The sequence below is a fragment of the Marinobacter sp. Hex_13 genome (assembly GCF_001566815.1).
Classification (GTDB): domain Bacteria; phylum Pseudomonadota; class Gammaproteobacteria; order Pseudomonadales; family Oleiphilaceae; genus Marinobacter; species Marinobacter salarius.
On the sequence record NZ_LSMM01000035.1, the window covers coordinates 1 to 54,442 of the forward strand.

The following is a 54,442-nucleotide window of genomic DNA, read 5'->3' on the forward strand; positions in this document are numbered from 1 at the left end:
AGGAATCTGACGACCCAGACACTCAAAAAGCGGTCACTGAAAACTGATGAAAACCGGACAATCTAAACTGATAAAAAGCGGTCAAAACTCACCGTTGTTGACAACAGCCAATTTATGGCGATCTGTGGCACAGTCTTTTGGGTTTCCGCCGCGATGTCCTCCATCACTTCGACAACCCGGTACAGGTGTTCATCATCTACCGGGGGCGCAAACTGTGCCGTCTCATGCAAGCGGCTGTTCGCCGGCCACGGCTGCCCCCTGCGGATCTTTCCGGTCAGGCGTCCCCAGGCCAATGGGCTCCAGACAGCAGCGCCCAGCCCCTGATCCTGCCCCAGGGGCATGAGTTCCCATTCGTAATCCCGGCCTACAAGGGAATAATAGGTTTGGTTCGTAATGTAACGGGGGTAACCATATCGATCAGCCACTGACAAAGATTTCATAACCTGCCAGCCGGAGAAATTGGAGACGCCCACATAGCGGATCTTCCCTTGTCTAACCAGCATATCGAGCGTGCTCAATACTTCTTCCACCGGGGTACGGGCGTCATATGCATGCAAATAATACAGGTCGATATGGTCCGTGTTCAGACGCCGTAGCGACGCTTCACATGAACGGATCAATCGCTCTCTTGACGAGCCGCCATCATGGGGACCATCTCCCATGGGTAAGGTCGTCTTGGTGGAGATCATCAGTTGCTGTCGTTTTCCCTGTATAGCTTTCCCGAGCACCTCTTCGGAGGCGCCGTCTGAGTAGACATCCGCAGTATCAAATAGGGTGACGCCAGCATCGAGGCAGATATCCACCATGCGGCGTGCCTCATTACTCTCGATCTTGCCCCAGGCGCTAAACAGAGGGCCCCGTCCACCAAACGTACCTGCTCCAAAGCTCAATGCGGGCACTTTCAAGCCAGAAGCGCCCAGTTGCCGATATTCCATAGAATCCTCCTCTCATCTCATCAGTAACTCGACGATACAGGCACTTATATTTATGATATAGACATCCTATCTTCATAATATTTGTGAATTGAATTCATCATGCCTCAATCCTCCACAAATCGCCTGGCCGCAATGGAAATCTTCAGCACTGTGGTAGAACAGGGCAGTTTTTCGAAGGCCGCACGGGTCTGCCGACTGACTCCCTCGGCCGCCAGCAAAGCAATCACGCGCCTGGAGAAAAGGCTGGGAACCAAGCTGATTCATCGCTCCACTCGGCAAATGCAGTTGACGGCGGAGGGCCGATGGTTCTACGAACGTTGCCGCCACATTCTTAGTGACCTGGAGGAGGCGGAACAGGGAGCAAGCAGTTCGGTAGAGCCTACCGGGCACTTGAGGATTACCGCCAGTTTCCCTGTCGGCCACGGTTTCTTGATACCGATAGTGACGAAGTTTCTGGCACGGTACCCCGGTATTACACTGGAGCTATCGTTGACGGATCAGGTGGTCAACCTGCTGGCTGAGCATACTGATGTGGCTATCCGAAATGGTCCTCTCGGTAATTCCAACTTGGTAGCCCGTAAGCTGGGTGAAACCCGAATGGTGATAGTGGGAGCACCGGAATACCTTGAACGGCGTGGTGTCCCGGTCACTCTGGAAGAATTGCGGACCCACAATCGTCTGGGTTTCAATTTTTCCAGGCATACAGCAACCTGGCCCCTGACTTTCGATGGAGAGCAAACTGAACTCGCTCCACAGGGGAATTTGCTAGTCAGCGATGGTGAAACCATGCGCAAAATGGCCATGGAAGGTGTCGGCCTCGCACGTTTGACCCGTTTCCTGGTTGATGAAGACATCCGCCAGGGAAGACTTGTTCCGGTTATGGAGGAGCACAACCCCGGAGACCGAGAAGAAGTCCACGCGGTTTTTCTGGGGCAGGGCCGTTTGATGCCGGGCCGGGTTCGGGTTTTCCTGGATTTTCTGTATGACAACATCCGAATCTCACCGTCGGATTAGGCCGAAGCATGTGCGTATGTCATAAAAAAGGCTGCCCCTGTTGAGCAGCCCTTGAGATTCATCCTCCACTACTACAACCGGTCAAGCGGCACGTTTCCGGCTAAACCAGTCCTCGGTGCCGCCTTCATAGTCGTAGACTTCCGTAAAGCCGGCGTCTTCCAGCTTCTTGGCAGCCTTGGGAGAAGCATCACATTCGAAGTTCGCGCAGTAGACAACGATTTTCCGATCTTTGCTGCCGGTAACTGCCTCGACCTGTTCCAAAAAGGACGGTTCCTCCACAGGAACACTGATGGATGTGCGGATATGTTCTCGGTTGAAGGCATCCCTCGGCAGGACATTGATGAGCACAAAATCTTCGTGCTCGGTTTCGTTCATCTGTTTGAGGTCGTCACGGCTAATACTCTTCATAGCGTTTCTCCTTCGTTAAGGAAATGGCTACCTCACTATCTGACTGTGATGGTTTGAGACGCGATTTCAAGGTCGTTAGCGGCCATCCTCCCGATAGAAAGCACGGCTTTTCTCGTAAACGGCCGCCATATCAATCAGGACAAAGCCCAGCTCCGATTCATGCAGGAAGAAGGTGTAAGTCACTTCTGAGGGAAGGCTCTGCCAATATTCAGGGATACTGCTTTCCCGTTGGTCAATCGCAGGGTAATGCGAATGTTCAAAGTAGCCGGTTTTAGTGTTGTCGTAGGCAACGGTCAGTGGTTCGGGGGATACCACCAACGCGTACCGCTGAAGACCGGGATAGGTAGCGGCGAAGGCGATGATACAGAGCAGGGCAGCAAGGCCGAAGCGCTCTGCTCGGGGAGCACCTTTCCCCAGTTGAACCCCCAAAACACCGAGCAGCAGCCCGGTTGAAATGAATGGCCAAAGTGGCAAGTCACCAATCACGAGATAGTTGGTGAGCAGTACGTAGTCAACGAGAGCATAGGTGCCGAGCACAGCCAGCAGAATTAGCTGCAGCACCATGCCTTTGTGTTTCAATAAGTTGAAATGGTTGGCCAATGGCCCGGTTCGATCAGTTTGGGTTGACGTAAAGTCCACGTTGCCGGTGATTCCGGACAGAGCTTTGACAAGAGGGGCCTCGGTAATGATGGATTCCAATCTCGCCTTGGGCTTTCCAAAGGCGCTGCCCATGCCGATACGGTGATCCGGGTGGCCCTCTCTCAAAAAATGGTAGGGTTGCAGACGATAGGTCCGCCTGTCGGTAACGAGACTGAGTTTTGACTGCTGAAGTGCCTGAGCCATATTCCGGAATCCCGTAACGGCGGTCAGCTCAACTTTCCGAATAGTATTTAACGGAATGCGGTGGTCTCCGGTGGTAAATCCCATTAGCCCGAGGCCGGTCAACCGCGGGATGTGAATCGTCAGATTCTCGCTGTCCAGTTCCAGCCAGACCCGGCGATTAACAAACGCCACGACGCAACCCAGCAGCAAACACAACGCAATTAGGTGCAGTTCGAAAGGCACGTTACCGTGTTCTTCCAGGTATAGTTGGCTGAAATCCTGTTCACCGAGGTTAGGCAGTGCCAATAGCAGCAGGCTTCCAAGCAAAATCGTCAGCAAGGCTCCAATTGTTGCAAACAGGTGGCTGGGTTTGAGAATGCTGGCAGAGTAACGAAAGCGCTGTTTACCCATGGTTCAATGTCGTCCCTGAATCTGTATCCGTGAGTTAGAAGTGTATGATAGATAAAGAGGAGTCCCTATTATGTTAACGCGACATCATTTGGAAATGCCTACAACGGTCGCGACCCTCGACGATCTCGCACCGCTGGCAGACTATTCACTCATGGACACGCTCAACTGCGACCCTGAGGGTAAAGCAAACGGAGCTGATCACGCGCCAAGACAAGTCTTCTCGGGCCACTATGTTCCGGTTAGCCCCACGCCCATCGAAAACCCCGAATACGTCGCCCATGGGAAAAACCTGTTTCACGAACTGGGTTTCGCCGACAGCATGGCGCAGTCCAGCGACTTCATCCGTATGTTCTCCGGCGACTTGTCGCATGTTCCGGAGCCTCTGCGCAACGTGGGGTGGGCGTGTGGCTACGCACTTTCCATCTACGGCACCGAATTCTACCAACAATGCCCGTTCCAGACTGGCAATGGCTACGGCGACGGCCGCGCGATTTCCGTGCTCGAGGCTGTCATCAACAAGCAGCGCTGGGAAATGCAGTTAAAAGGGGCAGGGCGCACGCCCTACTGCCGCGGCGCAGACGGCCGGGCAGTTCTGCGTTCCAGTGTGCGGGAGTTCCTGGCCCAAGAGCATATGCACGCGCTGGGCGTGCCCACGTCACGGTCTCTGAGTCTGTACGTGTCGACAACCGAGAAAGTCAGGCGCCCCTGGTATTCGGAGGGTTCACGCTCGGTAGATCCCGATATTCTTGTATCCGAGCCAGTGGCCATCTCGACACGTGTTGCACCTTCGTTCATTCGGGTAGGGCAGCTGGAGCTCTTTAGTCGTCGTGCCCGCAAGCAGGAACACCCGCAGGCGATGGAGGAGCTCGAGAGGATCGTATTGCACCTGATTGATCGCGAGTACGATGACGTTATCGATCGGTCGCGGACCACAGCTGAAAAAGTGGTGTCGCTCGCACATGAGTTCCGCAGACGACTGACCTCGCTTGTCGCCAACTGGATCCGTGTTGGCTACTGCCAGGGTAACTTCAACAGCGACAACTGTGCCGCGGGCGGCTTCACGCTCGACTATGGACCCTTCGGGTTCTGCGATGTGTTTGATCCGCAGTACCAGCCATGGACGGGCGGGGGAAATCACTTCGCGTTCCTCAACCAACCAGCAGCAGCCGAACGCAATTTCTACTCGTTCTGTTCGGCGGTTCGGCCTTTGTTGGCAGGGCATCCAGAGTGTCTGCAGCAGCTGGAGGACATTCAAAGTGATTTCCCAAAGGTGATGCAGGCGCAAATGGAGACGATGTGGGCGGCCAAACTCGGACTCGACGCGTTTGACGCGGCTTTATTCCGCGAGCTGGCAACACTGATGATGCAGACGCCTGTTGATTACACCATGTTCTTCCGGGAACTCTCATCGTTGCCAGATGACATTGAGCCGCTTAAGAAAAGCTTCTACAAAGGCTCGACCTATGCTGCAGATCCCGAAGGGCTAGACAAGCGTTGGTCAGCGTGGCTCACAAATTGGCAATCGCTGATTCAGCCTGGCACGCCTGAGGAGCTTTCCAGTAAGATGAAGCTCGTTAACCCGAAGTACAGCTTGAGAGAGTGGTTCGTTGTGCCCGCCTATCAGCAAGCGGCAGAGGGTAATTACGCTTTGCTGCGAGAACTGCAGGACGTGATGACGCAGCCGTACGCTGAGCAATCAGAGGCCGTAGATAGAAAATACTATAGGCTGAAGCCGCTGGAGCTCTTTGGTGTTGGCGGGGCGTCGCACCTTAGCTGCTCATCCTGATCGCGCCCCTGATCCAGGCGCTTTCAGCGGCTCCTGAAATCAATGTCCCAGTACATCGGTTTCATTTTTCTTTGCGTTCTTCTCCTTTTTCTTTTCCTTGGGGGTTAAAAGCGGTTTCTTTTTAATGTCTTTTTTTCTGTCCTGACTCTTACTCATGGGATCTGTCCACCTTTAGTTGTGGGTGCATTGGCATTACGCCTTGCCTGATGCCAATGCTTTCAACGCCCAGTATGAACTCAATTTAGCGTAACTGATACGGTCTGGAGGTCAGTGTAATTACCTAAACTCTCTCAGGAATACACTTCCACACCCTCTACAAGATTCGCAAATCTCCCATAACATGAAAATAGCTCCTTATCATTGCTGAGGTCGCTTTCCAAGAACAAGCGGGCCAGCCTTATGCGACCAATAGGATAGTAGCTATTCATATTATCAACCTTATCGAAATATGGTCGCAGTGCCTTATAAGCCTCACTTGCAGCGCTATCACCTTGTTTACTTAGCAGCATTCTTTCAAGCGCTTTTCGTTCCTTCTTTATTCTTTCTAATTTGCACATTTAATCACCTAATAAGGTAGGGGCGGTATCAGTCGATACACGCGCTTGTGGTTCACTCGCTCGTCGTTTGCTGCCAGCAACCGATTCAGCCGAGCAGTGATCCTTCGATAGCCATTGGCAGCACGGGCATCGCACAGCTCTCGGATAAACGGCAAATGCCGGTCATCGTCCTGCTTGTTGTATCTCGGACTTCTGCCTTTCTGGCGACCATGCGCGAGATCAACTTTTTTGACTGAGCCACCTCCAGGGCTTCCCGGAGTATTTCAGCTTCCATCGTCTTGCGGCCCAACATCCGCTCCAGCTCCCGGACCTTCTTGTTCAGGGCTTTCATCTCGGATGCACTGACAACCTCATCACCAGATTCAATCGCGGACATGCCACCGTCTTTCATCAGCTTCTTCCAACGGAACAACAGACTTGCTGATATACCATGACGTCGTGCGACAAGTGATACCGACATACCAGGCCGCTCACACTCGGCGACCATGAATGCCTTCTCCTGCGCGGAATACCGGCGACGACGCCGCACTCCGGTTATGACTTCGATTTTCTCCACCTTGGACACTCCTTTGCACTAGGTCTATGCTTAGGCCTTTGCTTCTACCAAGGTGTCCGGTTTAAATGGGGGCTACTACAATTATCGGGATTAAAAAATGCACAAAGGGCGGCGATTCAGGGCATCATTAAGCGACATGACGCACGCTGGGATAGCATCGTTCTGTCATCTCCTCATCTGCAGAGATGAAGATCTTGTGATGAAGGCGGCGGCTGCTTACGAGTATCTGGGAGTAGGTACAAAATTTTACACTACAAAGCTAACCAATAGTTCCAGCTCTCCAAACATGCTTATGGAAGTTCTGACCAAAACTCCTCTAGCCAGGCTTGCAAATCTTCCTGTGAATCGAAATCTTCTTCAGTTAATTCTTCGTATTCTTCCGGCGAGATAAGCCTATTGTCGATTGCTTCCCGCAACTGGGTCTTAAACAAGCTCACGTCGTACGGGAATCCCTTTCCAGTGCTAATTGCTTCTCTTATCAACTGAGGGTCGTAGCACTCAATGTGGCAATATTTTCTCAATACCGTTTTCAATGGTTCTTTGATGCTTATTTCAGTCTCTAAGGTTTTGGATTCGGGCATAAAGTATGTAACCTGACGTTTCCATCTTGATCAAGTACTTAACGCCTTCAAAGCTCGATGGTACTTTTCAGCCCTTTGCAAGTCTTTTTCAGTGATATCATTGAGCCTAGTTAAATCCAAATTATCTTTTATGTCTTCTATTTTGATTTTCCTAGCCAAACTATTTTTAGATGCTCGCAATATGAATCTCTCGTAGTCCTCATTCTCTCGCTTAGTTAAACAGTCAAGCGCCTCCATCACATCATTTGAAAAGCCAATGTTTTTAAGATCTTCATAGGTAAAGTCACTATCTTCAATTACGTCATGCATTACTGCCACTATCATTTCAACTTCAGCTTCAAACCGAAACATCAACCGAAGCGGATGTAAAATATATGGCTGACCAGATTTATCAACTTGTCCAAAGTGTGCCTTTGTCGCAACGCTTATTGCCTGATCTAGCTTACTCAACACTTTTACCTTCTAAATACTCTTCATAAGTAATTTCCTTGCCAGACAACAAGGCCTCATTAAACAAGCGATTATCGTGAGGGATAGGATCTGGCTTTTCATCTTCACCATAAAACTTAACGTGAATTTTCTCTGCTTTATGATCCCAGCGATACATAACTTCCTCAAACGAATAATCTATGTACACATCTTTTTCAGAAAACAGCTTCCCTTTATTAATAGCCATTAGCTTTCCTTATCGCTTCATAGTACTCTTGGCTTTGTTCAGAAACTGACTGCGCTTGAGTACTACTTGGACTCAGCACCCGCCATTCCTCGTAGAATTTGTGGCCCTGACCACCAGGAATTCCGGATTTAGATGCAATGGAAGTATATAAATCATCACCGAGCAATACCCTTGCCACTGACTCTGATTCCTTCGCGTAGATCATCGCAGGTGTATTTACTTGAACCTCACCAAAGATTCCAGCTTGGGTTTTAATCGTAGAATTAACACCACTGTAGCCTAATGGATCAGTTGTCCCATTTATTACCTTGACGTTTGCACCTCGCTTGGCTAACTCCGCTGCTACAGCGTCCATTTTTTCTGGAGAGACTATGATGGTATTCCTCGCCAAGTCTTTGATCTTCGTCGCATCGCCATCGTAATCATTCATGATTTTCTGGGTAGCTCGATCTTGAGATTTGATTGGTGCTTTTGCAACTTGGCCACCGAACATTTCGGCGATTTCGTCTGCGATTGTATCGATTTCCAATTTAGCTGCTGGAGCCTTAGCGTACACCTCACCAAACTTGTTTGGAACATTCTTGGCAGGCTTCAACTCCTGACCTTCAACCCGCTTGGAGGCCCTGGCTTCCAGATGGTTTTTCTTCTTTAGGTCAGTACTCCGCCAGAGATACCTCAGGCGCTGTCTGCGTACGGCGGCACAATAGGCCTTAACGGTCTTGCCCAAAGACGCTAACAGGCCCGCGTGACGAATCCTGCCTGCGGCTGCCCCCACTGCGGCAGCACCGCCGGTTGCCACGGCCAGCACCGCCATCAATATCAGGTCAAAGGCCACGGCCCCGGTTAAGTAAGTAACCTCGGTGTGGTGCTGGATACTGGCGTATTCGGCCACAAAGTCGTTGAGGCTTTCCCGGAGTATGGGGTCTGCCATCACCAGGTTGGTCAGCTCATACGCTTCGGCCACGTCCTCACGGGAGATGTCCGTGGGATTGAAGCCCAGGGCCTCGACCCAGCGTTTGTGGCGGGTCTCGTTGTAGTTCGCCCGATAGGACTCGTACCAGGAGGCGTCTGAACTGTTCTCACTGGCGATCCAGGCTGCCTTCAGTCCGTCCATCAGGGACTGGGAGGGGGAAGCCAGGTCTGCCATGCTGTCAACGAACTGCAAGAGCCCAATACCGGCGTCCGCACCCCCCTGGAAGGCAGCACCGGTGCTGACGGCCATACGCTGATGCCAAGGCATCTGTTGGTATTCCCGCTCCAGGGCATCGGCCTCTCGTTGTTCATGCTTCAGTACTTCTGTCAGGGCATGCTGAATCGCCCGGCGTTGCTGACCCACTTCGTCGTCAGAAGCGTCCGAGCTCAGGCGGACGAAGGCGAACCGACCGTTAAGCCCCTCAATGTGGGCTTCGCCGTTTGGGTCCAACGTGCCTGTTATTTCCTCATCGTCCGTTGCCAGGGTAAAGGGAAGACCGGCCACGCCGGTTCCATCTAACCAACGATAGGCCAGGGTGACACGGTAAGGGCCGGCGCCCGGCACGGGGGCTGCTGGCGCAGGGGGCTCTGGTGAAGGAGCGGATGATTCATTGGCCGGTGCCAGGGAGTCAGAGCGGGCAGCGGTGGCACCGCCCCGTGATCGGCCCGGCCAGTGTTGCTGGAGGCGTTGCCGGAGTGTGGGCGGCAAGTCGCTACGCAGGGTGTCTGGGTTGGCCTGGGTTTCGGTGAACAGGTCAAAGCCCGGCTCATAACGGCTGGACAGCACCAGGCGCCCCTCTTGCAGGTCCTCCAGCAGGGTTTGTTTCTGTGTGTCGGTCAGGTTGCCGGTATGGGAAACATCTGCATCCGGAGGCAGGTCGATATGCTGGCCCTGGTAACCACGGGTAAAATAGTCCCGGGCAATATCCACGGCATTTGAGGGGTGCAGCAGCGTCGGCAGGATGGCTTCGGTAAAACCATAGCCGCCCGTCACGTAGAGCTGGTAGGACATTGTTCCTTCTTCCTTGTCCGGTGTTGTCCTTAGTCCTTTACAACCTTTTGGATGCTATGGGGTTATCGGGAGGATGGCAAGGATTTGGTGCAAGTTTTCCCAAAAGGAAAAGCTGGACGACGCCTACTAACCTTTTCTTCCAGACGGCGTTCGTTAGTTCGTCAACCGGCCCCCGTTTCTTGTGGTTTTACCGGCGCTTGCCGCCATACTGAAAGGATCGGAAGAGGGCGGTTATCGGCTGAAAGCCTGGGCACCATGCCCAAGTACCTGCTCAAGCCCGAAGTGCTGGGCCTGCTGGAAAGCGAATCGCACCCGATGCACCAACGATTTAGCTCTAGGCCTGTTTACAGATTGCGATACAGCACGACGACATAACACAAAAGCCCAGTCGTCATCAGAGACAAAGAAACAATTGATTCAGGAACGGTGTGCGATTGCAAATAACCGACCAATCCAGAGATGGACAGTGTTGAACTGGAAGACAGTGCTTGAGGTGGTGGCATAGGGTACGGGAGTGTCGAGTCTGGGCTCAGCGTGTATGTTACTTTCTTAACACTCTATCATACTGCGCATAATGTATATTATGTTAAATGGTGTATGTTGCTCTTTAAAGTTAGAAACAGCAGCCCCGGTCAAATTCCCCTCTCTTCCCATACGCCACCTTCTTCAAACCATTGACTCTGCAGCTACTACAGGGTTTTTGATACCCACTGACGGCGCAGATTTAATGGGAGCATTTCTGAAATGAAAACTGAACTGAAACAGGCTTATAACGTGGAACTCACCGCGGCGTGCGAAGCTGAAGAGTCGCGTAACTTTTCAAAGGCGTTCGCCCACCTTGAGCGAGCTCATATTCTGAGCCAGAAGTATGCTTGGGCGCACACAAGGACCCACATTCGCATGCTCAAACTCGGCTGGCGTACGCGTGACATGCGGGAAGTCGTTGGGCAGCTTACTCGAACGTTCGCCGCATTGTTGTTTTCTCGCATATGGGTTCCCCTTGGAAATACCGGGCGTGCGAACGTCAGTCCGTTTGCGCCAATGCCTTTGCCAGAAGATCTCGCTCGTGTGCTTTATAAAGAGAGCCATCACCAGGCTGAAAGATAAAAACCGACTACGGCTAGCCGTTAATCGACGTAACCACCCACTGCCTGCAGAATCGTCTGTGAATTGCTGGGTGTTACCCAGGCCGCGATGGCATTTCGTTTCTGCCCTTTTTCGGGGAACTCTGGAAGTGTAACGGTCCAGCTTTTCTCTCCAGGTACTGTTATTAACTTCAACACCACGAAATCGTGTGTGAGTTCCCGGCCGCGGTTTTCTCCAGCTTTCACGGATGTTGTTAACCCCATACCGAGTATGGCTATATGCAACTGGCCAGCCTTCTCGCCATCAAATTCCGCCTTAAAGCGGCGTTTGTCATTAGCGCTAGCCCTGAGTACCCCAACCTGTTTGGTGTCGTCTGTCCAGGTTCGTTGCCCTCGAAACCATTGGCGCCATTCTTTGTTGTTGATAACGATTCCCGGAGTATAAGACTGGCTAACGTGCCCTTCACGTACATAATTCCGCTGGCGTTCGCTGTAAGCAGCTTTTGCGAACGGGTCTTTCCAGCCGATGTAATCCCAGTAGTCAACGTGGAACGCCATTGGAACGAATTCTTTGAACAGCTCAGGGCTGCTCTTCAAAGAGCTCAGCCAACGATCAGCGGGAGGACAGCTGCTGCATCCCTCTGAGGTAAACAGCTCAACAACGTCGGTTTTACTCGTTCCACTAGTCCACTCTGCGGCGCTGGCAAACGACGGCAGTAAGAAAAGCAACGCAATAAACCATTTTGTCATGGGAACCTCTCATCGGATTAGCCATCTGTATTAATGGATCAGAGCAAAAGGTGCCGGCTTTGGTTCCTCCCCAAACATAACGTTTCTATAACACTTGGTGACGGTTCTTCGCAGGTTGTCGTTTACATAATGTTGCGAGAAACATGGCTTTGTCATGTTTGCGAGGTTTGATGACGGTATAAAATGTGGATCCTCCAACGCAGGAATTTCGGGATTTTGGACAAATGAAAGGCCAAAAGAGATGCCGGTACTTTCAGTACCTACAGCACCTAATGATTCTGATATTTATGTCGTTTAGTCCGACGTTGCTTGGAGCGAACACCATCAAAATCAGCACCGGGCACTGGCCGCCGTACCTGAGCGAAGATCTACCTGGTGGCGGTTTTGTCTCCCAGATTATTCGTGAATCCTTTGAAAGCGAAGGTGTCGACGTAGAGTTTGCATTTCTTCCCTGGTCGCGGGCGCTGGCAATGACCAAATCGGGAAAATATCAGGCCTCGGCGATCTGGTCTTGCACCGAATCAAGAAGCCGTGACTTCCTGTTCTCTTCTCCTTTACTGCCCTATCAATACGTTTTCTATCACCGCGCTGCCGAGGCTTTTGACTGGGAAGCCCTTGTAGAGTTGAAAGGAAAGAAAGTTGGTCTGACACAGGATTACAGTTACGGCGAAACACTCAGTGATGTTATTGAGAGTGGTCTCGTCGACGCTGACGTCACCACTTCTGACGCGGCTAATTTCAAGAAGCTGCTCCTTGGTCGCATTGATTTGTTTCCCATGGACCCCGTTGTGGGTGAAGCGATGATAAGAAACCAGTTTACTTCCCAGGCTTATCAACTGACGTTTCATCCCAAACCACTCCGGAAGGCGTTTTACCACGTGCTGTTTAACGCGGAGTCAGCCGGCCTCAGGCAGGCGTTCAATGATGGATTAGCGACGTTGCGCAACAACGGGAGGTACCAAGCCATTATTGAGAAAGCGGTCGCCGAGAACAGCACACCAGTAACTGCGCAGATACTGGAAGATAAACTGGTCAACTGGGACGCCACGGCGGCGCCCTGCTCCCCTCCTCCTGCCGAGTAATGCGAGTTTGATCGTATCGTTAGGTTCCATGCCGTTTAAGACTTGCTTATACGATGAATGCAGCTAAACTCCTATTCAGCTTGCATTTTTCATCGCTGTTTGGCTAAGAAATGTGCCATCCTTGGCAGTGTGACCGCCAGGTTTGTCAGTAGCAGGTCTCGGAGTGCAATCGTTGACTGAATCGTTTCAAATAATGCTAAGAGCAAAGTGCTGAGATTGCGCATGCAGGAACGTCTATCGCCCCTAAGCAGAGCTTTACGCCCCAAGGTGGTTTCGAGGGTGGTAGCCGCCGTTCTTTGCTATTCAACCTCTTCCATCGTTGTTGCCGCGGATGATTCCCTTTGGGACATTCCCTTGGAAGAGCTTGGTCAAATTCGTGTTGTCTCAATCGCCTCTGGAACCGAAACACCTCTCGATAAGGCCGCTGCAATCACTTCGGTCATTAATGCGGACGATATTGCAGCCATGGGCGCCACGGACTTGGACCAGGTACTTGAAACAGTGCCTGGGCTCCATGTGAATCACTCTGATCAGGGTTTTTCTCCGAAGTACGTATTTCGTGGCATTACCTCCAGCAACAACCCGCAGGCGCTCCTTCTTGTTAATGGAATACCGGCCACTACTATGATGTATGGAAATCGTGGTAATGCGTGGGGGGGAATGCCTGTTAAGGCGATCGAGCGTATCGAAGTGATTAGGGGGCCGGGCTCGGCTCTGTATGGTGCCGATGCGTATTCCGGTGTTATCAATATCACCACCAAGAATCATGAAACGATAGATGGTCAAATAATAGGTGGCAGACTCGGAAGCTTCGATACCCGTGGTGGCTGGCTTGAAACAGGTCATCGGGTAGGTGGACTAGGTGTCAGTATGGTCCTGGAATATCAGACAACCGACGGCTGGGATGACATTATCGAACGAGATGCTCAAACGAACTTCGACGAAACGTTCGGTACGTCTGCCTCCCTGGCGCCGGGCCCTGTAAATACAGGGGTAGACCGACTCGACGCCAGGTTTGAAGTGGGCGCCGAGCAATGGACTTTTAGAGCTGGCTTACAAGATCGGAGCAACATCGAGACGGGTCCCGGAGTTGCACAAGCGTTGGACCCAGAAGGAGAGTATTCGTCGCGAAGGTTGAATGCGGATTATAGCTATCGATGGGCCGATCTCACCGAAGGCCTTGATTTGGAGGCCAGGGTTTCTTACTTCAACATCACTCAAGAGCCTGAGAACAACATCATACTTTACCCCCCTGGTGCATTCGACGGGGCTTTCCCCAATGGTTTGATTGGTAGTCCGGGATACAAAGAACATCAGGTGCGGCTAGATCTCAGTGCAGTTTATCGTGGACTTCAAAACCATCGACTACAGACAGGTATAGGTACACTTTGGGCTGATCTTTACGACGTCACGGAAAGCAAGAACTTTAATTCAGATTTTAGTCCACGTGGCAGTGTAGTTGATGTGTCCGATAGTCCAAGTGAAGTCTGGATGCCGGAAGAGGACCGAACTAGCTATTATGTTTTTGTTCAGGACGAATGGCAGTTTGCACAAAACTGGCAACTGGTTAGTGGTATCCGTTTTGACGACTACTCTGATTTTGGAAGCACGATAAACCCACGAACGGCTTTAATATGGGCAACAACCGATTCCATCACTACTAAATTTTTGTACGGACGGGCTTTTCGAGCACCATCACTGAATGAGCTTTATGTAGCGAATAACCCTGTAACGGCAGGCAACAGTGACTTGGACGCGGAAAATATAGATACCTTTGAAATCGGTTTAACCCACCAGTTAAATACACAATTCGTATACGGCGTTAATCTCTTTTACTATGAGATAGATGACCTGATAACTGCCGTCCCGGTCACTGGTCCAATTTCGCAAGAGTATCGCAACTCTGGAGAAAGAAAGGGGCATGGTGGAGAGTTCGAACTAACCTACGCTCCCCTCGACGAAGTAAAGCTTTCAGCAAACTACGCGTACCAGAAATCAATCGATAAGCAAAGTGATGATGATGTAGGCGAAGCACCAAATCACCAAATTTATGCACGCTTGGATTGGAACGTAACAACACACTGGCGCTTCGTCACCCAGGTAAACTGGGTAGGCGAGCAAAAGAGAACCGCAAATGATACCCGCCCTCCGGTGGATGACTACACGACCGTCGATATCAACCTAAGGGCCGTTGACCTATTGCCGGACTGGGCATTTTCCGTCGCGGTGAAAAATTTGTTTGATCAGGATGTAAGAGATCCCAGTCCTTATGCGGACCCGGCACCAGAAATCCCTAATGACTTCCCAATGCCGGGCCGGCAGTTCGTAGCGGAACTAAGGTATCAATTCTAAGGTGCCACCTGATCCGTAGACCAATCTCTCTTTTCAGGGCCCCCATATTTGACACTGCTGCAGCGCACAGGGAAAAAGCTACCTTCTGGATTATCTCTCGCATCTTGATAGCAAGGCGCCATACCGGTAACAAAACCAGGGCTGAGAATCAATTGATACTCTTGGCAGGTTAACCCCATATCAGCAGCCAGTCCGGCATGGACCGCCGCGACATTCATAGCATAACCATGTTTTTCTTCTAGATGCCGCTGGACGTCGAGAGCCATCTTCAAATGACGACCATCGGCCAATCCAAGTTCCTTTGCTTTTTCCAGAGTGTAAAAAATTCTCTCGTCAGTTTTTGCTAATGGGCGTCCGTAACCATACAAAATCCGTCCCTTGGCTTTCTCTTGATCAACGAAGTCTATTAGTTGTCCACCGTCATCGCACCACCGCCCTGCCCTATAGAAGAAATCAAGGGCCCGCACTTCAGGTCTGCGGCCATAGAGTGATGCTTCCGAAATACTCAAGCCGGCCATTAACGCCAATGAGGCAGTCGATCTAACGGTACCTGCTAGAGCGGTAACATGATTTGGCCAAATAGATGGGTCCGCATAACTTGAAGAAACCCAGTAATAATTAATCATTTTCGCGACGTTCTCACCAGGATCCCGCCCGAGCACGGCGTAAAGGTACAAATGTATCCAGTTGTAGTTGCACAATTCTTTATGCAGGTCCTTGCCATGCATCACCACACGGTCCGACAAAAACGCCTTACCTTTTCGGGTTACCCAGTGACTTTCAGTATTTAGTAGGTGCTTGTAACCCATTAGCTTACGCCCCCTTTGCCGGGGTTGGACGTAACTGGCCCGGGATCGGATACTAACTCGATAGCAGGACCATAAAATGGAAACTTCTTCCAACCCATATTTTTTTGCTCAATTGCATGTGCTGCAGCCCCAGGAAGCCGCAACATAAGATAAAGCATACTTGCTTGATCCTCATTCAGATTCAGATCAACAAACGTGGCCGCCGCTATCCCACTGATCGCAAGCGGATAACCAACGGTCGCTTCAAGCTCGGGACGATGAGCATGCAGCCAACGAAGCGCGCCATCACTCGGAGCAAGTTTAACGAGATAGTCGAGTGCTTGACGGAGATGCGTAGGAAGAGACTCTCCATTTGGGTCAAACCCCGGTGCGTGTTCCATCGGAAGCCAGATGTCAGCCCGTTCGTCTTCCTCAGGGTGAAATAGTCGCTCTTTCCACTTTTCGATATTCTGACCACAATCGCGCCAGAGCCTGACTGAAATCGCAACTTCCTGGGCTCCTCCGTATTGTCCTGCACCTACCGCAAGTGCTGCCATTAACGCAGAGCTGTGGTTTGTTCCCGCTACGCCTGCATTCATTGCCGCTCTGACACTGGCCTCTCTCGGTCCTGGGTTGGCCAGGACAATGGCCAACTTTTCGATCAAGAGAGCCTCTTCCCTGGTTGGCCTTTCGCCACAAAATAAGAGCAATAGATATTCAAACCAGCTTGCATTGGGGACGACCTGCCCGTAAACATCGTATCCAGAACAGAAACAGTGCTTGGCTGCGAAAGGATTCGAGTCCTCGGGTTCTTCCATCCAAAAATTGGAGTGATATACGTAATCTGAGGTCATAAGTGCTCTCTTATATGGAACCAGTCAATACCTTCATCCTAGACCCCATGGGCGGTATTTCATCTCTGTCGACGACTACGTCGAGCAAACAAGGTCCGGTTTTAGCTAATATGGCATGTAGATTCACTGAGAAAAGCTCTTCCATTGTTTCAACGCGATACGATTCAATTCCCATAGCCTTGGCCATGTCAGCGAAATTAATATCCGGAAGGCTGTTCCCGATGGATTCCCCTCCGCTAAGTCCCTGCCCATGCCTAACCATACCCAGTGAGGAATCATTCAGTACAACCATGAGCAGGTTCAGATTCTCCTGCAATGCAGTGGTGATTTCCTGACCAGCCATTAGATAGCTACCATCACCTGTAAAACATATGACCGGTGTGTTCTTTACAGCAGCTGCTACTCCGACCGAAGCCCCTATCGCCCACCCCATTGAAGAAAATCCAATACCAATATGGAAATACTTCTTGGAAGGATCCTGATGTTCATAGCGGCGAATATTCCAATGGTGAATCCCCCAGAGGAAGCTGTTGCCGCTGTCCATCAGCACCCTAGCGTTTGAGGGGCACACCCTGCTCATATAGGTCATCAAAGCCTGGGGCTTTATGCTACCGCTGACGTTCTCACATGCTGTCCGGTTGTCTAGACGTATCTGTAGAGGCAATTGAGAGTGTTGTTCTGTCGTCGAGACAAAGCCTCCGCCGGTTTCAACCCCAAGCGCGCCTGCAATAGACGCAAGCGTGAGCTTTGGCGAACCCAGAATAACCAATCGGGCCATTGTGGATCGGGTAAGGTGTTCAGGGTTTCTGGATACGTGTATTAAACGCTCAGAGAGTATGGCTGTTGTGTCCCATCCTGAGGTTGATACTTCATCCAGAGCGGACCCAACCACAAGTACCAAATCCGCGTTTTTGGTTTTGAGCGCTTCCGCTGCGCTTTCATGCCCGGCAAACCCAAAAACTCCCCGGTATAGAGGATGATAGCTATCGACGATCCCTTTGCCGCGAGGCGTGGTCACCATCTGCCAATGTCTCGACTCTGCCAGGCTAATCAAAATATCCGCAGCCTCCGCAGCCCCTTCGCCTAGTACAACGGTTACTTTTAAAGCTGATGACAGCTCTTTCAATAACAACTGGATAGCGTCTGGACTTGGTGCAACATCATGGTGAGTAAAAGCCCTTAGGTTATGATGGCTGGAGTCATCGGAAACAGGATGTCTCATTACATCCAAAGGAATACCCAAGTGCGAAGGACCCGGTTGGTTTCCCAACGCATAGCTAACAGCCTGAAGCAGCTTGGTTTCAAGTTGGGCGGTATGTGAGACAAACGTGTTGTAACGTGTGCAACGGGCAAACATCTCCATGGTATTGACGCTGGTGCAAGAACTTTCCTGAAGAGATCCCTGTCCAAAGCGATCAAGCGCCGTCTGAGCTGAGATTACAAGTATAGGAATGTTGTCAGCATAGGCAGACGCCACACCCGTTATCAGATTCGTTGCGCCAGGCCCTGCCGTTGAGCAACACACACCTAGTCGACCTGTTTCCCGAGCATATCCCTCTGCCATGAAAGCTGCGCCCGCTTCATGTCTGGAGATGACGGCTTTGATACCGCCACGTTTTTCGCTGCGAGCAAGCGCATTGTAAAAAGGCTCAATACTCCCGCCTGGAACCCCAAATACATACTCGACTCCCAATCGCTCAAGATAGCGAATAATCAAGTCACCATTTTCGAGCATTGATAATCCTTTTGGAGGTTACGTCCATTATTGAAGTGTGAACAAAGGCGGAGAGGTATCTATTCCAGCGGTCGAGGCATGGAAATTCCATATCCCTGGGCGAAGTCGAGCCCCAGTTCAACCAGACGGGCTCTCACCTCGTCGTTCTCCACGAACTCGGCAACCGTCTTGAGTCCTGCGGAGTGGCCAATCCGGTTGCACGCATCGACTATCGACAAATCGATTGGGTCGTCCAGCAGGTTGCGGACGAAACCACCATCAATTTTCAGGTAGTCCACTGGCAGGGCTTTCAAATAGGAGAACGAACTCATGCCCGCGCCGAAATCATCAAGCGCGAATTTGAACCCTCTTCTTTTGGCGGAATTGATGAACCTCTGAGTCGCGTTCAGATTGGCAATGGCGGAAGTTTCAGTAATTTCAAAGCAGATACGCTCGGGAATCAGCTTATACCGCTCCGCTAACTGGCTGATGTACAGAAACAGTTCTGGTTCGTTAAACGAGCTTCCAGACAGATTAATAAAGAACGTTCCTGTGCTCTCACGCCCGAGCCCAGTGCGATCAAGGTAGTCAAATGCCAGGTCGATGACCTTGCGATCAACTCGTGTCATCAAGTTGAAGCGTTCCGCCGCAGGAATGAAGGCTCCTGGAGGTACGATGTCATCACCTTCGTTCAGGCGGACTAGAAATTCGGTGCGATAACCGTCGTTGGCTTCTGGCTGAAGGGCAACCATTTCCTGCTGCCATAGGCAGAAACTGTTGTTTTGCAGAGCCTGCTGAATTCGGCTGGTCCAGTTCATATCCCGTTGACGTTGCTGCATATCACTGTCATCGGTTTCGTAAAGCTGGACGTTATTGCGTCCCCGATCCTTGGCGGCGTAGCAGGCCAGGTCGGCGTGGCTCAGAAGCTCACCGGCACTGTTGTAGTTTTCGTTGATCAAAACCATACCGATGCTGAGCGACACCGAGAACGGCTTGTTCTGCCAAACAAAGCGGAACTCATGGACCACTTCACACAGCTTTTCAGCGACCTTGTGTGCATGGACCGCGTCGCAACCGCGCAGCAGTACTCCAAATTCGTCGCCGCCGAGGCGAGCCAGGGTATCATCAGAGCGAATTTGAAGTGACAGCAATGCGGCGACCTGCTTAAGCAAGTAATCCCCAGCCACATGACCACAGGTGTCGTTTATGATCTTGAACTGGTCAAGGTCAAGATAGAGCAGTACATGATGACGGCCGGTTTTATGGGTGTCTTCGAGCGCCTGCACCAGCCGCCGCTCGAATTCCCGGCGGTTCACAAGATCAGTCAGGCTGTCATGATAGGCCATATGCTCCAGGGCATTCTCGGCAACACGCTTGGCCTGGCGCATGAATCCTTCACGTACTTCCCGATCAATGGCAGGAATCAACCGGGACAGGTTGTCCTTCATGATGTAATCCTGCGCACCGGCTTTCATGGCGGTAACGGCAACGCCCTCGCCGATCGTTCCGGATACGATGATTACTGGCAGGTCCTTGCAGTACTTCTTGGTCAGCTCCAATACCCTGAACGAAGAGAAGCCGGGCATGTTGTGGTCGGTAATGACGATATCCCACTTACCCCGGCGAAGGGCATAGGACAGACGGTCTTCGCTGTCTACCAACTCATGATAGGGGGCTATGCCTCCTTTGCGCATCTCTCGCAGTAGAAGCAGCGCATCGTCTTCTGAATCTTCGACGATCAACATCCGTAGAGGGCTGGCTGTGTCTGTCAATGGCCTTACCTTTTTATAACGAGCGAACCGCACCTGCCTTCGGCACTTTATTGACAAAAAGCCAATAGCGGGCAAGCAACTTCATTTGTTCCGTAAACTCCCGATAATTGATCGACTTGGTGATAAAGCTGTTGGCACCCAAACGGTATGCATTCAACAGGTCTGCCGGCTCATCAGAGGATGTAACCATAACGACTGGCAGCCAGTTGGTCAGTGGCGAGGACCGAATACCTTTCAGGACCTCCAGGCCACTGACCTTGGGAAGCTTCACATCAAGCAAAACAAGACCGAGCGAATCCAGATCTTTACACGGCTGCCTGGCATCGTTGCCAAACAGGAAGTCCAGGGCTTCCTGCCCGTCTTCTTTTACGATGACAGGGCTGTTTTCGCTCGCACTCTTGAGGGCTCGCACTGCCAGAACCTGATCATCCGGGTTGTCTTCAACCACAAGGATTGAATGGCCATCCATGATTTTATTTGCCCTTTCAATGAATTGCATTAATAGGTTGAATCTGACTACAGTCTAGTCCTGATCTCCCGAAACAGGCAACTTCACAACAAAACTTGCCCCCTCGCCCAATTGCGACGTAGCGGAAATATCGCCATGGTGCCGGCGAACAACGCGGTATACAGTCGCCAGGCCAATACCTGTGCCGCCGAACTCCGACGGCGTATGAAGTCGATTGAATGCCACAAACAGTTTGTCGATATACCTCATATCGAATCCGACACCGTTATCACGAACCTCAATAGCAACCCAGCGCCCTTCTCTTCGAGACAACACTTCGACAATTCGTTTTTCTTCTTTGGCGCTGTATTTCCAGGCGTTCGCCATCAGGTTCTGGAAGGCAACACGCAGCATTCGGCTGTCGCCTACAACCCACATACCCGGCTGTATGAGAATTTCCGTTGGCACATCATCGCTGATGTCTTGCAGTTCTTCCGCAATTTCTTCCAACATCTGGCTCAAGTCTATTGTCTGATTTTCCATGGACTGTCGGCTGACGCGGGACAGAACAAGCAACCCATCGATCAGCCCTGCCATCCGTACACTGGCCGCGCGGATTCGCTTCAGGTAATCCTTACCGATCTCATTCAACTGATCGCCACAATCCTCTTCCAGGGCTTGCCCAAACCCTTCAACGGCTCTCAGGGGCTGCCTGAGGTCATGGGAGACCGAGTAACTGAACGCCTCCAGTTCACGGTTGGCCATGCTCAGCTCGGAGGTCCTGGCCTCGACGATGCGCTCCAGGCTGTCACGGCTTTCCAGGATGCGGCGGTTCTGTTGCTGGATGGTGCTGATCATCTCGTTGAAGGTGTTACCCAGGCGCCCGAGTTCGTCGGTGCCGGAAACCGGCGCACGAATGGAGTAGTCGTGATCCTGGGCGATGCGCTCGGCCGTCTCCGAAAGCTTGAGAATGGGTTCGGATACGATTCTCTGTAACCTGAGCGCCAGGAATACCAGCGCGATGAGGATCACCGCCCCGATGCCGGAGGCTACGGATACAAAGGTCCGGATATGGCCCCGCAAAACTTCAAGGTGTGATGAGAGGAAAAGCTGCCCGACCACTTCGTTGTCCAGTGTGACCGGCATCAGTAACTGATAGACGTCCCCGACGAACCCTACTTCCAACGACGAACCAACCGACGGGCATTGCCCCTGTGGCCGGCCTGAAAGAGACGTCATCACGTCCCCTTGCTGGTTGTAGACACAGGCCTGCCGAATAGTGTCGATACGCTTGAGGCTGGTGATAATACTGCTCAGCTGCTCGTTGTCCTCGAACACCAAGGCGGCAGCGGACTGCTCCGCCAAGATGCCGGCGATGACATGAAGCTCGGACTCAAGCTGTTTCCGGTAATTCTGGTTCTCAACAAAGATGAGGCTCGCGCAGACCAGGGTGATGCCAAGTGCACTGGTGAACAACGTAAGGAATAGCAGTTTGGTTTTCAGTCGCCAGTATCGCCACCGCCCCATCATCCCAGGACCCTCACCGCCAGTTCCAGAAGCCTGGAGTTAATGGTCAGGCCCGCTTCCATTGCGGCTTTCAGGCTGATTTCGAAGCGAATAACATTACCCTGCTTCACGTAACCGACAATCCCGCCCTTGCGAATGAAGTCTGGCAAATCACTCACTGTCAGTATGCCTTCGTGGCTCTCGGCCATTTCGAGCAGTTCGTCGACATTTCTGGACTGGGATTGCCCTATATAAAGTACGTCGCATCCCGCGATATCGGCCGGAACGTTGGGGTATCGAAGCTGAAGCGCCCTGCCCTGGGATTTACGACCTTGCATGGGGTCAAGCAGGTTGCCGAAGGGGTCATCGCCGTAGATGCACACATCAAGAGGATCGGAAGCGGTTGCTCCATTTGACCAGGTAATAAAACGTGTGAAGTTGTAGAGGAACGCCGCTTTGACTTCATATTCCGAGCGTATGGAAGCATGCGCCGACGCCAGGCTGAGACACAGGCTGAGAACTAGGGGAATAGAATATTTCAGGTGATCCCTCACAAGTCGGCCACGAAACAAGTAGTCATGTTGAAAAATGAATTATATGGGAGCCCGGCACCTACGGAAGGTTAGCACCCGTTTCGCTGGCGTCAACTGTATCTTAAAACTGTACTCCCCCAATAGCACCCTTCTGTGCCTGTTCCGCCAACACCGGTCCAATAGAATTTTATCAAGCACCGGAGGTGGAATATGAACATCGACAAAGTCCTGTTTCGCACACTCAAACACTATATTGAGAACCAAAAAACCCGCACACGCCTAAGAAGACGCCTGCGGGGAATGCCGATGAGAGAGCTGGATCGTTTGGCATGGGACATCGGAACAACCAGAGCTCAGCTGCTACGAGAGGCACACAGCCCGTTCTGGAAGACGCATCGCTGAGCCCTGGGGACAGGCTCAGCGTGACGACTACTCCCGCCAGAATGGCTTGTGCGCTTCCTCTACCAGACTGCCGTGAGGCAACCCTATGTCTTTTTCGACCAGTCTGGTGTCCATTTCATACAGCGACTGCCTCAATTGGTACCGGCGACTCCAACGTCCCGCATAGCGCTTGATAGCAGCGATGGCTCGCCTCATGAAAGCGCTCTTTGAGGGAACACATGCAATCGATGGTGCTTGTCTGAGTGTTTGATTGACGAGGATGGCTTTCATTTTCATCTTCCTTTAAATATGAACGATGACTACAATGAAACCATTCTCGACCCGCCGTACCAGGTCGTCCATCGACATTATTTGAACCCGGTGTTCGAAAAATATGAACATAAAGCTGGACAGGCTCAAGTCTTTTCTTCTGGTGGCTGAAGAGGCCAATCTGACTCGCGCGGCCGCTCGTCGTCATTCGACACCGTCTGCAGTGAGCGAGCACCTTCGCCAGCTTGAGGAAGAGTTCGAGGTTCTGCTGTTCGAGCGCAGTAAACAGGGAATGTCCCTGACCGCGGCTGGCGAGCGCTTGCTCATGCCCGTTCGCCAGGTGTTTACCGCCGTGGAAGATGTACGTAACACTGCGCTTTCCTTGCGTTCGGTGCCCCACGCAACACTCCGCCTTGGACTGAACTCTCCGCCTGAATACCTTCGTGTAGACGAAGTGCTTCGCCGGAAGACGGACGCTCTCCCTCACCTCAACCTGGAAATGAAAACCCGGGCGTCAACCCAGATTGTCGAGCAAGTGCTTTCAGAAGAGCTGGATCTGGGGTATGTCTATGGCAACTGCGAGGACCCGAGGTTAAAGGTGGTGCCACTCACGCCAGTGCGTATTTCCGTTGTTGGCCCTGCGGATACGGAGTTCGACACCCTACCAGCCGACTTCGAGTCACGTCGGCGCCTGCCCTGGGTCTGGCCCAACCGGGACTGCCCGTTTTTTGATTTCATGAAGGACCTGCTTGGCCCTCAGGCAAGCCTCTCCGACGCGGCCACCAGTTCCGACGACGAGTATTCCACGGTGGTTATGGTCAAATCCGGCATGGGGTTTGGGCTTGTGGAGCGGGAGTTCGCGGAACAATCACAGAGCCGCGGAGGGGTGCGTATTTTTGATGATCCGGAGATGATCACCAACCTCAATCTGATATGCGGCGTGCGAAACTATGAACGTTCAGAATTGCGGGCACTGTTCGATTTGATCGTCAGTGAATGGAAACCGTAACGGTATGCTCACGCCTTGGTGAACTTGTTAACCGAGCTGATTTGCTCACCGTTCCAGATAAACTCGAAATGCGCCGTCTGGATAACACTGCGGACGTGCCTGGGAGTGAACAATCCCCAGCAGGTATCGCCGGGTTTTCGAACAGAGTGATACCGAAGCCCTTCCGAGCCTGCCCTGTAGAGCCTGCGACCATAACTCCGTGAAGCCGCGTAGCTGTCAGCATCGTAGATGGCGTCCCCAAAGGAGAGGGTCGTGGCGTCGTGCAGGGTCATCGTCCCCACCTTGCACTTAAGCCCCCGGAACACCAGCCGGTCGTAGTCCAAACCGTGAACGCCCTGCCAGTAGCGTGACTGGTGATAGGCCACCTCCGCTATCGCTGTATCGATGCTCTCCCCCATATACAGAACACCGTACTGGCCATCGCTGAAGCGGCTGCCTTCGGGGTTTACATGGGTAAACGGGCCGGTGGCGTAGGAGCAGCCAGGGATTCCGAACGGGATCTCCGCTTTGCGGATCAGGTTGAGATTACCCAACTCGGTCTGAAGACGGGGGTTGGTGAGCGCTTGAAGTTCGTAGAGCGCATCAAACTCATCTTCGTCCGCCACATCATCAAACAGGCTGATGGGCGGAAACCTCGAGTTGATCAGGCGAAACCCGGTAATGCTCTCGGGTGTGATCGTTGGCGGCAGTTCCTGACTCACCAGAGCCCCCCGCGCAATACATCGATACGCCTGAACGTTTCATACAAAGCAGCAAACTGGCCCGTACTGATAATCTCAAGGGGACTTTTGCCGTTGAAGTACGGATTGTCGTTTTTCAGGGCCATAAAGCCGTAAACGTTCTTCGGGTTCTCGAAGATCATCCGCAGGCAGCCATGGATGTTGACCAGATAACTGAGACGTTCAATCTGGTCATGGGTCAGGCTCGCCTGCTCCGGCGCTTTACGATACTTGTAGTACGCCGGGCGGGAGATCTGAAGGATTTTCTGTACCTGCTCGGGAGTACAGCCCCAACGGTCCAGAATATTAAACACGGTTTTAAGGCCAACGCCGGAGACGTTGTTCTTTTGGACGGTTGCGAGTTTCTGCGCGTTACTCATAGCGGACACCACTGTTTTTCAGGCTTTCACCCACTTAACACTTGGTATCATTGTAGACTTATAGCTACATTTTGTCTATACGCAGATTTTACAAACAACTCACCCAGCGTGCTCTTCAGCAACATCGGCCAGATTTTTGTACTCGCAGTCCTGCTTCGCGATGAAGGCGTCCGCCGAATCAATCAGGATATTGTCGTCGCGCATAAACCGTCGACCCAACAACGCCGGATAGGAAAACTTCCCACGGTCCGTGAGTGAGAACTCAGTTTTATGACTGGTACCGGCAATGCAGAAGTCCATAACCACCACAAACCGGCGCTGCGAGGGTGCGCCCTTGCGCTTGATCTTAACCGTACGCTCAACAGGCAGGCTGAACTCCAGAATCACCTCTTCCAGATTCTTGCCGTCGGCGTCGTCCTCATCCTGGTGGTCAGCCAGCGGCAACTGGAAACTGACCCATTCTTCATCACCTTTCATGAACGGCTCAACATTGACGGCATGCAGTGAAGAGGTTTTGGCCCCGGTGTCCAGCCGGGCCTTCATGCGTAGGCCCGTGCCCTCGAGCACAAGCCATTCAACAAAGCCAAGTCGCTCGGGCACAGCGTTTTCATTACTGCTGCTCTCAGCCATGGCGATGGAGGGGATCAGGAACGCGAAAAGCGCAGCGACAACGTATCTCTTGGAGTCCGTCAACATTCAAAATCCTTTGTGGCAAAGTGTTTGAGTTCAGGGAAAAAGCTGAGGAACCTGTGTTCGAGTTCCTGGTCGTGGGCTTTGATCTCCTCGATGATTCCGCTGAACGCATTCCTGAACCGTATGCGATTGGCGACCCGGTCCAGAGCATACCCAATGTTGTCAATGTCCTGGTATGAGCGGAACCAGTCGTGGAGAACGATCTGCCGAGTCACCTTTTGCATTTTCTCAGGCATCAGCGACGCGTTTTCATCGAGTTCCCGATAGACCTGATCGATAAAGGTATCGGAATTCACATGACTAAAGCGTTGCCAGTTTCTTAACAGGTAGTGATCGTAGAGGATATCCAGCGCCACACCCGAGAAACGTCGGCGCTGAGGGGAGAACAACCGCTTGCTTGCAATGACTTGCGGATGCTGGTCGGTAAACGCATCCACCGCCCTGTGATGCTGCAGCCCCACCCTCACTTCCCGGGGCAGTTCGTCCGGCACAATGCCTCTCGCAAAGTCCCCCAGCAGGCTGCCCACACGAACCTTGGGGGAATCTGGTGCGAGAAAAAGATGGGCAAGGTGATTCAAACTGGCTCCCAATAACGGCGGCGAACAGGCCTCCGCCGCCAAGGTTTCTTTGTGCAGAGCGCTCCGATCAGAAGTTGAAGGTGACGCCCAGGCCCAGACCATCAACGGTGGAGCCATCCTTGTCATAGTAACGCATGTATTCCACGTTGCCAGACACTTCCGGTGCCAGCTCAACATTCACACCAGCGCCGTAGGAAAAGTCCGACTCATCCTCGGTGGTGGTCCCCAGGAACGACTTCGCTTCCACTTCAACCCGGGTTACACCGAAAATAACGTAAGGCGTTGCGGGTGATTCGTTCGCCAGATTCAGCGTGGCGTAGCCGCCGAAGAAATTGTCCAGCGAATAATCGACGCCGCCAATGCGATCATCGTCCACGCCAAACCCAGCACGGGCTTCGAGCCCAAAGAAAGGCGACACCAGGCCACCCACCTTCGCGGACAGCGTACCAACGTCAACGTCGTCACTGCCGTTTTCGATATTGATAAAGCTGTAGTTCAGGCCCGCATAAAGGCTACCACCACCTGACTTGTAGACATCAGCGAAGGCGCTTTGGGAGACCGCCATCAGCGGCGCTGCAGAAAGACCAAGCATCAATGCAATCGACTTTTTCATTTGAATTCTCCTTCCGGTTTCAAACCGAACTCACAATTCGAAGTTGCATCAGGCTGACGACAAACACCAGCGTTCGGATCCTTATTTACGCGGAATTTACAGTGATTTAATGTACCTGTAAGACCCTGACACACTGCGGGTTCCACCTTGCGAAAGCCCCAAGCCGCATGTATTCTGACGCCGTCTCTCTGTTCAGCCGGCTAGAGCGTCCTTTGAGAAACCTGAACCCCGTAATCTTTATCATGAGCGTCATGTTTATACTTCTTAGTATTTTCATGACCTTACCTGTGCTTCTTCTCGTAACTTCTGAATCGCCGAATGCCATGGCGTTTGCGGAGTCTGCGGCTATCTGTTTTGGCACGGGGCTGCTGGGCATTCTCGCGACCTACCGCCAGGCACGAGACCTGAAGCCCCGCTACATGTTCGTGCTGACCGTCTCCAGCTGGTTTATTATCGCCCTGCTCTCCTCGCTCCCGTTCTATCTCAGTGATCTGGGGCTCACCCTCGGCGAGGCCTTTTTCGAAGGCACATCCGGCATCACCACCACCGGAGCCACGGTGCTTACCGGCCTGGACACCATGGATCAGGACCTACTGCTCTGGCGCTCTGTACTGCAATGGATTGGTGGCATCGGGATCATCGGCATGTTCGTTGCCGTATTGCCCTTCCTCCGCGTGGGCGGCATGCGGCTTTTTGCAACGGAATCTTCAGAATGGACTGACAAGGCCCTGCCGCGAATGAAAACCCTCAGTCGTGGCCTGCTGTTGGTTTACGTGGCGTTTTCGGTGCTTGCGGTAACGACCTATTGGTTGTCCGGCATGAGCCTGTTTGACGCATTCAACCATGGCCTGACGAGTATTGCGACCGGCGGCTTCTCCACATCCGACTTGTCCATGGGCAAGTTCGACTCCAACCTGATTCTGTTGGAAGCCACCCTGTTCATGATGATCGGCAGCATGCCGTTCTTTCTTTTTGTCCGGGAAATGCATGGCCAGCACGGCGTGCTGTTCAGGGATCAGCAGGTGCGGCTGTTCGTGACCATCCTGCTGGTGGTACCTGCCTTACTGACTCTTTACCGCTGGTACGTCTCACCAGTGGAGTTCGACCTCGTTAACGGCTACGTGTCGACGCTCTTCAATGTCACGTCTGTGGTCACAACAACCGGCTATGCCTCGGAAGATTACTCTGCGTGGGGCCCACTTGCGTTTGTGCTGTTTTTCTTTCTGATGTTTATCGGCGGGTGCTCCGGCTCAACAGCCGGGGGCATGAAAGTGTTCCGCTTCCAGCTCTCATTGATCGTACTGAGGGAGCAGCTGATGCGGCTGCTGCATCCCAGGGCCGTATTCACCCGCAACTACAATGGCCGCGCGGTCAGCGACGAAATTATCGCTTCGATGATTGCCTACACCTTTATCTTTCTGTTGTGCCTGCTGATCATAACGGTCGCGCTGGCAGCTCTGCAGTTGGACTTTATCACCAGCCTGTCCGGAGCACTCACCGTGCTGACCAACGTTGGCCCGGCGCTCGGCGACACAATTGGGCCAGCGGGCACCTTTGCACCGCTCCCGGAGCTTGCCAAATGGATTCTATCGGTGGGTATGCTGATGGGGCGCCTGGAAATACTGAGCGTGGTAATTGTGCTTTCACCAGCGTTCTGGCGAAGCTAAGCGAGGCAACCTGCCCTGCTTAGGCTTCGCCAATCGAACGTCAGGCGAGCTTTACAGTACGTTATCGCGAAGGAACTTGCCGATATCCACGATCTCTTCCATGCACACGCTGTGTTCCATCGGATAGGTCTCATACGTGGGTTCAAACCCCATGTCCTGCAGCTTTTCCACGCTTTGCCGGCCCAGGGCCTCCGGTACCATGGGGTCAAAGGTGCCATGATAGATCCGGATCGGGATATCATGATTCGCCTCTGAGCACTTCACAGTCTTCGCAGTGGCAAAGTATGTTGACAGGGCAATAATGCCCGCCAGGCGCTTCGGATAGCTCAACCCAAGCTCGTAGGCCACGGCGCCCCCCTGGGAAAATCCAGCAATCACAATGTTCTCGCTCTTCACGCCACGCTCAATTTCCCGGTCCACCAGTTTTGCAACCGCGTCTGACGAGGCCATCAACTGATCGGTGTCGACCACCCGGTCAATATCCATTGCCTTGATGTCATACCAGGCTGGCATCGTCATTCCACCGTTAATGGTGACCGGCATGTTGGGGGCGTGAGGGAAAATGAACCGAACAGCGGCATTGTCGGGCAGCCCCAGCTCCGGCACTACCGGCTCGAAATCATGGCCACTGGCTCCAAGGCCATGCAGCCAGATAACGGCGGCAGTAGGATTGGGATTGGTTTCCAATTCGATAGTTTGAAGTTCTTGCACAAAATACCTCGGGTATCAGGGGTGTTCCGTTGGTGTATCCGTCGAGCCGTTGCCATTGTGAGCTTCAAGCGCCGTGACCACCGGGTTGGCGTACATATCCAGCAGATAGGGCCGAATCGCCGGGTCGCAGGCATCAAGTCGACGCTCCATCTCCGCCTCGGCGGCTTCTATTTCCGCCGCTGACCAGGCCTCTGCCGTCACCACCGCATCGCTTACAGAGTCTCTGCTGGCGTGTGAATCAGGATGAATGCCTCTTTGCTGATAGGCCACCAGGTTGGACGTGTGCAAGTGATAATTGGCATGCATCTCCCGATCGATCCGGGCAGCCAGTTCCTTAGGCGTGTTTTCGGCATCCGCGATGGGTGCTCCGAAATGCACGTGCACGTGGCCCTTGAACCCCGTGAGCCCGCGCATTATCTGGTTAGTATCCTCGCCTTCCGCCTTAACGTATTTGCCCGTGCGGGAGCGGGTTTCGAGCTCTCGGGCCTTGTCCATATCGCAGGGATCATACTCGTAGGCAATGGACACCGGCACGATGTGCAGCCGGTTCATGGCTTCGCCGAAATCCAACCCACTTTTCTTCTGGCTCATGTAGAACATTTTAATAATGGCGGGATCGGTGAAATCCAGCCCGTCTTTGGCGCGCCCTTCACGCTGCGCAATCCAGATGCTCTCGTTGTTGTCGATACTATGATTGATAAACGCCGAAAGCATGATGTAGGCGTCCCGCATTTCACGTGGGCTGGTCATACTGCGACGCACCACAAAGCTCTTGTTCAGCCGCATCATTTCAGCAAATACGCGGTTCGCCAGCAGGTTGTCGCCAATGGCAATACGTGTGGTATTGAAGCCGTTCGCGAACAGCAGGTAATTGACCACCATCGGGTCGAACACGATGTCGCGGTGGTTGGAGATGAACAGGTGAGCGCTCTGCTTGTCCAGATTTTCCAGCCCGCTGTGGGTAACCCGGGTCGTTGTGTGATCAACCAGTTCACCAACGTAGCCAGACAATCGCGCCTGGAGGTCGTCGATACGGGTAAGTCCGCCAAAGTTCCTGGCCAGCCAGCGCTTGACCCATACCCGGAGCATTCCCGGCGCCCATTTGGCCAGTGTGGGCGATTTGAAGCGGCCAATCATATCCAGAAATTCCGGATCCCGTACCAGATTGTTGATGGCGGTTCCGGTTTCCTCGTCCGAGTAAGGTCGGATGGCGTCAAATTCCTGCATGGAGTTCCTGTTTGTTGGGTGCAGAAAAAAGGCGCATTGTAGCGTTTATAAGGTTTGTTTGTCTCCGCCGATTCCGTGACCGCTTTCTGGTATCATGGCCTGCCTGCCAGAATGGCACCCTTTACCCTCAACCAACACCGCTGGCCAAGTCATGGATTTTGCACAACTCAGCACAGAGCGCCCCCGTGTTAACGACCAGGACCCGGAAGAAGTCCTTCATCGTGTTTTCGGTTACGAGACCTTCCGGCCCTTGCAGGGCGACATTATCCGCGAGCTGGTTGACGGTGGCGATGCGTTGGTACTGATGCCCACCGGTGGTGGTAAATCCCTCTGTTATCAGGTGCCAGCCCTGGTTCGCGCCGGAACAGCTGTCGTCATATCACCACTGATTGCACTGATGCAGGACCAGGTGGCAGCGCTGAAAGAACTGGGTGTCAAGGCCGCGTTCCTGAACTCCACCATGGATTTCGAACAGGCCCGGGACACTGAAAACGCCCTTATGACCGGCGAACTCGATCTGCTTTACTGCGCGCCGGAACGGCTGATCCAGCCTCGCACACTGGGCCTGTTACATGATGCTTCTATTTCCCTGTTTGCCATCGACGAAGCCCACTGCGTGTCCCAGTGGGGGCACGATTTCCGCTCCGACTACCTGGAGCTAAGCCGGCTGGCCCATGAATTCCCGGGCGTACCCCGCATAGCCCTCACCGCCACCGCGGACGAGCGCACCCGCAAGGAGATCGCTGAACGGCTGTCCCTGACCGAAGCCCGACACTTTATCAGTGGTTTTGATCGCCCGAATATTCAGTACCGAATTGCTCCGAAAACCAATGCAAACAAACAACTACTGGATTTTATTAAAGCGGAACATGATGGCGACTGCGGCATCGTTTATTGCCTGTCCCGCAACAAAGTCGACAGCACCGCGAAGCTGCTCAGTGACAAAGGCTACACCGCTCTGCCCTACCATGCGGGCCTCAATGCCGGTGATCGCGCGCGGAATCAGGAGCGCTTCCTGCGCGAGGACGGCGTCATCATCGTGGCCACCATTGCTTTTGGCATGGGCATCGATAAACCCGATGTTCGATTTGTCGCCCACCTGGATCTTCCAAAAAGCCTGGAAGCCTACTATCAGGAAACCGGCCGAGCCGGTCGTGATGGAAAGCCTTCGACCGCCTGGATGGTTTACGGCCTGCAGGACGTGATCAAACTGCGACAGATGCTCGAAGGCTCCATGGGCAATGACCACTTCAAACGGGTTGAGCGCCAGAAACTGGATGCCATGCTAGGCCTGTGCGAAGTGACAAGCTGTCGGCGACAGGTGTTGCTGCGGTATTTCGGCGACACCCTTGAACAACCCTGTGGCAACTGTGACACCTGCCTGACTCCACCGGAAACCTGGGACGGCAAGATTGCTGTTCAGAAGGCGCTCTCCTGCGTGTTCAGAACCGGCCAACGTTTCGGGGTTACGTATTTGATTGATGTGTTACGCGGCTCTGAGAACGAACGTATCCTGCAGTCCGGCCATCAAACGGTTTCCACCTACGGAATTGGTACCGAGTTGTCTGCAAACGACTGGAAGTCCGTATTCCGTCAACTGGTGGCCAACGGTTACCTCAGGGCTGACCCGGAAGGCTACGGAGCGTTGCAGCTTACGGAGCAATGCCGTCCACTACTTAAGGGCGAGGTAGCTATCCAGTTACGCAAGGATCCGGTAGTGAAGGCCTCCAGTAGCCGTGGGTCATCAGGGTCCGGCCGCCGCAGGATTGCAGACCAGATCACTGACAAACCCGGCTGGGAAGCGCTGCGGGCCTGCCGAAAATCGCTGGCGGATGAGAAGGGCGTGCCGCCCTATGTGATTTTCCACGATGCCACGCTGTTTGAAATCCTGGACAAGAAACCGAACAGCCTTGCCGAAATGGCTGAGATAAACGGCGTGGGTGCGGCAAAGCTCGAAAAATACGGGGAAACTTTCCTCGCCGCCCTACGGGAATTGGACGGCGCTTGAATCAACCTCAGTTCACTGCGCCTGGAAGCCTTTCTTGCGAACACGATAGTGGGCCATCGAAGTGGCCACATGATGGCCGTCACTGTCGTACAGTGTGCCTTCCAACTCAAACGCGGCCCTGCCCGTAGCATCGGCCTCGGCCTTGATGGCTTCAACCGTGGCGGCGTCCAGTGAAAACTCCACAAACACATCGGAATTCGCCGGCTGCAGGAACTGAAGCGTCATTTCCTTGAGAATCGGCGTGTAAGCCGGGCCGAGATCAAACAGCGTCAACACACCACCGGGGATCTCCGCCACCAGGAAATAGGCACCGGCGTAGAGGCTGCCAAAGTGGTTCTTATTGCCTTTCAGGCGTATTCTTGCCTTAACGAACCCCGGGCGAATCTCCTCGACACTGAATCGATTCCGTGGTGCAAACGGGATTGATAGGCCAATAATTCGGTTGACGGCCGCATAACCACTGGTTTTACGGAGCCAGGCCAGCGGTTGGGTGATTCGCGCACCAGGATTCGATTCAGACACCCAATGGCCGGTTGCACCTATCAGATTGTCGATGAACGCCATGTTTTCTTACCTGTTGGTGATTTAACGCCCATGATTGCAGCCGTTTAAAAGGTATCGCAACTGTTTTCGGGATTTTTTACGGTTATCCCTTTCCGGAAAGAAAAATTCACCTAAACTGCTTGGATATCAAAACGGGCGATAACAAGAAACTCGAATGGACGCGGGAGTAAGTCTTCAATGAAAGTGAGGCGTGCGCGTGGCTGGCTGACGGCCCTGGCATTGTTTCTGGCTTGCCCGGGAACCGGTGTGTCTTCGGAATATCTGTCTGGAGAAACACAGGCAAGGGAATATCGCCTGTGGTACCGCAATTACGACAGCCCACCCATACGTGCCCTGGTTGCCCTCGCCTTCGACAAGACACCGGAATACGGTTCGTATCGAATCACTCGCACCCCGGAGATGGCCCAAGGCCGGGTTGTCCGCGAACTTGAGCGCCAGCAATCAAAATTGGTCGATCTCGCGAATGTCGCGACATCAAAACAGAGGGAAGAAAGCCTGCAGGCCATCCCCATACCTATCGATGGCGGACTTTTGGGGCTTCGGGTGTGCGTGGTGCTTAAAGAATCATTGCCCAGGTTCAAAGGCATCCGAAGCCTTGGCAATCTTGAGGAAGTCGGTATCCGCATCGGCCAGGGCGCACACTGGCCGGATTCGTCGATTCTTCAGGCCAACGGAGTCAGCGTGGTGACTCACTCGCGGTACGAAATTCTTTTCCGCATGCTGGAGAATCATCGTTTTGAATGCTTCGCCCGGGGAGTCAACGAGGTTCTTTTCGATCTGGAGCTTGAAAACAACGAAGATTTCGCCATCGAGCCGGACCTGCTGCTGGCCTATCCGATGCCCTCTTACTTCTTCGTCAACCGGCACGACCACGAAACAGCACATCGGCTTCAATTGGGCATGGAAAGGGCCATTTTCGATGGCAGCTTTGGCGCGTACCTCAACCAATACTACGGCCAGTCCATCGACGAGCTAAACCTGCACAGCCGGAACGTCCTTGTTCTGGAAAATCCCTATCTGACGGACGAGTCCCGGGCCATCGGCACCAGAACCCTCCTCGAACTCCGACGGCGAATCCAGATACTATCCGCGCCCCAGAAAACGTCTTACTCAAACCCTGAATCGTGACACGTTCTTACTAAGCGTGTGGCCGACCGATTCGATCTGACCGCTATAGACGTCGTTCTCGCTGGCAGCCTTGGCGGCCTCCTGGCCCTGGTCGGCAATCCGGGTGATGGAGGAGTTCAACTCTTCCGTCACAGAGGTCTGCTCCTCAGAAGCCGTTGCGATCTGGGAGGTCATCTGGCTGATCGACGTTATGGCATCAGCAATACGGTTAAGGGACTCCATGGCATCCTGGGCTTTCTCCATGCTCACATTCGAGACCGCTGTTGATGCCTTCATGACGTCCACAGCCTGGGTTGCACCGCTTTGCAGGCGCTCAATCATGTTGTTGATCTCTTCCGTGCTGTCCTGGGTGCGGCGGGCCAGATTGCGCACTTCGTCAGCAACAACCGCAAAGCCACGACCCGCGTCCCCTGCCCTTGCGGCCTCGATCGCCGCGTTCAGTGCCAGCAGGTTGGTCTGTTCAGCAATCCCCTGAATTACCTCGAGAACCGAGGTAATGTCGGTAACGTCCTTGCCGAGTTTATCGATGACTTCCGCAGCGGCGTTAATCTCTTTTGACAATTTCTGGACTGCATCCCGGGAAGCGGCAACGGTTTCAAGGGAAGCGCGGCTGTCTGCATCGGCGGTGTTGGACGCATCCGCGGTCTGTTGGGCATTCTGTGCAATTTCCCCGGCAGCGGCAGACATCTCATTGATGGCCGTGGCCACCATATCAATCTCGGCCTGCTGTTTTTCAACGCTGTCTCGGCTGGTGCTGGCAGTATCCCGCAGGGAGGACACGTTTTCGCCAAGCTCGGCGGTGCCTTGCTGGACGTCCCGGACCACATTCTGGATATTCTCAACAAAGCTGTTGAACTCCGCCGCGAGCTTGCCGAACTCGTCGTTGGCGCTATCGTCCAGGCGCTTGGTGAGGTCCGCCTCGCCACTGGCGATTGATGCCATGGCGGCATTAAGCTTGCGAACGGGAGCCATCAGCACGCGGATACCAAAACGCAGGATCACCAGGGACACCAACAAGCCAATTACTGCGATGATCAGCCCGGTTACGCGAGCGGCATGGACCGGCGCATTGATTTTGTCCTCATTGATAAAAGTGCCGAGATACCACTCAACACCACGGGCACCTTTGATGCGATGGAAACCGGCAGTCCAACTGGCATCTCCGGTGTCATATTCGTGAATTTCACCGCTGAGCCGAGGAGATTCTCCCAAAAGACTGCTGATCTTCTTGCCAACCAGTTTCTGGTCCGGGTGAAACAACACGGTGCCGTCGTCACTGATCAGGGCGGCATAGCCGGTGTTGGCCAGCGTAATCGTGGAGAGCGTCTGTTCTATGGTCTTCAGGGCAATATCACCACCGACAACACCCTGGTAAGCCCCACGTTTGACCGGTGCCAGCGTGGAAATGATGGTGCCTCCAGTGCCCGCGTCCACGTAGGGTTCGGTGAACGACGCTGAGCCCTTTTGTTTCGCCTGTTTGAACCAGGGCCGCGTGCGTGGGTCGAAATCCGCAGGCAGCGTGGCTTCTGAGGCATCGTCCTTCATCAGCATATAGCCATCATCACGGCCAACATAGACGTCAATGAACCCGCCACCGGTTGTCGCAGCGGCCAGGATAACCCTCGCCTCGGCATCGGTTTCCACCGACTCCAGTGCTTTTGCCGTTGCTTCGGTCATGGCAAGACGGGTGTTGAGCCAATCCGCAATGCTGGACGTACTCTGAGCCACGGTGTCTTCAATCAGTGCATCAACATAAGTATCCGTAGTCTCCTGTAACCGGAGGTTGCCGCTGAGCGTAAACGCCCCCATAACAAGTAAAAGCAAAATACCAAAGGCGACGAGCAACTTCTGGCCGAAACTCAGGTTCATTTTCCGGGTCCTTTTCGAGACAGTCTATTCGGGGGGTCAGTCAAACAGCCTATCGGCTGTCTTTCATTCATAAACTGGTTTTCGGCGTGTGCTGCAAAGTCTTTAACTTTATGTGATAAGAAGTCTTAAGCTTTAGGTGATAAGAAGTCTTTAGCGCTCTCTGATAAAATACCGAAGCAATCGACAATTCTTGCCGTCATTTCCACACCCAACGGGAGCTGCCGTATATGGCCCACGAAGAACTGCACCTCAACCTTCGTAACCTGACCAGTGATGATTACCCACAGCTCCAGCGACTGATGGACAGGGTCTACGACGATATTGGCGGTGCCTGGCCAGAGGACACGATCGAAGCTCTGGTGCAACAGTTTCCGGATGGTCAGATCTGTATCGAAGAGTCCGGTGACCTGGTGGCCGTAGCCCTCACGGTGTGCGTCAAGTATGAGCGATTCAGCAATCCGCACACCTACGACGACCTGATCCTGCGCAATGAAAAAATCTGGCACAACGCCAAAGGCGACTCGCTTTACGGCCTCGATGTGTTTATCCACCCGGATTATCGCGGCTACCGCCTTGGCCGGCGGCTTTATGAAGCTCGCAAAGAACTCTGCCGATCCATGAACCTGCGCGCCATCCTGGCGGGTGGCCGCATCCCTGGATATCACAAGTATTCAGACCAGCACTCCCCGGAAGAATACATCCAGCGTGTGGATCGCAAGGACATCTACGACCCGATCCTCAGCTTTCAGCTGTCCAACGACTTCCAGGTCACCCGGCTGATGCACAAGTACCTGCCGGAAGACGAGAAATCCCTGGGCTACGCCACTCTGCTGGAATGGCGGAACATCCTCTATACCCCGCCGTCGCCGGTGCTTAACGTCAAGAAGACTCAAGTGCGCCTGGGTGCCGTTCAGTGGCAGATGCGTGAATTTACCTCTGTGGAGGAAGTGCTGGAACAGGTGGAGTACTTCGTGGATGCGCTCTCGGATTACAAGAGCGATTTCGCCCTGTTTCCAGAGTTTTTCAACGCACCGCTGATGGGCCTGACGGACCAAGTGGACCAGACACGGGCCATTCGCTTTCTGGCAGGCTTTACCGAGCAATTCCGCAATCAGATGTCGGAAATGGCGGTCAGTTACAACATCAACATCATTACCGGCTCGATGCCCCTGCTCGAAAATGATCGGGTCTACAACGTGTCCTATTTGTGCCACCGCGACGGCCGCGTCGACGAGCAGCGCAAGATCCATATCACGCCCCACGAACGCCGTGACTGGGTCATCGAAGGCGGTGAGAAGTTCCAGGTGTTCGACACCGACGCCGGCCGCGTGGCCATCATGATCTGTTACGACATCGAGTTCCCGGAACTGGGGCGCCTGGCGGCCATCGAAGAGGTGGATATTATTATGGTGCCCTTCTGGACGGACACCAAGAACGGATACCTTCGGGTGCGGCACTGTGCGCAGGCACGGGCGATTGAAAACGAGTGCTATGTCGTGATCACCGGTAGTGTGGGTAACCTTCCCAAGGTTGAGAACCTGGACGTGCAGTACGCCCAGTCTTCCGTATTCTCACCGTCGGACTTTGCGTTCCCCCACGATGCGGTGATGGCGGAAACCACACCGAATACGGAAATGATCATGTTTTCAGATATGGATCTGGAAAAGCTGAAGCTGGTGCGCAACGAAGGCTCGGTGACGAACCTGAAAGACCGGCGCACGGATATTTACGAGCTCAACACGCTACAAACGGGCCAAAATGATAAAAACAGTTGATGAACCGCCTGAGAGCTCTATCGTATGACACTGAACACGTTGCCAAACCAACAGAGTGTGGCTATTGTTTAACCATATACTTTCAGGAACACGCCCTCGGGGTGTCGTCCGGACCCCCTCGGGGTGCAAAAGAGATCACTTTTAGATGAACGAAGCACTACCGGATCTTGTCGCACATTTTCACATCAAGCGTGGCCTCTTTCGCCGGGAGCGTGTGCAGGCCGCCCTGTTCGAGCTCGATCACTTCGGATGTGTGATGAAGACGGACAAGATATTTAACCCCGGTGATACGGTTATCCTGGATCTCGTGATGGAAATGCCGTTTGACGACATCAGGGCGGATGGAATTACCGGCCTGGTAACGGAACGCAGGAAACACTGTAGCAATTTCTTCTATTCCGTTGATTTCGTAGAACTCAATGACAACTCCTCGTCTGCCCTGAGCGAAAAACTCAAGCGCATTCGTGAGGTGGTGCTCAAGAAGCAGACGCTAAAATCCAGACGTTCCTCAGGGCCCGCCTCCAGCATTCGGCAACTGGCCTGAACTCACCAACGCCCCACATCAACTTGCACTTCAAGGAGAAAGTCCTCATGGCGAAGAAAGCCAACAAGCAAAGCGTTGATAAAGTCGTCAAGAAAGTGAACAAAGAGTTCGATAAAACGTCATCACAGATCGAAAAGCTGATCAACGACGCCCTCAAGCAGTTCGACAGCCTGCAGAACCAGATTCAGGAACCCGTCCGCAAACTGTTGAAGGAAGTGGATGAGCTTCGTGATCGTGAAATGAAACGTTTCAACGAAGAATTTGAACGTCGCTTGGGTGAATTCCACGATTTGCAGAACAATATCCTGGACCGCCTTGGTATTGCCAGCAAGGAAGCCAGCGAAGAGGCGAAGAAGGTCGCAGGCCAGGCCGCCAAGAAGGCCGGCCCTGCTGCCAAAGGCAAGTCAGCTCCGAAAAAATCCACCGCCAGTAAGACAGCGGCCAAAAAACCGGCCGCCAAGAAGCCCGCCACACCAAAAGCGGCAACTGCAAAGAAAGCCGCCAAACCCAAGGCGAGCACCGCCGCCAAAAGTCCGGCCGCAGCCACTAAAGCCGCTCCCAAGAAAGCCGCCACGGCCGCGCGGAAGCCAGCGGCAAAGCCGGCTGCAGCAACACGCGCTCCAAAGCCGAAGGACAAGAGCGACCTGACCCAGGTTAAAGGTATTGGGCCGGCCACCGCCCGCAAAATGAAGGAAGCCGGTATCACCTCGGTTGACCAGATCGCCAATCCGTCTGACGCGGACAAAGAAAAGCTTCAGGCATTTTCAAGCGTGAAAGGCTTTAACACCTTCAGCGACGAAGCCAAGAAAGTTATTTAATGCAACAATCCGAACAGCCTGTTTTACGGGACATTGTCCTGATTGGCGGCGGACACAGCCACGTAGGCGTTCTCAAGCGCTTTGCCATGAACCCAGTGCCTGGTGTCCGCCTTACCCTCATCTGCAGGGATACCCATACACCCTACTCCGGAATGCTTCCCGGGTATGTGGCTGGGCATTATTCCTACGACGACGTCCATATAGACCTCAGCAAACTGGCCGAGTTCGCGGGCGCGCGCTTCTACCGCGATGAAGTGGTTGGCATCGACCGCCATCGAAAACGTGTGGTCTGCCGCTCCCGACCGGACGTGCCTTACGACATTCTGTCGGTGAATATCGGGTCCGCTCCCAAGGTCGGTGACGTCAGCGGCGCAACTGAACATGCAGTGCCCGTCAAGCCTATCAACGGATTCAACAATCGCTGGCTGTCATTATTGTCGCGGCTGGAAAACCATGACGGCCCGATGACCGTTGCTGTGGTCGGCGCAGGTGCAGGTGGCGTTGAACTCACACTGGCCATGCAGTTCCGGCTACGAAATGAGCTCGAAAAGCGCGGCCACGACCCGGACCAGTTGCACTTTCATCTGTTTGATGCAGACCAGCAGATCCTGCCTACCCACAACGCCAGGGTGCGTGCGGTATTCGCTGACACACTCGCAAGCCGTGGGGTGAAGGTCCACCTGGGATCCGCAGTCTCAGAGGTCGAGGCCAATCGTTTGACCACGGAGTCCGGCGACACCCTGTCGGTTGACGAAGTGCTCTGGGTCACCCGTGCCGGCGGCCCCGAGTGGCTGCGGGATACCGGCCTGGCCCTGGACGACGGTGGCTTTATCCGGGTGACGGACACCCTGCAGACAGAAACCGACAACGATATCTTCGCGGCGGGTGACATTGCCAACGTTGTAAATCACCCCCGGGAAAAAGCCGGCGTATTTGCCGTTCGTCAGGGCCGGCCACTGGCGGACAACCTCCGCCGCCATGCCCTCGGAAAGCCCGCGAAGCCATTCCGGCCGCAGAAAAAATGGCTGGCGCTGATCAGTACCGGCGACAAATTCGCAGTGGCCTCCAGAGGTGACCTGTCGTTGGCCGGTTCTTGGGTCTGGCGCTGGAAAAACAGCATTGATAGACGCTTCATGGCGAAATTCAATGATCTTCCCGCCATGGAAGAGAACGCCGCCCTGCCCGACACCGGCGCCGCACAAAACCCCGAGGAAGCGTCCCAGGCCATCTCCGCGGTGGCCATGCGTTGCGGTGGCTGCGGTGCCAAGGTGGGCAGTACCGTGCTGTCACGGGCCCTCGGCGAGCTGCGACCAATAGAGCGGGATGACATCCTGATTGGTCTACACGCCCCAGACGACGCCGCCGTACTGACCGTCCCACCCGGAAAGGCGGTGGTTCACACCGTCGATTTCTTTCGCGCCTTTATTGACGACCCCTATGTGTTCGGCCGGGTTGCCGCCAATCACGCCCTGGGCGACGTGTTTGCCATGGGCGCCGAAGCTCAGAGTGCTACCGCCGTTGCGACCGTGCCCTATGGCATAGAGTCCAAGGTGGAAGACGTGGTTTACCAGATGATGTCCGGCGCCGTGGAAGTGCTGAATGAAGCCGGCTGCGCGTTGGTGGGCGGCCATACGGGTGAAGGCCGGGAGCTGGCACTGGGCTTTGCCGTCAACGGGTTGATTGATCCGGATGACGTCATGAGCAAAGGCGGCCTGCGGGCCGGAGACGTTCTGCTGCTGACCAAGCCTATCGGTACCGGGACGCTCTTCGCTGCCCACGCCAAACTTGCCGCGAAAGGCCGCTGGATTGATTCTGCCCTGGCCTCAATGATGCAGTCCAACAAAGACGCGGCCCAGTGCCTGCGCCGATATGGTTCACGAGCCTGCACCGACGTAACGGGTTTTGGTTTGCTTGGCCATCTGGTTGAGATGACGCGCCCCTCTGGCGTTGATGCGGAGCTCGATCTCACGGCAATACCGATTTTGCCTGGCGCTGAGGAAACTGCAGCAGCAGGTATCCTCAGCTCCTTGCAGCCGGCCAACATTCGTCTCCGGCGTGGTATTCGAGACCAGGAAAAGTGGGTCAACCATCCTCGCTACCCATTGATCTTCGACCCGCAGACCGCCGGCGGACTGCTGGCCAGCGTGCCCGCTGACCAGGCGGATGCCTGTATCAGTGAGTTGAAAGCAATGGGCTATCCCCACACTGCCATTATAGGGCGGGTGTTGCCGCAGGATGAGAGCGGCCCCATCGAGCCCATCACACTCAGGGATTGAGACGGTCGCCTTTGGCCCTGGCCTTCTCAATCGCAGTGAGCAGGGCCGCTTGCTCAGCTTCAGGAACAAAGCAAGAGGCGAGTTCGGTGACGCGATCGGTCAGTTCCCCAAGATATTCGGGGGATTGTTCCGCCCACAGTAACACCTTCGCAAGATCAGCCTCGTCGCCTACACGGAAGTACCCCGGGTAATCTTCACCCAGTAGGCCAATATTGCCGGAGATGTCCGACGCGATAACCGGCAGCCCTGCACGACAGGCTTCGGATACGACATTAGCGCCTCCTTCCATCACCGAGCTGATAACCATGGCACGGCAACGGTTCATAAGCTGATGGGTGGACGGTCTGTCAATTTCGCCGAGCCACTGAAAACGCGGATTGGCCTCCTGTTCGGCTATGGCTCGCCGAGCCCAATCCTGGCTGTGAGCCTTGCCTGCATTCAGCACCCGGATGGTCGAACCTGGCGGCAATGTCCTCGCCGCGATTGCGGCCCTCAGAGGGTCCTTCTCCTCGCGCAGGTGTCCGATAACACAGACATCGAAATGCCTGGTATCGACGCCTGCATTACCCCCGGGCCGATCGGCGGACTGCAACACCGTCACCAGCTTTGGCACGAAACGCTCGGGAATATCCCGGCCAACACGATGGTGGAGCCCCACAAGGCAATCCGCGAGGGCCATGGAATGGAGGGTTTGCTCCGGGTAGCGGTACTGGTGGTCGTATATGTCCGTGCCCGTAAGCACAACGATTATCGGCGTTTCCGGGTTACGGTCACGGAAGCGAAGAACGGCCTCATGGCTCCTCCAGGCGTGCAGGGCAATGTACAGGTCGCAGGGCTCGTTGTTGTATTCGGTCACAACGAAAACCCGGTGTCCGGCCTGCTCAAGCAACCGGCACCATCGGTCCGCCGTGGCCCGATTACCAGCCCTGGAGCCCGGTAGCGCCGGGGTATTCAGGATGATTTTCATGAGTGTCGGTTTCCATCAAGATTTTCATTTTTTGCCGGATACCCCTAACCTGATTGGCTCATAGAATCGTATAGCTGTTCAGAGTTGCAGTAAATCACGGTATTCTGGATAGCTTCGGGCTTCCCGTCCGGACATGTGACCCCGCTAAATTCAGCTCCAGACACAAGGAAATTCAAATGGCTTTGAAATTGATACGGAAATTCGCTGTCGCCAGCTTACTGACCTTGCTCTCTTCAGCAACCGTTTCAGCCCAGACACTCGTCTTCACCGCCATTCCCGATGAAGACGAAACCAAACTGGTGGAACGCTTCACGGGTATCGCCGATTACCTGGCAGGAGAGTTGGACGTAGATGTTCGCTATATCCCTGTCAAATCCTACGCCGCCGCGGTTTCAGCCTTCCGCAACAACCAGGTCCAGCTAGCCTGGTTCGGCGGGCTTTCCGGCGTGCAGGCCCGCGAATTGGTTCCCGGCTCTGAAGCGATTGCCCAGGGCGTGGAAGACAAAGCGTTCTACACTCATTTCATTGCCCACAAAAGTACCGGACTTGACGAGATGGAAACCCTGTCCGACGAACTCCAGGGGAAGACCTTTACCTTCGGTTCCAAGGGGTCAACCTCCGGTCGCCTGATTCCGGAGTACTATATTCGCGAATCCTTTGAGGACAGCCCCGACAACGTCTTCAGCCGTGTAGGCTTCAGTGGCAATCACACCCGCACCCTTCGTCTCGTAGAGGCGGGCACCTACGATGTTGGCGCGATCAACTTCTCAGTGTGGGACAAGGAAATGGAAAACGGCAACATTGATACCGACGCGGTGAAGGTCATCTGGACAACGCCGTCGTACCCGAACTATCAGTGGAGTGTTCGCGGCGACGTCAACGAACAGTTCGGTGAAGGTTTCCAGAAACGGCTTCAGGAAGCCCTGCTTGCGATGGACGACCCTGAATTGCTTGAAAGCTTTCCCCGTAGTGGTTTCATCCCAGTCTCCAATGACGCTTACGAGCCGATCCGGGTAGTTGGAAAGCAGATCGGAATCATCGATTAATGTCGGGATTCGATCTGTCCGGCCTGACGGCGTCTTTTGGTGGAGAGCGGGTGATTGGCCCGCTCTCCCTCAGTGTCAGGGAAGGAGAGCGCGTTGGCCTGGTAGGCCGCAGCGGCGCCGGAAAATCCACTCTGATCCGGCTTGTCTATGAGCAGGTGGAGCGTCTGGCAGCGCTGGTACCCCAGGACCTGGGACTGGTCAACGCGTTACCGGTATTCCACAACGTGTACATGGGCCGCCTCGATGCCCACGGCAACTGGTACAACATGGTTACCCTGGTTCGGCCATTCACCCGGGACAGCCGTGACGTCAAAAGCCTATTGTCGGAACTGGGGATGACCGAGAAAGCCTGGATGCCCACCGCATCGCTGTCCGGCGGACAGCGCCAGCGCGTGGCCATCGCCCGTGCCCTTTACCGGCAGTCAGGACTTTTGTTGGCGGACGAGCCTGTCTCTGCCCTGGATGGGCCGCTTGCCCACCAGGTTATGACGTTATTGAGAGAGCGCTTCAAGACCAGCGTTATCGCACTCCATGATGTCGAGCTCGCACTGGAATACTGCACCCGTATCGTGGGTATCCAGGACGGGCAGATCGCGCTGGACGAGTCGAGCGAAAAGCTCACACCGGCCGACATTGCGCCACTCTACTGACTCAACCGGCCCAGATTCCACTCCTATGCTGTCTTCGCCAACCGTCAAAACCAGCCTGATCTTTATCGCCATCGCCCTGGTAGGCCTGGTGTTTGCCGATATCGCTATCACGGCAGCCAATCCCTGGAAAGATCTTGGCCGGTTCTTCCTGGGCGTGATAACACCGGATTTTTTCAGTACCGAAGGGCTGGCAACCGCCCTGCTTCGGACGGTTGCCTTTGCCTTCGTTGGCGTCGCTCTCGGCAGTATCAGCGGCTTTCTTCTGGCGCTTGTTTATCGCTGGATGCCGGTTCGGATTCTGTGCGCGTTTGTGCGGGCGATACATGAGCTGTTCTGGGCGCTTATTTTCCTGCAATTTTTCGGCTTCCATCCGCTGACAGGCGTTCTAGCCATCGCTATCCCCTACGCCGGTATCTTCGCCAAGGTCTATTCGGAGATCCTGGAAGAAGCCGACCCGGAACCCGGTCGCCTGTTACCACCCCGTACGGGCGTTGTTTCGGCCTTCCTGTACACCAAAATACCGGATTGCTGGGTGCAGCTGCGAACCTACACCGCGTACCGGCTGGAATGCGGCTTGCGCTCCAGTGCCATCCTTGGCTTTGTTGGCTTGCCAACCCTCGGCTTCTACCTGGAATCGGCCTTTTCTCAAGGCCACTATTCCGACGCCGGCGCCATGCTGATCCTTTTCTACGTGCTGATAGCCACCATGCCGCTCTGGGTAAAGCCGAAGCTGTTGCCCGTTTATATCGTTGGCGCACCGTTTTTTCTTGGCGAAGGTCTCCCGATTGTCTGGAGTAACGTCGGCCGGTTTTTCACCCAGGACATCGTGCCGTCACCACTGCGCGGAGAAGAAGGCTGGGCCGGCATGGGCGCGTGGCTGGGGGACATGTTTGTCAATCAGGCCATGCCGGGCATCTGGAACACGGTAATCCTCACGCAGGTGGCCCTGGTTGCAACCGGGATCATTGCACTGCTGGCCTTCCCGTTGATATCGACTCACTTCGGCGGGCCTGTTCGCCGTACCTCGGGGCATGTCTTCCTGGTGATCATGCGTTCCACGCCGGAGTACATCCTGGCGTATATCCTTTTGCAGCTATGGGGCCCGTCCATGCTGCCCGCCGTTGTTGCGCTGGCATTGCATAACGGGGGCATCATCGGCCATCTGATTGGCCGGCAATCCAGCACCATCCGGTTACGCCCGGATGCGCCGATTGGTCTTAATCGGTATACCTACGAACTGGTGCCCAGGGTCTATCGTTCATTCCTGGCGTTCCTGTTCTACCGCTGGGAAATCATCATGCGGGAGACTGCGATCCTCGGCATACTGGGCATCTACACCCTGGGTTTCTACGTCGACAGCGCCATCCAGAACATCCAGTTTGATCGCGCGATGGTGCTGATCCTGATCACTGCATCCCTGAACATTGGTGTCGATATATTAGGCCGCTTTATCCGCAGGAAACTCGCCCTGCAGACCATGCCTACCTGCTAGCTGCCTACCGCGTCACAGTTCCATGGATTCCTGCCGCTTTTGGCCCGGCTTCCCTTCGTGCTCAGAATACATTTGGTTACACTTCAGATAACGGATGTAACAATCTCCACCAGAACACCGCTCATCCAGGGTTTGAGCAAGAGGGAACACCTATGATTAGCAGCTTTATTATGCTGTTCGAAGTCGGGCTGATCGCGCTGCTGCTTTTACTGGTCTTTCGCATGCTTACCCTGGCCCGGAACGATCCGTTCGTGCCGGCGTCCGTGGTGACAATGGTGGCTGGACACCAACATTCGGCCCAGCCTCCACTACCAGAGGCTCAACAGAAACGCTCCGTTGCCGCTCCGCAACCAACCCGCTCAGCTCCCTCAGACACCTGTGGATTGATCACCCAGATGCATATCCTGCTGAGTCTCCAGGACCGGGATTGCCGGGAACATGGGCTGGTTCTGGAAACCGCGCCCCATGCGGTTCGGGAATACGCCGTCGTCTGGTTGTATGGCGCTGCCTGCGCCCTGTGTGAAAAACCGCAACGGCATTCAGATGCGCTGCTTGATCTGGTCAGCAAACTGGCCAGCCGAAAAATCGGCATACGGCAACCCGAAGCCGTCCAGGCGCTATCAACGATGACCGGCAGTTCGACCTTGCTGGCCTTTTTCAGAAGTGGTGTAAGCGGTGCAGAGCACTGGAGCGGGCATCGCTATGTTCCGCAGGAACACAGCCTCTACTCAACGGTTACGTCGAACGCCTTTATTTGACGTTTACAGGAGGACCCGCTCAACCGCGGGCTTTGGGGCGGGTAGCAGACTCTTCCAGCGTCCAGTCAACGCCGAGGTTCACGGGGTCTGTGGTATCCGGGTTATCGGCCGGGCTGCCAGCCACCTCTGGCCGGGAAAAGCACCCGTCGTCCAGACGCTCCATCGACTCCACATCCACGGAACGTACTACGTAGCTTATGCCATTGCTGATGACCCTGGTGCGATGGCTGAGCCCAAAGATGAAACGGCAATAATCCAGTTTGAGCTGAAGCAGATCCTGTTCCGCTTTCTGGATCTTTCTTAGCAGAACTTTCTGTACGCTATCACCGTAATCCATATACTCTTCCCTGGGCGATGTGTGGTGGTCTGCTGATTTTACACCATCCTGACACACTGTCATCCCATCGTCAGACGCGGCCCTTGGCTACAAACGTCAGTTTTACGGGCATCACGAAGGCGTGATCCATCCCGGCCTGAAGGTCGATCCGCCAGGTCATGCTAGGGTCGGTGGTGCAGAAAGGTGCGGTAAACCGCGCTTCCCAGAGCTGGCCCTCACCATCGGGCGACATCCCCGCCTTGGTCATGGGAACCGGATACTCCCCCAGGTACATGGACTCGCCCCGCAGCACAGCCAGCATCCGGGGCTGATTCCCGTTGGTCTTTACCGTTAAATGGTATTCCGTACCCTGGGCCTGAACACCGCTTTTTTGCAACCGCGCATGCCAGCTCTTGCCCTTTTGTGCCCAGTGGCACGTAGTATTGAGGAGATCGCACTCAACCGCGCCCTGATCGACCTCGGCGACATCTTCAGACATCAACCAACGCGGGCCAAAAATGCCCAGCGCAACGACGCCAGCAATGGCAAGCACAGCAACAAGCGCTTTCAACACATCCACTCCTCCACGGTTAAGCGGGCATTATGGGGATAATCGCTAACAAGGCAAAGCTTTCTAAATCATCACCGGTCATGAGAAAATACCGCGCTTTGATTCACCACCAACAGGACAAGCCAGTGCAACCGGACATCTCCGTCAAGCACCTCAACAAAGTCTATGCGGATGGTTTCAGGGCCCTCAACGACATCAACCTCGACATCGAACGGGGAGAGATCTTCGCCCTGCTCGGCCCGAACGGCGCCGGCAAGACCACACTGATCAGCATTATCTGTGGCATTGTGAACCTCTCCGATGGCGAAGTGAACGCCGCCGGCTACGACATCGTGAAGGATTATCGCAAAGCCCGGGAGAGCATCGGCCTGGTTCCCCAGGAGCTCAACACCGACGCCTTCGAGACCGTTTGGGACGCTGTCTCCTTCAGCCGGGGCCTGTTCGGCAAGGCGCCTGCACCGGACCATATTGAGAAAGTCCTGAAAGATCTGTCGCTGTGGGACAAACGCAATAATCGCATCATGTCCCTGTCTGGCGGCATGAAGCGTCGCGTGATGATCGCCAAGGCGTTGTCCCACGAACCCCGCATCCTCTTCCTTGATGAGCCCACCGCCGGTGTAGACGTGGAGCTGCGCCGGGACATGTGGGAAATGGTGCGCAAGCTGCGGGAAAATGGCGTCACCATCATCCTCACCACCCACTACATCGAAGAAGCCGAGGAGATGGCCGACCGCATCGGCGTTATCCGCCAAGGTGAGATCATCCTGGTTGAAGACAAGTCCCGGCTGATGAGCAAACTGGGCAAGAAAGAGCTTCGCCTGCACCTGCAGAACCCGCTGGAGAAAATCCCCGGTGAACTCACGCTGGAGCCGGTAGACCTTTCCGATGATGGCTACGAGCTGATCTACACCTTCGACTCACAACAGGAGCAGGCTGGCGTAGCGCGCCTGCTGCGAACCCTGGGCGACCTGGGCATCGAATACCGGGATCTTCAGACCAGGGAAAGCTCCCTGGAAGAGATTTTTGTTGGCCTGGTGCATGAATGAAACCAACCGGTATGCGGGAGTAACGCAATGAACCTTTACGGTGTCCGAGCAATCTACAACTTTGAAATGGCCCGCATGCGCCGCACCCTGATGCAGAGTGTCGCCTCGCCGGTAATCTCCACCTCTCTGTACTTCGTGGTGTTTGGCTCCGCCATTGGCAGTCGCATGGGCGACATCGACAACATCAGCTACGGTGCCTACATCATTCCGGGCCTGGTAATGCTGTCGCTGCTAATGCAAAGCATTTCCAATGCCTCGTTTGGTATCTACATGCCGAAGTTCTCCGGAACGATTTACGAGCTCCTGTCGGCACCAGTCTCCTATCTGGAGGTCGTTCTCGGCTACGTCGGTGCCGCCGCCACCAAGTCGGTCATACTCGGCGTCATCATATTGCTTACCGCCAAACTGTTCGTGGACTACGACGTGCTGCACCCCTTCTGGATGTTCGCCTTCCTGGTGCTTACCTCCATCACCTTCAGCCTGTTCGGTTTCATCATCGGCATCTGGGCGGACGGGTTTGAAAAGCTGCAGATTGTTCCGCTGATGATCGTGACACCGCTGGTGTTTCTCGGGGGCACGTTCTACTCCATCGAAATGCTGCCGGAGATCTGGCAGACCATCAGCCTGTTCAACCCTGTGGTGTACCTGATCAGCGGCTTCCGCTGGGCGTTCTACGGCGTGTCTGACGTGCATGTGGGCATCAGTGTGGGTATGACACTGCTGTTCCTGACGGCGTGCATGGTCGCGGTGTGGTGGATCTTCAAGACCGGCTACCGGCTGCGTTCGTGAGAGCCCTGCTGGTTTGCCTGGCGCTGCTGTTCTCCGGTTGCCTGGCAGCACTCCCGGACAATGACGACCTGCCGGTGGAGAAGGCATGCCTGATCTCCGCCGGGCAGGCGGTGCCCATTACCGTTGAAGTGGCACGCACGCCGGCCGAACGCAGCCGCGGGCTGATGGACAGGGAGAGACTGGCCCCGAACGCCGGCATGCTGTTTGTCTATAACAACCAGCGCCGTGCCGACCACGGCTTCTGGATGTACCGAACGCTGATTCCACTGGATATTGCCTATCTGGACCGTGACGGCACCATCGGTGCCATTCGCCCTATGGTGCCCTGCCCATCGGACCAGGGCCGGGACTGTCCAACCTATGAGGCCGGCGTCCCGTTTTATCGGGCCCTGGAAATGAACCTGGGCTATTTCGAAAGCCAGGGGATTGGCGTGGGAGATCGGCTCTCCCTGAATGCATCAGACTGCCGTTAGCCGCCCTACTCGTCTTTCCATTCCGGTTTGCGCTTGTCCAGAAACGCACAGATGCCTTCGTGGGCATCTGCAGCCTGCAGGTTCTTTGCCATCACTTCCGACGTAAAGTCGTAGGCCTCGGCCAGCCCCATCTCCAGTTGTTGATAGAACGCCTCCTTGCCGATCTTCAGGGTATGGCCGGATTTGCCGGCAATGGTCGCGGCCAGGCGGTAGACGGTTTCGTCAAGAACCTGCTCATCCACCACCCGGTTCACCAGACCGATCTGTTCCGCCTTCAGCGCACCGACCATCTCACCGGTCAACAGCATTTCCATGGCCTGCTTGCGGGATACGTTGCGGGACAACGCCACCATGGGCGTGGAGCAGAACAGGCCGATGTTCACGCCAGGCGTGGCAAAACGCGCCGTATCAGCCGCTACCGCAAGGTCGCAACTGGCCACCAGCTGGCAACCGGCAGCGGTCGCCACGCCAGCCACACGGGCAATCACCGGTTTTGGCAGGTTCACAATCTGCTGCATCACCTTGCTGCACTGGTTAAACAGTTTCAGCTGGAACTCATGGCTGTCGAGCTGGTCGCGGATTTCCCGCAGGTCGTGCCCGGCGCAGAACACCTGCCCTGCGGCCGCAATCACCACCACCCGCGTGTCCACGTCATCCGCAACAGATTCCAGTTCGGCGGAAAGCGCTTCCAGCATGGCCATGGACAGGCTGTTTCGGCGCTCCGGCTGGTTCAGCGTCAGTGTGGTGATTCCGTTTTCGGAGTATTTCTTTACCAACACCTCGGTTTGTTCGGTCATCTTGCCCCCCTACTTCTTTTTCCTGATGTATCCTTTATCCCATGAGAGATTCAAAGAAACAACGTCGGGAACTGGAAAAGCAATTCACCCAGGCCGCTACCTACAGCGAGTGGCTCGCCATCGCCAAGCAACTGGATGAGCTGGAAGGCACCTTGGCGTGGCGGGAGGAGGATGGCTGCGAACTGCTCCACGAAGCCCTGATTCGCGACCACATTACGTCCATGAAGCGCTGTCGCGAAAAGGGCGATACCCGGGCGCTAACGCGTGTATTACAGGAGAGCCTTTACCGCCACCTGGGCGAGATCGCCAATCCTGACCTCTACGCCATCGCCTGGAGCGGTACCAAAACCCTGGTAACGGCGTTCCTGGATGAAGTGGAACGCTCCATGAACTTCATCTGTGACAACCCCATGCCCGGCGTATCCGATGAACAGAAGCTGCGCCTGTTTAGAGATGCCGAGCGTGTCTACGGCCGCCCCGCTCTCATGCTCAGCGGTGGTGCCGCCTTCGGTATCTATCACATTGGCGTCACCCGCGCGCTTTGGCAGGAAGGCCTGCTTCCGGACGTGATTGCGGGTTCCAGCATGGGCGCAATTGTGGCCGGCGCCATCTGCACCCGCAACAACCGCGAACTCCAGCGCTTTTTCAACGACCCCGGCGAGATCCATCTGGACGCCTTTCGCTGGCTTGAACCCAAGCGTATCTGGCGAAAGCGCCATGCCATGGACCAATCCCAGCTGCTTCACCACATTCGCACCAACATCGGTGGCACCAGTTTCCGCGAAGCCGCCGAACGCAGCGGGCGCACCTTGAACATCTCGGTATCGCCAACCCGCACTCGCCAGAAGCCCCGCTTGCTGAACAATCTGGCCTCGCCCGAAGTGCTGGTGGATTCCGCCATCCTGGCATCCTGTGCGGTACCCGGTATCTATCCGCCGGTAACACTGCAATCACGGGACAGCGACCGTGGCAAAGACGGCGCCAAACCCTACATGCCGACGGAACGTTGGATCGACGGCAGCGTGCATGGTGACTTGCCGCTGATGCGCATGGCCCGGCTGCACAACGTTAATCGCACCATCGTCAGCCAGGCAAACCCCCACGTATTGCCCTTCATCAGTCATCACCACCAGCGCGGGCCCGGTGCCTCGGCCAAGCAGGCCGCCGCCTCGCTGATGCATGCCCAGGTAGCCACCACGCTGAAGCTCACCCGCAACAGCTGGTCATCAACGATACTGCGGCCCCTGCTGGAACAGGCCCATGCCATGGCCACGCAGACCTACCTGGGGGACATCAACATCCAGTTCCCGTTCAAACCGCTGCTGTATCGCAAGATTCTCTCCAATCCCAACAAGGAAGACCTGGACATGTTCATACGGCTTGGAGAGCAGGCCACCTGGCCGCGAATGGCCATGATTGGAGACCAGACACGCATCAGCCGTACCTTCAGCGACTGCATATCACGGCTTGAGAAAGCCTGTGCCGCCAACGACAACGCAGCGGAGTAGCGGCTTGCAGACGACACGACTCAAAGGCCTGACCATTGCCGCACTGGGTGTGCTGTTTATCGTGCCGGATGCCCTGCTGGTGAAGATCACCTCGGTGGACCCGGTAGTCTTCCTGTTCTGGCGCGGCCTGCTGCTGGCGTTCAGCTTCCTGGTGATCAGCTCGCTGCGCTACCGCGCCCGCCTGGGGTCTGAAATTCGTCGATGCGGCTGGAAAGGCGTCTTCTGCGCCGTCGCCTTCGGCTTAAGCCAACTGGGCTTCGTGATGGGTATGAAGAACACCGCCGCCGGTAACGTACTGGTGATTCTCAATACCTCACCGGTGATCGCGGCCCTGATTGCCTGGCTGGTCTGGAAAGAAGCCCTGCCCTGGCGAACCTGGGGGGTCATCCTCGTATGCGTGGCAGGCGCCACCCTGATGGCAATTGGAGAATGGGGCCGTGGTGATCCGTTGGGGCTGATCATGGCGGGTGTTGCGGCAACGGCTCTTGCCCTGAACCTGAATGTGGCGCGTTCAAAGCCAGACAGCGACATGAGCGTGGTACTGATGTTCGGCTCACTGGCCGTTGCCGGAACAGCCGCCTTGGCGGGCGGTGCTGTGATGCTCTCACCTCAGGATGCCTTCTTTATAGCCCTGCTCTGCCTGTTTTTCCTGCCGGTGGCCTGCGTGCTCATCCAGATTGGCCCACGCTACATCCCAGCGGCGGAAGTAAGCCTGATGCTGCTTCTGGAAACCATTCTCGGGTCCTTCCTGGTATGGCTGTTCCTGGGCGAAGTGCCCACCACTCTGAGCCTGATCGGCGGCGCGATTGTTTTCTCCGCACTCGTGATTCATGGCTGGATCGAAGTAAAACGCTATCGGCAAACCCGGGCGGCCTGACGCATCCGTTGATGTACGGACAATCCCGCCCGATTTGTAAGCCACCCAAGACGCAGGGCGCCAAAAACTGGATAATGGCCCTCCGGCTTTTGAAAGCCCGCTCAATTCTGCAAACCCGGTACGCTGTTCATGGAAATCAAAGTTAATTTTCTCGAAAACCTCAGGCTTGAAGCCAAGTTTGACGATTTCACCGTGGTCACGGACCAGCCCATCCGCTACAAAGGCGACGGCTCGGCCCCTAGCCCCTTCGACTATTTCCTGGCCTCGTCGGCACTCTGTGCGGCGTACTTTGTGCGGGTTTATTGCAAAGCGCGGGACATCCCCACGGAAAACATCCGCCTGTCGCAGAACAACATTGTCGACCCGGAGAACCGCTACAACCAGATTTTCAGAATTGAGGTGGAACTGCCGGAAAACATTTCCGACAAGGACCGCCAGGGCATCCTGCGTTCGATTGACCGCTGCACCGTGAAAAAAGTGGTCCAGACCGGCCCCGAGTTCCAGATCGAAACCGTCGAAAACCTCGACGAAGACGCCCAGGCCCTGCTGATGGCGCCAAACAGCGACACCAGCACCTACATCGAAGGCAAGGACCTGCCGCTGGAACAGACCATCGCCAACATGAGCGGCATACTGGCCGACCTGGGCATGAAGATCGAAATCGCCTCCTGGCGCAACATCGTGCCCCACGTATGGTCGCTGCACATCCGCGATTCCGCGTCCCCCATGTGCTTTACCAACGGCAAGGGCGCCACCAAGGAAAGCGCTCTGTGCTCGGCCCTGGGTGAGTTCATCGAACGCCTGAGCTGCAACTTCTTCTACAACGACCAGTTCTTCGGCGAAGACATCGCCAACAGCGAGTTCGTGCACTACCCCAACGAGAAATGGTTCAAGCCGGGACCGGACGATGAGCTGCCCGACGGCATCCTCGACGACCACTGCCTGGCCATCTACAACCCCGAAGGTGAGCTGTGCGGGTCCAACCTGATCGACACCAATTCCGGCAAAACCGACCGGGGCATCGTGTCGCTACCGTTCGTGCGCCAGTCCGACGGTGAAACGGTGTATTTCCCCTCCAACCTGATCGAGAACCTGTTCCTCAGCAACGGCATGAGCGCGGGCAACACCCTCCCAGAAGCTCAGGTACAGTGCCTGTCTGAAATCTTCGAGCGCGCGGTCAAGAAGCAGATCATCGAAGAGGAAATGGCGCTGCCGGACGTGCCGCAGAGTGTGCTGGATAAATACCCGCACATTGTTGAGGGCATCAATGCTCTGGAAGCACAGGGCTTCCCGATCCTGGTGAAAGAT

Annotated in this window: 55 protein-coding genes; 23 read left to right on the plus strand and 32 right to left on the minus strand. The window is 54.6% G+C overall.

Annotation, left to right across the window (positions count from 1 at the left end):
* Window positions 1-62 precede the first annotated feature (62 nt).
* Window positions 63-935, minus strand: coding sequence for an aldo/keto reductase (locus AXW11_RS08895; protein ID WP_228301480.1), 873 nt, complete (start codon window positions 933-935; stop codon window positions 63-65).
* 99 nt (window positions 936-1,034) lie between these two features.
* Here AXW11_RS08895 and AXW11_RS08900 point away from each other — a divergent pair, with 99 nt between their 5' ends.
* Window positions 1,035-1,949, plus strand: coding sequence for a LysR family transcriptional regulator (locus tag AXW11_RS08900; RefSeq protein ID WP_091644320.1), 915 nt, complete (start codon window positions 1,035-1,037; stop codon window positions 1,947-1,949).
* 81 nt (window positions 1,950-2,030) lie between these two features.
* Here the strand turns inward: AXW11_RS08900 and AXW11_RS08905 are convergent, their stop codons facing one another.
* Complete coding sequence (locus AXW11_RS08905; RefSeq protein ID WP_036207216.1) at window positions 2,031-2,357, minus strand: rhodanese-like domain-containing protein; 327 nt, start codon at window positions 2,355-2,357, stop codon at window positions 2,031-2,033.
* Between the two features lie 75 nt (window positions 2,358-2,432).
* The gene (locus tag AXW11_RS08910; RefSeq protein ID WP_091644317.1) at window positions 2,433-3,590 is read right to left on the minus strand and encodes a hypothetical protein; all 1,158 of its coding nucleotides are present in this window, start codon (window positions 3,588-3,590) and stop codon (window positions 2,433-2,435) included.
* A gap of 70 nt (window positions 3,591-3,660) precedes the next feature.
* On the opposite strand from AXW11_RS08910, the gene AXW11_RS08915 reads away from it, so the two are divergent.
* Window positions 3,661-5,376, plus strand: coding sequence for a protein adenylyltransferase SelO (locus AXW11_RS08915; protein WP_091644315.1), 1,716 nt, complete (start codon window positions 3,661-3,663; stop codon window positions 5,374-5,376).
* 290 nt (window positions 5,377-5,666) lie between these two features.
* On the opposite strand, the gene AXW11_RS08920 is transcribed toward AXW11_RS08915, so the two are convergent.
* From AXW11_RS08920 to AXW11_RS08945, 7 genes are all read right to left on the minus strand, one after another.
* Complete coding sequence (locus AXW11_RS08920) at window positions 5,667-5,933, minus strand: hypothetical protein (protein ID WP_075194849.1); 267 nt, start codon at window positions 5,931-5,933, stop codon at window positions 5,667-5,669.
* An 8-nt stretch (window positions 5,934-5,941) separates the two neighbouring features.
* Entirely contained in the window at window positions 5,942-6,088 is a 147-nt protein-coding gene (locus AXW11_RS20840; protein ID WP_502690954.1) for an IS3 family transposase, read from the minus strand.
* Complete coding sequence (locus AXW11_RS08925; protein ID WP_075194850.1) at window positions 6,019-6,489, minus strand: transposase; 471 nt, start codon at window positions 6,487-6,489, stop codon at window positions 6,019-6,021. The genes AXW11_RS20840 and AXW11_RS08925 overlap by 70 nt, the downstream gene beginning before the upstream one ends.
* 290 nt (window positions 6,490-6,779) lie before the next feature.
* Window positions 6,780-7,070 (minus strand): hypothetical protein, encoded by a 291-nt coding sequence (locus AXW11_RS08930; RefSeq protein ID WP_091644309.1) that lies wholly within the window; start codon window positions 7,068-7,070, stop codon window positions 6,780-6,782.
* A gap of 30 nt (window positions 7,071-7,100) precedes the next feature.
* The gene (locus AXW11_RS08935) at window positions 7,101-7,520 is read right to left on the minus strand and encodes a GTP pyrophosphokinase (RefSeq protein ID WP_036207540.1); all 420 of its coding nucleotides are present in this window, start codon (window positions 7,518-7,520) and stop codon (window positions 7,101-7,103) included.
* A complete protein-coding gene (locus AXW11_RS08940) occupies window positions 7,513-7,746 on the minus strand; it encodes a hypothetical protein (RefSeq protein ID WP_036207226.1) in 234 nt (77 codons plus the stop codon). The genes AXW11_RS08935 and AXW11_RS08940 overlap by 8 nt, the downstream gene beginning before the upstream one ends.
* A complete protein-coding gene (locus tag AXW11_RS08945) occupies window positions 7,736-9,730 on the minus strand; it encodes a hypothetical protein (protein WP_075194851.1) in 1,995 nt (664 codons plus the stop codon). The genes AXW11_RS08940 and AXW11_RS08945 overlap by 11 nt, the downstream gene beginning before the upstream one ends.
* Window positions 9,731-10,474: 744 nt before the next feature.
* On the opposite strand from AXW11_RS08945, the gene AXW11_RS08950 reads away from it, so the two are divergent.
* Window positions 10,475-10,837: a DUF3703 domain-containing protein gene (locus AXW11_RS08950; RefSeq protein ID WP_007152178.1), complete on the plus strand. Its 363-nt coding sequence runs from the start codon at window positions 10,475-10,477 to the stop codon at window positions 10,835-10,837.
* A 20-nt stretch (window positions 10,838-10,857) separates the two neighbouring features.
* Here AXW11_RS08950 and AXW11_RS08955 read toward each other — a convergent pair whose 3' ends face one another.
* On the minus strand, window positions 10,858-11,565 hold the full coding sequence (locus AXW11_RS08955; RefSeq protein ID WP_091644305.1) for a DUF1223 domain-containing protein: 708 nt from the start codon (window positions 11,563-11,565) through the stop codon (window positions 10,858-10,860).
* Window positions 11,566-11,852: 287 nt separating this feature from the next.
* Between AXW11_RS08955 and AXW11_RS08960 the strand changes: the two genes are divergently transcribed.
* Both AXW11_RS08960 and AXW11_RS08965 read left to right on the plus strand, forming a co-directional pair.
* Entirely contained in the window at window positions 11,853-12,647 is a 795-nt protein-coding gene (locus AXW11_RS08960) for a substrate-binding periplasmic protein (RefSeq protein ID WP_228712240.1), read from the plus strand.
* Between the two features lie 279 nt (window positions 12,648-12,926).
* The gene (locus AXW11_RS08965) at window positions 12,927-14,999 is read left to right on the plus strand and encodes a TonB-dependent receptor plug domain-containing protein (RefSeq protein WP_051946953.1); all 2,073 of its coding nucleotides are present in this window, start codon (window positions 12,927-12,929) and stop codon (window positions 14,997-14,999) included.
* Here the strand turns inward: AXW11_RS08965 and AXW11_RS08970 are convergent.
* The 8 genes from AXW11_RS08970 to AXW11_RS09005 form a co-directional block, all read right to left on the minus strand.
* Window positions 14,996-15,808: a citrate synthase family protein gene (locus AXW11_RS08970; protein ID WP_036207249.1), complete on the minus strand. Its 813-nt coding sequence runs from the start codon at window positions 15,806-15,808 to the stop codon at window positions 14,996-14,998. The genes AXW11_RS08965 and AXW11_RS08970 overlap by 4 nt on opposite strands.
* Window positions 15,808-16,641: a citryl-CoA lyase gene (locus AXW11_RS08975; RefSeq protein ID WP_036207250.1), complete on the minus strand. Its 834-nt coding sequence runs from the start codon at window positions 16,639-16,641 to the stop codon at window positions 15,808-15,810. The genes AXW11_RS08970 and AXW11_RS08975 overlap by 1 nt, the downstream gene beginning before the upstream one ends.
* Before the next feature lie 10 nt (window positions 16,642-16,651).
* On the minus strand, window positions 16,652-18,376 hold the full coding sequence (locus AXW11_RS08980; RefSeq protein ID WP_091644302.1) for a thiamine pyrophosphate-binding protein: 1,725 nt from the start codon (window positions 18,374-18,376) through the stop codon (window positions 16,652-16,654).
* Between the two features lie 59 nt (window positions 18,377-18,435).
* Window positions 18,436-20,127 carry an EAL domain-containing protein gene (locus AXW11_RS08985; RefSeq protein WP_226909918.1) on the minus strand — a complete coding sequence of 564 codons (1,692 nt, stop codon included), beginning with the start codon at window positions 20,125-20,127 and terminating at the stop codon, window positions 18,436-18,438.
* A 13-nt stretch (window positions 20,128-20,140) separates the two neighbouring features.
* Window positions 20,141-20,596: a response regulator gene (locus AXW11_RS08990; protein ID WP_036207564.1), complete on the minus strand. Its 456-nt coding sequence runs from the start codon at window positions 20,594-20,596 to the stop codon at window positions 20,141-20,143.
* Window positions 20,597-20,650: 54 nt separating this feature from the next.
* Window positions 20,651-22,105, minus strand: a complete 1,455-nt coding sequence (locus AXW11_RS08995; protein ID WP_091644296.1) for an ATP-binding protein — start codon at window positions 22,103-22,105, stop codon at window positions 20,651-20,653.
* Entirely contained in the window at window positions 22,102-22,635 is a 534-nt protein-coding gene (locus AXW11_RS09000; RefSeq protein WP_177190660.1) for a YfiR family protein, read from the minus strand. The genes AXW11_RS08995 and AXW11_RS09000 overlap by 4 nt, the downstream gene beginning before the upstream one ends.
* 408 nt (window positions 22,636-23,043) lie before the next feature.
* Window positions 23,044-23,211 (minus strand): DUF1127 domain-containing protein, encoded by a 168-nt coding sequence (locus tag AXW11_RS09005; protein ID WP_156105500.1) that lies wholly within the window; start codon window positions 23,209-23,211, stop codon window positions 23,044-23,046.
* A 178-nt stretch (window positions 23,212-23,389) separates the two neighbouring features.
* On the opposite strand from AXW11_RS09005, the gene AXW11_RS09010 reads away from it, so the two are divergent.
* Entirely contained in the window at window positions 23,390-24,274 is an 885-nt protein-coding gene (locus tag AXW11_RS09010; RefSeq protein WP_051946960.1) for a LysR family transcriptional regulator, read from the plus strand.
* An 8-nt stretch (window positions 24,275-24,282) separates the two neighbouring features.
* On the opposite strand, the gene AXW11_RS09015 is transcribed toward AXW11_RS09010, so the two are convergent.
* The 5 genes from AXW11_RS09015 to AXW11_RS09035 form a co-directional block, all read right to left on the minus strand.
* Complete coding sequence (locus tag AXW11_RS09015; RefSeq protein WP_083637157.1) at window positions 24,283-24,975, minus strand: RES family NAD+ phosphorylase; 693 nt, start codon at window positions 24,973-24,975, stop codon at window positions 24,283-24,285.
* Window positions 24,972-25,373: an antitoxin Xre-like helix-turn-helix domain-containing protein gene (locus AXW11_RS09020; protein WP_007152162.1), complete on the minus strand. Its 402-nt coding sequence runs from the start codon at window positions 25,371-25,373 to the stop codon at window positions 24,972-24,974. Before AXW11_RS09020 ends, AXW11_RS09015 begins: the two co-directional genes overlap by 4 nt.
* 99 nt (window positions 25,374-25,472) lie before the next feature.
* A complete protein-coding gene (locus AXW11_RS09025; protein ID WP_036207262.1) occupies window positions 25,473-26,069 on the minus strand; it encodes an ATP-dependent zinc protease family protein in 597 nt (198 codons plus the stop codon).
* Window positions 26,063-26,644 (minus strand): acyl carrier protein phosphodiesterase, encoded by a 582-nt coding sequence (locus tag AXW11_RS09030; RefSeq protein ID WP_091644321.1) that lies wholly within the window; start codon window positions 26,642-26,644, stop codon window positions 26,063-26,065. The genes AXW11_RS09025 and AXW11_RS09030 overlap by 7 nt, the downstream gene beginning before the upstream one ends.
* 67 nt (window positions 26,645-26,711) lie before the next feature.
* A complete protein-coding gene (locus tag AXW11_RS09035; protein ID WP_007152159.1) occupies window positions 26,712-27,257 on the minus strand; it encodes a porin family protein in 546 nt (181 codons plus the stop codon).
* Window positions 27,258-27,508: 251 nt separating this feature from the next.
* On the opposite strand from AXW11_RS09035, the gene AXW11_RS09040 reads away from it, so the two are divergent.
* Entirely contained in the window at window positions 27,509-28,924 is a 1,416-nt protein-coding gene (locus tag AXW11_RS09040) for a TrkH family potassium uptake protein (RefSeq protein ID WP_075194863.1), read from the plus strand.
* Window positions 28,925-28,975: 51 nt separating this feature from the next.
* Here AXW11_RS09040 and AXW11_RS09045 read toward each other — a convergent pair whose 3' ends face one another.
* A complete protein-coding gene (locus tag AXW11_RS09045) occupies window positions 28,976-29,635 on the minus strand; it encodes an alpha/beta hydrolase (protein WP_091644289.1) in 660 nt (219 codons plus the stop codon).
* A gap of 15 nt (window positions 29,636-29,650) precedes the next feature.
* A complete protein-coding gene (locus AXW11_RS09050) occupies window positions 29,651-30,862 on the minus strand; it encodes a 1-acyl-sn-glycerol-3-phosphate acyltransferase (protein WP_036207273.1) in 1,212 nt (403 codons plus the stop codon).
* Between the two features lie 151 nt (window positions 30,863-31,013).
* Between AXW11_RS09050 and recQ the strand changes: the two genes are divergently transcribed.
* The gene (gene recQ, locus AXW11_RS09055; RefSeq protein WP_091644286.1) at window positions 31,014-32,870 is read left to right on the plus strand and encodes a DNA helicase RecQ; all 1,857 of its coding nucleotides are present in this window, start codon (window positions 31,014-31,016) and stop codon (window positions 32,868-32,870) included.
* A gap of 12 nt (window positions 32,871-32,882) precedes the next feature.
* Here recQ and AXW11_RS09060 read toward each other — a convergent pair whose 3' ends face one another.
* A complete protein-coding gene (locus AXW11_RS09060; protein WP_036207280.1) occupies window positions 32,883-33,434 on the minus strand; it encodes a PaaI family thioesterase in 552 nt (183 codons plus the stop codon).
* A gap of 177 nt (window positions 33,435-33,611) precedes the next feature.
* Here AXW11_RS09060 and AXW11_RS09065 point away from each other — a divergent pair, with 177 nt between their 5' ends.
* The gene (locus AXW11_RS09065; protein ID WP_091644284.1) at window positions 33,612-34,562 is read left to right on the plus strand and encodes a transporter substrate-binding domain-containing protein; all 951 of its coding nucleotides are present in this window, start codon (window positions 33,612-33,614) and stop codon (window positions 34,560-34,562) included.
* Here the strand turns inward: AXW11_RS09065 and AXW11_RS09070 are convergent.
* On the minus strand, window positions 34,545-36,431 hold the full coding sequence (locus tag AXW11_RS09070; RefSeq protein WP_091644281.1) for a methyl-accepting chemotaxis protein: 1,887 nt from the start codon (window positions 36,429-36,431) through the stop codon (window positions 34,545-34,547). The genes AXW11_RS09065 and AXW11_RS09070 overlap by 18 nt on opposite strands.
* Window positions 36,432-36,658: 227 nt before the next feature.
* Here AXW11_RS09070 and AXW11_RS09075 point away from each other — a divergent pair, with 227 nt between their 5' ends.
* The 4 genes from AXW11_RS09075 to selD all read left to right on the plus strand — a co-directional run bounded on the left by AXW11_RS09075 (window position 36,659) and on the right by selD (window position 41,844).
* Window positions 36,659-38,206 (plus strand): bifunctional GNAT family N-acetyltransferase/carbon-nitrogen hydrolase family protein, encoded by a 1,548-nt coding sequence (locus AXW11_RS09075; RefSeq protein WP_036207289.1) that lies wholly within the window; start codon window positions 36,659-36,661, stop codon window positions 38,204-38,206.
* 145 nt (window positions 38,207-38,351) lie between these two features.
* Window positions 38,352-38,750 (plus strand): hypothetical protein, encoded by a 399-nt coding sequence (locus tag AXW11_RS09080; RefSeq protein WP_007152149.1) that lies wholly within the window; start codon window positions 38,352-38,354, stop codon window positions 38,748-38,750.
* 47 nt (window positions 38,751-38,797) lie between these two features.
* Window positions 38,798-39,568, plus strand: a complete 771-nt coding sequence (locus AXW11_RS09085; protein WP_085680631.1) for a helix-hairpin-helix domain-containing protein — start codon at window positions 38,798-38,800, stop codon at window positions 39,566-39,568.
* A complete protein-coding gene (gene selD / locus AXW11_RS09090) occupies window positions 39,568-41,844 on the plus strand; it encodes a selenide, water dikinase SelD (RefSeq protein ID WP_091644278.1) in 2,277 nt (758 codons plus the stop codon). The genes AXW11_RS09085 and selD overlap by 1 nt, the downstream gene beginning before the upstream one ends.
* Here the strand turns inward: selD and senB are convergent.
* Window positions 41,834-42,811: a selenoneine biosynthesis selenosugar synthase SenB gene (gene senB, locus AXW11_RS09095; RefSeq protein WP_075194871.1), complete on the minus strand. Its 978-nt coding sequence runs from the start codon at window positions 42,809-42,811 to the stop codon at window positions 41,834-41,836. The genes selD and senB overlap by 11 nt on opposite strands.
* A gap of 176 nt (window positions 42,812-42,987) precedes the next feature.
* On the opposite strand from senB, the gene AXW11_RS09100 reads away from it, so the two are divergent.
* The 4 genes from AXW11_RS09100 to AXW11_RS09115 all read left to right on the plus strand — a co-directional run bounded on the left by AXW11_RS09100 (window position 42,988) and on the right by AXW11_RS09115 (window position 46,757).
* Window positions 42,988-43,857, plus strand: coding sequence for a putative selenate ABC transporter substrate-binding protein (locus AXW11_RS09100; RefSeq protein WP_052479427.1), 870 nt, complete (start codon window positions 42,988-42,990; stop codon window positions 43,855-43,857).
* Window positions 43,857-44,507: a phosphonate ABC transporter ATP-binding protein gene (locus tag AXW11_RS09105; protein WP_036207303.1), complete on the plus strand. Its 651-nt coding sequence runs from the start codon at window positions 43,857-43,859 to the stop codon at window positions 44,505-44,507. The genes AXW11_RS09100 and AXW11_RS09105 overlap by 1 nt, the downstream gene beginning before the upstream one ends.
* A 25-nt stretch (window positions 44,508-44,532) precedes the next feature.
* Window positions 44,533-45,999: a PhnE/PtxC family ABC transporter permease gene (locus AXW11_RS09110; RefSeq protein WP_085680623.1), complete on the plus strand. Its 1,467-nt coding sequence runs from the start codon at window positions 44,533-44,535 to the stop codon at window positions 45,997-45,999.
* Window positions 46,000-46,151: 152 nt separating this feature from the next.
* The gene (locus tag AXW11_RS09115; protein WP_091644276.1) at window positions 46,152-46,757 is read left to right on the plus strand and encodes a hypothetical protein; all 606 of its coding nucleotides are present in this window, start codon (window positions 46,152-46,154) and stop codon (window positions 46,755-46,757) included.
* A 19-nt stretch (window positions 46,758-46,776) separates the two neighbouring features.
* On the opposite strand, the gene AXW11_RS09120 is transcribed toward AXW11_RS09115, so the two are convergent.
* The gene (locus AXW11_RS09120; RefSeq protein WP_036207325.1) at window positions 46,777-47,094 is read right to left on the minus strand and encodes a hypothetical protein; all 318 of its coding nucleotides are present in this window, start codon (window positions 47,092-47,094) and stop codon (window positions 46,777-46,779) included.
* Between the two features lie 70 nt (window positions 47,095-47,164).
* Window positions 47,165-47,647, minus strand: a complete 483-nt coding sequence (locus tag AXW11_RS09125) for a hypothetical protein (protein WP_091644273.1) — start codon at window positions 47,645-47,647, stop codon at window positions 47,165-47,167.
* A gap of 122 nt (window positions 47,648-47,769) precedes the next feature.
* Between AXW11_RS09125 and AXW11_RS09130 the strand changes: the two genes are divergently transcribed.
* The 3 genes from AXW11_RS09130 to AXW11_RS09140 are packed head-to-tail and all read left to right on the plus strand — an operon-like array spanning window position 47,770 to window position 49,952.
* The gene (locus AXW11_RS09130) at window positions 47,770-48,690 is read left to right on the plus strand and encodes an ABC transporter ATP-binding protein (RefSeq protein WP_041333389.1); all 921 of its coding nucleotides are present in this window, start codon (window positions 47,770-47,772) and stop codon (window positions 48,688-48,690) included.
* A gap of 27 nt (window positions 48,691-48,717) precedes the next feature.
* A complete protein-coding gene (locus tag AXW11_RS09135; RefSeq protein ID WP_036207335.1) occupies window positions 48,718-49,479 on the plus strand; it encodes an ABC transporter permease in 762 nt (253 codons plus the stop codon).
* Window positions 49,476-49,952: a DUF192 domain-containing protein gene (locus AXW11_RS09140; RefSeq protein ID WP_036207337.1), complete on the plus strand. Its 477-nt coding sequence runs from the start codon at window positions 49,476-49,478 to the stop codon at window positions 49,950-49,952. The genes AXW11_RS09135 and AXW11_RS09140 overlap by 4 nt, the downstream gene beginning before the upstream one ends.
* Before the next feature lie 5 nt (window positions 49,953-49,957).
* Here AXW11_RS09140 and AXW11_RS09145 read toward each other — a convergent pair whose 3' ends face one another.
* Window positions 49,958-50,749: an enoyl-CoA hydratase gene (locus tag AXW11_RS09145; protein WP_041333388.1), complete on the minus strand. Its 792-nt coding sequence runs from the start codon at window positions 50,747-50,749 to the stop codon at window positions 49,958-49,960.
* A gap of 41 nt (window positions 50,750-50,790) precedes the next feature.
* On the opposite strand from AXW11_RS09145, the gene AXW11_RS09150 reads away from it, so the two are divergent.
* From AXW11_RS09150 to AXW11_RS09160, 3 genes are all read left to right on the plus strand, one after another.
* Window positions 50,791-52,257 carry a patatin-like phospholipase family protein gene (locus AXW11_RS09150; RefSeq protein WP_041333387.1) on the plus strand — a complete coding sequence of 489 codons (1,467 nt, stop codon included), beginning with the start codon at window positions 50,791-50,793 and terminating at the stop codon, window positions 52,255-52,257.
* 4 nt (window positions 52,258-52,261) lie between these two features.
* Window positions 52,262-53,134, plus strand: a complete 873-nt coding sequence (locus AXW11_RS09155) for a DMT family transporter (protein WP_041333385.1) — start codon at window positions 52,262-52,264, stop codon at window positions 53,132-53,134.
* 129 nt (window positions 53,135-53,263) lie between these two features.
* Window positions 53,264-54,442: YcaO-like family protein (locus AXW11_RS09160; protein ID WP_286792118.1), on the plus strand; the 1,179-nt coding region annotated here is incomplete at its 3' end.

What these genes read in the sequence shown, in the direction of transcription:
- AXW11_RS08895 (WP_228301480.1), bottom strand. Translation starts at nt 935, where the DNA reads ATGGAATATCGGCAACTGGGCGCTTCTGGCTTGAAAGTGCCCGCATTG.
- AXW11_RS08900 (WP_091644320.1), top strand. Translation starts at nt 1,035, where the DNA reads ATGCCTCAATCCTCCACAAATCGCCTGGCCGCAATGGAAATCTTCAGC.
- AXW11_RS08905 (WP_036207216.1), bottom strand. Translation starts at nt 2,357, where the DNA reads ATGAAGAGTATTAGCCGTGACGACCTCAAACAGATGAACGAAACCGAG.
- AXW11_RS08910 (WP_091644317.1), bottom strand. Translation starts at nt 3,590, where the DNA reads ATGGGTAAACAGCGCTTTCGTTACTCTGCCAGCATTCTCAAACCCAGC.
- AXW11_RS08915 (WP_091644315.1), top strand. Translation starts at nt 3,661, where the DNA reads ATGTTAACGCGACATCATTTGGAAATGCCTACAACGGTCGCGACCCTC.
- AXW11_RS08920 (WP_075194849.1), bottom strand. Translation starts at nt 5,933, where the DNA reads ATGTGCAAATTAGAAAGAATAAAGAAGGAACGAAAAGCGCTTGAAAGA.
- AXW11_RS08930 (WP_091644309.1), bottom strand. Translation starts at nt 7,070, where the DNA reads ATGCCCGAATCCAAAACCTTAGAGACTGAAATAAGCATCAAAGAACCA.
- AXW11_RS08940 (WP_036207226.1), bottom strand. Translation starts at nt 7,746, where the DNA reads ATGGCTATTAATAAAGGGAAGCTGTTTTCTGAAAAAGATGTGTACATA.
- AXW11_RS08945 (WP_075194851.1), bottom strand. Translation starts at nt 9,730, where the DNA reads ATGTCCTACCAGCTCTACGTGACGGGCGGCTATGGTTTTACCGAAGCC.
- AXW11_RS08950 (WP_007152178.1), top strand. Translation starts at nt 10,475, where the DNA reads ATGAAAACTGAACTGAAACAGGCTTATAACGTGGAACTCACCGCGGCG.
- AXW11_RS08955 (WP_091644305.1), bottom strand. Translation starts at nt 11,565, where the DNA reads ATGACAAAATGGTTTATTGCGTTGCTTTTCTTACTGCCGTCGTTTGCC.
- AXW11_RS08960 (WP_228712240.1), top strand. Translation starts at nt 11,853, where the DNA reads ATGTCGTTTAGTCCGACGTTGCTTGGAGCGAACACCATCAAAATCAGC.
- AXW11_RS08970 (WP_036207249.1), bottom strand. Translation starts at nt 15,808, where the DNA reads ATGGGTTACAAGCACCTACTAAATACTGAAAGTCACTGGGTAACCCGA.
- AXW11_RS08975 (WP_036207250.1), bottom strand. Translation starts at nt 16,641, where the DNA reads ATGACCTCAGATTACGTATATCACTCCAATTTTTGGATGGAAGAACCC.
- AXW11_RS08980 (WP_091644302.1), bottom strand. Translation starts at nt 18,376, where the DNA reads ATGCTCGAAAATGGTGACTTGATTATTCGCTATCTTGAGCGATTGGGA.
- AXW11_RS08990 (WP_036207564.1), bottom strand. Translation starts at nt 20,596, where the DNA reads ATGGATGGCCATTCAATCCTTGTGGTTGAAGACAACCCGGATGATCAG.
- AXW11_RS08995 (WP_091644296.1), bottom strand. Translation starts at nt 22,105, where the DNA reads ATGATGGGGCGGTGGCGATACTGGCGACTGAAAACCAAACTGCTATTC.
- AXW11_RS09005 (WP_156105500.1), bottom strand. Translation starts at nt 23,211, where the DNA reads ATGAGGCGAGCCATCGCTGCTATCAAGCGCTATGCGGGACGTTGGAGT.
- AXW11_RS09010 (WP_051946960.1), top strand. Translation starts at nt 23,390, where the DNA reads ATGAACATAAAGCTGGACAGGCTCAAGTCTTTTCTTCTGGTGGCTGAA.
- AXW11_RS09020 (WP_007152162.1), bottom strand. Translation starts at nt 25,373, where the DNA reads ATGAGTAACGCGCAGAAACTCGCAACCGTCCAAAAGAACAACGTCTCC.
- AXW11_RS09025 (WP_036207262.1), bottom strand. Translation starts at nt 26,069, where the DNA reads ATGTTGACGGACTCCAAGAGATACGTTGTCGCTGCGCTTTTCGCGTTC.
- AXW11_RS09035 (WP_007152159.1), bottom strand. Translation starts at nt 27,257, where the DNA reads ATGAAAAAGTCGATTGCATTGATGCTTGGTCTTTCTGCAGCGCCGCTG.
- AXW11_RS09040 (WP_075194863.1), top strand. Translation starts at nt 27,509, where the DNA reads ATGTTTATACTTCTTAGTATTTTCATGACCTTACCTGTGCTTCTTCTC.
- AXW11_RS09050 (WP_036207273.1), bottom strand. Translation starts at nt 30,862, where the DNA reads ATGCAGGAATTTGACGCCATCCGACCTTACTCGGACGAGGAAACCGGA.
- recQ (WP_091644286.1), top strand. Translation starts at nt 31,014, where the DNA reads ATGGATTTTGCACAACTCAGCACAGAGCGCCCCCGTGTTAACGACCAG.
- AXW11_RS09060 (WP_036207280.1), bottom strand. Translation starts at nt 33,434, where the DNA reads ATGGCGTTCATCGACAATCTGATAGGTGCAACCGGCCATTGGGTGTCT.
- AXW11_RS09065 (WP_091644284.1), top strand. Translation starts at nt 33,612, where the DNA reads ATGAAAGTGAGGCGTGCGCGTGGCTGGCTGACGGCCCTGGCATTGTTT.
- AXW11_RS09070 (WP_091644281.1), bottom strand. Translation starts at nt 36,431, where the DNA reads ATGAACCTGAGTTTCGGCCAGAAGTTGCTCGTCGCCTTTGGTATTTTG.
- AXW11_RS09075 (WP_036207289.1), top strand. Translation starts at nt 36,659, where the DNA reads ATGGCCCACGAAGAACTGCACCTCAACCTTCGTAACCTGACCAGTGAT.
- AXW11_RS09080 (WP_007152149.1), top strand. Translation starts at nt 38,352, where the DNA reads ATGAACGAAGCACTACCGGATCTTGTCGCACATTTTCACATCAAGCGT.
- AXW11_RS09085 (WP_085680631.1), top strand. Translation starts at nt 38,798, where the DNA reads ATGGCGAAGAAAGCCAACAAGCAAAGCGTTGATAAAGTCGTCAAGAAA.
- selD (WP_091644278.1), top strand. Translation starts at nt 39,568, where the DNA reads ATGCAACAATCCGAACAGCCTGTTTTACGGGACATTGTCCTGATTGGC.
- senB (WP_075194871.1), bottom strand. Translation starts at nt 42,811, where the DNA reads ATGAAAATCATCCTGAATACCCCGGCGCTACCGGGCTCCAGGGCTGGT.
- AXW11_RS09100 (WP_052479427.1), top strand. Translation starts at nt 42,988, where the DNA reads ATGGCTTTGAAATTGATACGGAAATTCGCTGTCGCCAGCTTACTGACC.
- AXW11_RS09105 (WP_036207303.1), top strand. Translation starts at nt 43,857, where the DNA reads ATGTCGGGATTCGATCTGTCCGGCCTGACGGCGTCTTTTGGTGGAGAG.
- AXW11_RS09110 (WP_085680623.1), top strand. Translation starts at nt 44,533, where the DNA reads ATGCTGTCTTCGCCAACCGTCAAAACCAGCCTGATCTTTATCGCCATC.
- AXW11_RS09115 (WP_091644276.1), top strand. Translation starts at nt 46,152, where the DNA reads ATGATTAGCAGCTTTATTATGCTGTTCGAAGTCGGGCTGATCGCGCTG.
- AXW11_RS09120 (WP_036207325.1), bottom strand. Translation starts at nt 47,094, where the DNA reads ATGGATTACGGTGATAGCGTACAGAAAGTTCTGCTAAGAAAGATCCAG.
- AXW11_RS09135 (WP_036207335.1), top strand. Translation starts at nt 48,718, where the DNA reads ATGAACCTTTACGGTGTCCGAGCAATCTACAACTTTGAAATGGCCCGC.
- AXW11_RS09145 (WP_041333388.1), bottom strand. Translation starts at nt 50,749, where the DNA reads ATGACCGAACAAACCGAGGTGTTGGTAAAGAAATACTCCGAAAACGGA.
- AXW11_RS09150 (WP_041333387.1), top strand. Translation starts at nt 50,791, where the DNA reads ATGAGAGATTCAAAGAAACAACGTCGGGAACTGGAAAAGCAATTCACC.